Raw genomic sequence first — 54,993 nt, 5'->3', positions numbered from 1 at the left:
TCGGCGGGCAGGTAGACCCGGTCGCGGGCCAGGTCTTCATTGACGTCGCGGAGGAAGTTCGTCAGCTGGAAGGCCTTGCCGAGCGCGGCGGCGTAGGGGGCGGCCTCCGCCTCGTCGCCGACGGTGCCGAGCACCGGGAGCACCTGCAACCCGATGACCTCGGCCGAGCCGTAGACGTAGCGGTCGAGCGCGGCGCGGTCGCGGTAGTCGGTGATCTCCAGGTCCATCCGCATGGAGGTGAGGAAGTCGTCGAAGAGCGCGTCCGGGATACGGTAGCCGCGGGCGGTGTGCAGCACCGCGGCGAGCACCGGGTCGGCCTCGGCCGCGCCTGCCCGGAACTGCGCTGCCAGCGTCGCCAGCCCCTCGGCGCGCTCGGCGGTGGAGCGTTCGTCGAACTCGTCCAGGATGTCGTCGGCCCTGCGCGCGAAGCCGTAGAGCGCGTGCACGGCGGGGCGCTGGTCGGGGGCGAGCAGCCGGGTGGCGAGGAAGAAGGTCTTGCCGTGCCTGGCGTTGAGCACCCGGCAGGCCTGGTAGGACTCGCGCAGGGCGGTGTCGGTGATGCCTGCGGCGTCGAGCTCGGTGCGGGTCATGGGCGGTCCGATCGGGTGGGCTGCGTGGTTCCGGTGATCCGGTCGGCGGCCAGCCGCCCGGAGATGAGCACCGGCGGGATACCGACGCCGGGCACGGTCGAGCTGCCGGCGAGGACCACGTTGTCCAGGCCGCGGATCATATTGGCCGGCCGGAACGGGCCGGTCTGGGCGAAGGTGTGGCCGAGCGCGAACGGGCTGCCCGCCAGCATGCCCTGCCTGGCCCAGTCCGCCGGGGTGACCACGCGCAGCAGCTCCGGATTCGGCAGCGGTTCGGGCAGCCTGGCATTGGTGACGGCCAGCACCTCCTCGGCGTAGGCCGGGGCGAAGCGGTCCCAGTTGATCCGGCCGCGGTCCAGGTTCGGCGCCGGGGCCAGCAGGTAGAGCAGGTCGCGGCCGGGCGGGGCGAGCGCCGGATCGCCCGCACTGGGGCGGGTGAGCAGCAGCGACGGGTCGGTCATCACCCGGCCGTCGGTGATGATGTCGCGGAACGTCTCGTCCCACGCCTTGCCGAAGAGCAGCGAGTGGTGCGGCAGGTCCGGCACGGCGTCCACGCCGAGGTGCAGGATGACCGCCGACGGCGCCGGGTTCACCTCGACCGGGCGCCGGGAGCGGTGCCCGAGCAGGTCGTAGGTGGTGTGCAGCTCGGTGGTGAGGACGAGCGCGTCGGCGGGCACCCGCTCGCCGTCGGCGGTGCGCACCGCGCGCACCCGGTCGCCGTCGCGCTCGATCGCCGAGACGGTGGCGCCGTAGCGGATCTTCACCCCGGCGGCGGTGGCCGCGGCGGCCATCGCGTCCGGCATCGCGCGCATGCCGCCGCGCGGGAACCAGACCCCGGAGATGGTGTCCATGTAGGCGATCACCGCGTACGCGGCCAGCGCCTTGCTCGGCGCGACCCCGGCGTAGAGCGACTGGAAGGTGAAGATGCGGCGCAGGTCCGGGTCGGTGATGTGGTCGGCGACGGCCCGGTCCCAGCGCCGGAAGCCGCCGAGCGCCACCAGCTTCGCCAGCGCGGGGGAGACCAGGGAGAGCGGCGAGTCGAAGTTCGACGCGATGAATCCGTCGAACTCGGCCGCGTACAGCCGGCTCAGCCAGTCGCGCAGCCGCAGGTAGCCGCCCGCCTGCGCCGGGCCGGCGAACTCGGTGATGGCGGCGGCCATCAGCCCGGCGTCGTGGTGCACGTCGAGCGCCTTGCCGTCGGCGAAGCGGGCCCGGTAGGCCGGGTCAACCCGGTCCAGGGTGAGCCGGTCCGCGGTGCGCTCGCCGACCGCGGCGAAGGCGTCGTCGAGCAGCTCCGGCATGGTGAGCACGGTCGGGCCGGTGTCCAGGTGGTAGCCGGCGATATCGGCGCGGCCTGCCCGCCCGCCGGGGACATCGTCGCGCTCGAGCAGGGTGACCTCCCGGCCGCGGCCCGCGAGGTGCATGGCGGTGGTGAGCCCGGCCAGGCCGGCGCCGACCACAACGACACGGTCGGTACGACCGGGAACAGTGCGCATCGTGCTGCTTCTCCTCAGAGTTCGCGGGTGGTGCAGATCAGCGCCATGCCGTCGAGCAGGCGCAGTTCGGGCTCGTCGATCCGGGCGCCCCGGATCCGGTCGCGGGCCTCGGTGACCCGCTCGGTGATCATCGCCTCGATCCGCTCGGCGGCGCCGGTGGCGCTGATCAGCGCGCGCGCCGCGGTGACGGCGGCGGCGTCCAGCGCGGGCGCGGCCAGCAGCTCGGCGAGCGCGCGGGCGGTGGCCGGGTCGGCCATCTCCTGCGCGGCGACGACGACGGTGGTCGCCTTGCGCTGGCCGAGGTCGCTGTCGGCGGGTTTGCCCGTGGTCTCCGCGCTGCCGAAGACGCCGAGCACGTCGTCGCGGAGCTGGAACGCCTCGCCGACCAGCGTGCCGTACCTGGAGAGCGCCTCGACCGTCTGCTCCTGGCAGCCGGCCATGAGCGCGCCGAGCTCCAGCGGCCTGCGCACGGTGTAGTTGCCGGACTTGGCGCGCGCGATGGCGAGCACCGACTCCAGCGTCGGGGTGACGCGGGCGTCGTTCACCAGGTCGGCGAACTGCCCGAGCGCCAGCTCCACCCGCATCCGGTCGTACCGCGGCCACATGCGGATCAGCGCGCGCTCGTCGATCCCGCTCTCGCGCAGCATGCGCTCGGACCAGACCAGGCAGAGGTCGCCGAGCAGGGTGGCGGCCGACTCGCCGAACCGGGCGGCGTCGCCGGGCAGCCCGAGCTCGCGGTGGTGGTTCGCGAAGGCGCGATGCGCGGCCGGTTCGCCGCGGCGCAGCTCGGCCTCGTCCATGACGTCGTCCTGCAGCAGCGCGAAGGCCTGCAGCAGCTCCAGCGCGGCGGCGGCGCGCAGCGCGGCCGGGCTCGGGTCGGCGCCGCAGAGCCAGCCCAGGTACAGGAACATCGGCCGCAGGCATTTGCCGCCGAGCGCGTAATGCCGCAGGACACCGTCCAGGGGGATTCCGCTGATCGGCTCCGGCTGGTTCCGCTGCACGAACGATTCGAGTTCGCGGTTCACCTCGGTGCGTACCCCGGCCCGCCAGCGAGGCGGCGAGCACTCCTCGCCGTCCGGTGTGGTCAGGAGGTGGCACACCCGTTGTGGCTCGGAGAACACGGCACTCACTCGAACTCCTCGTCTGCGGTCGGGCTGGTCGTCATCGTATCGCAACGATGCACAAATGATGCATCGTGTGCGGGGCGTTCACCTACGTTTCGATACGTGCCCCGGGGTGGATGGGGCCGAGTTGGGTAATTTTCTTAATCATCGATTTGCCCGGATTTCGCCGGGTGAATCCGCGAATTTCAGGACGACGCGGGCAGCCAGGGCTCGCCGCGCAGCGGCCGTCCGTCGGCTGCCCTTCGCTCGTTGTCGCGCAGCCGCGGCTCGTAGTGCGCGAAGAAGACCTTGCCGACCAGATCGCGCCTGCTGCGGACGCCGGTCTTCTCGAAGATGCCCTTCAGGTGCTGCTGCACGGTGTGCGCCGACAGCACCAGCTCCGCGGCGATCCGCGAGGTGGAGGCGCCCTGCAGGACCAGCCGGGTGACGTCCTTCTCCCGCTCGGTCAGGCCGTAGGCCGACATGAGCAGCGGGTACAGCCTGCCGGGGCCCGCCGGCTCGATGATGACGGCGATGCGCCGGTCGCCGGTCGAGTTCAGGCAGGCGCCGTGCAGCACGACCCAGGCGCCGGTGCGCGACAGCACCCGGACCACGGTGACCAGGTCGCCGCCGTCCGGGTGCTCGGCCGCGCGCAGCGTCCGCCCGGCCAGCGCGAGCACCGAGGAGGGCAGGCGGCCCGCCGCCCAGTCGCCGTCCGGTAGCTCCTCGAGCCTGCGCGCCACGCCGGGCGTCGTCGATTCGACCGCGCAGTGCCGGTCGAGGACGAGCAGCCCCGGCGAGTCGGCGGAGTCGGGCTGCTGCGCCTGGCCGAGCAGCAGCGCCGCGCGGGCGGCCTCGGCGAGCAGCGGCGTCACCGAGCGCACGAAACTCTGCTCGTCCGCGCTGAACAGCGGTGTGCGCGGCTCGCGGTAGAGCCCGAGCGCACCCCAGACCTCACCGGAGCGGGTGCGCAGCCGCGCGACCAGCTCCTGGTCGCCGCCCATGGTCATATTGCGGTGCCAGCGGGGGCTGCGCCCGGGTTCGCCGCCGGTGGCCTCGTGCAGGGTGGCGATGCCCGATGCCGAGCGGGCCACCGTCGCGAGCTGGTTGACGTCGTCGGCGTAGTACTCGCTGACCAGCCAGTCGCCGGGGAACTCGGCGAGGCCGCGGTGGTAGTGGCTGGTCATCAGCAGGGAGGCGGGGTCGAGGGTGTAGAAGCACGGTGTCCAGTAGTGCGGGACGGCGCGCGCGAGGATCTCGGACGACTCCTGCCAGAGCGACACCAGGTCGCGCGGTTCGCCGCACAGCCGGGTGATCTGCTCCGTCGCCCGCCGGAACACCTCCGCGCTCATCACCCCACGGTACGACCAGGCACCGCCGCGCGACATGCCAGGTTTCTGGTATTCCCGGCCGCCGCCCGCGTCCCTAGCGTCGGTACCGAGCGAAGGAGTTCCCGATGACGGTCACCACCACCGGGGTCCGGCTGGCCCCGCCGCCCCCCGCGCTGATGCGCATGGTCAATCCGCTGGTCCGCCGCGTGCTCGCGAACGAGCGGCTCGGCCGCCGGATCGCGCTGCAGGCGCTGCTCGAGTTCACCGGCAGGCACAGCGGCAGGAGGCTCCTGGTACCGGTCTGCCTGCACGAGATCGACGGGGTGCCGACGGTCTTCACCGAACGGCCGTGGCGGCTGAACTTCACCGCGCGGGCTCCGGTCGTCGTCACCCAGCGGGGCCGGGTCCGGAACGGGCACGCGGTCCTGCTGCCCGTGACCCCCGGGGAGCGGGGAGCGGCGATGCGGCAGGCGCTGGACAACGGCGCGACCCCGTTCGAGCTCGGGCTGAAGGTCGCCCGTGGCCACACCCCCACCGCCGAGGAGCTCTCGGCCGTCCCGCGCTCCCTCATCCGCGTCGACTTCACCGAGGAGTGAGAAACCATGCAGGTCAACCGCATCGGACGCGATATCGGCGTGCTCGCCGACCATCAGGAGGTTCCCGGCATCGGGTTCGTCCCGGTCAACGCCTTCGTCCTGCACGCCGCCGAACCGGTGGTGATCGACACCGGGCTGCCCGGAGCCGGATTCCTGGACGCGCTCGGATCGGTGCTCGACCCGGAGGACGTCGAGTGGATCTGGATCACCCACCCGGACCGTGACCACACCGGGGCGCTGCGCGCACTGCTCGCCGCCGCTCCGCGTGCCCGCCTGGTCACGACGTTCCTCGGCATGGGGATCATGTCGATGGACGGCCCGCTCCCGATGGACCGGGTCTACGTCCTCAACCCGGGGCAGTCGCTCGACGTCGGCGACCGGCGGATCACCGCCTTCCGGCCGCCGCTGTTCGACAACCCGGCCACCACCGGCTGCTACGACGAGCGCACCGGCGCCTGCTTCAGCTCCGACTGCTTCGGCGCCCCGATGCCGACCGCGGAGTTCGCGACCTGCACCGACGCAGGCTGCCTCGACCCCGCCGAACTGCGCGAACGCCAGCTGCTGTGGGCGACCGCGGACAGCCCCTGGGTGCACACGGTGGATCGCGGCAGGTATCTCGGCACCCTGGCCGAGCTGCGCTCGCTCGACCCGGCGCTGATCCTCGGCACCCACCTGCCGCCCGCCGCGGGCCGCACGGCCGAGTTCCTGGCGACGATCGCCGCGGCGCCGGGCGCCGATCCCTTCGTCGGCCCCGATCAGGCCGCGCTCGAACAACTGCTCGCCGGTTTCGAACCGGTGCCATGAACCCCGCGGGCTCAGGGGAGCGGGGCCGACCAGCGGAGCACGGTACCCCCGCGCTCGCCCTTCTCCAGCCCGAAGGTGCCGCCCGCCTCCTCGGCCCTGGCGGCGAGGTTGGCCAGGCCGCTGTAGCGGCCGGTGCGGTCCGGAAGGCCGGTGCCGTCGTCGGTGATCAGGATGGTGGCGTCGTCGTCGACGGTGAGCACCACCGAGATCGCGGTGGCGCCCGCGTGCCGCACGGCATTGCTGACGCCCTCGCGCAGCACCGCCTCGACGTGGTCGGAGAGCGGCGGCCCGAGCACCGAGACCGGCCCCGCCAGCCGGACCGTGGTGCGCAGCCCGCTGTCCGCGGTGGTCTCGGAGACGATGCCGTGCAGCCGCTTGCGGAAGGTCGCGGAGTCGGCGGCGGTATTGCTCTGCAGGTCGAAGATGGAGTGCCGGATGTCCTGCACGATCGACTGCAGGTCGTTCACGGTGTCCGAGAGCCGGGTGCGGATCTCCGGGTTGTGCGAGCGCTGCACCGTCCCCTGCAGCGAGAGCCCGACGCTGAAGAGCCGCTGGATCACGTGGTCGTGCAGGTCGCGGGCGATCCGGTCGCGGTCGGAGAGCACGTCCAGCTCGCGCATCCGGCGCTGCTGCGCGGCCAGCCGCAGCGCCAGCGCCGCCTGCCCGGCGAAGGCCGTCATGATCGACTGCCCGGCGACGTCCAGCGGCGGCGCGCCGTGCGGGCGCAGCGTGGTGAGCACGCCGATCACGGTGGTGCCCGCGTGCAGCGGCAGGATCAGCGCGGGGCCGAACGAGGTGTCGCGCGGAAAGAGCGGTGCGGGTGCGTAGTCGGCGACCGAGACCGGCCGCCGGTCCCGGAAGGCGGCGCCGGAGCGGGACTCGTCGATCGGGATGATGCGCCCGGTGATCGGCGCGGACTCGGCGCCGGCGGCGGCGACCACCACCAGGTCGGTCACCTCCTCGTGCGGGATGTCCGGGTCCTCGGGCAGCGCGAGGAAGGCGCAGGCGGCGCCGGTCAGGGTGAGCGCGCGGCGCACGATCAGCTCCAGCACCTCGTCCGGCTCACCGCCCGCGAGCAGCTCGGTGGCGACCTCCTGGGTTGCCTCCAGCCACTGCTGCCGGATCCGGGACTCCTCGTAGAGCCTGGCGTTGGCGATGGCGATACCGGCCGCGGCGGCCAGCGCCCGCACCACCACCTCGTCGTCCTCGGTGAACTCCTGGCCGCCGCGCTTCTCGGTCAGGTAGAGGTTGCCGAACACCTCGTCGCGCACCTTCACCGGGACCCCGAGGAAGGTGCTCATCGGCGGGTGGTTGTGCGGGAACCCGACCGACCCGGCGTGCGCCGAGAGCTGCGCCAGCCGCAGTGGTTTCGGGTCCTCGATGAGCAGCCCGAGCACGCCGTGGCCGCGCGGGAGGTCGCCGATCAGCATCCGGCCGCGGTCGTCGATGCCCTCGTAGACGAACTCCGCGAGCTGCTTGCTGTCCTTGCCGGTCTCCCGCACGCCGAGCGCGCCGTAGCTCGCGTCCACCAGCTCGATGGCGGTGTGCACGATGGTGCGCAGCGTGTTGTCCAGGTCGAGGCCTGCGGTGACGACCAGCATGGCCTCCATGAGCCGGTCCATCTTGTCCCGGACGCCGACGATCTGGGTGATCCGCTCCTGCACCTCCAGCAGCAGCTCGTTCAGCCGCAGCTGGGAGAGGGCCTGGCCGACCGGGGTGTGGCCGTCCATCCGGTCGCCGCCCGCCCCGGCGCGGGGTTCAGCGTCCGTCACGGCCGAGTTTCGAGGCGAGGACCGCGGCCTGGGTGCGGCGCTCCACACCCAGCTTGGCGAGCAGCCGGGACACATAGTTCTTCACCGTCTTCTCGGCGAGGAACATCTCGGCCGCGATCTGCCGGTTGGTGAGCCCCCTGCCGAGCAGCGCGAGCAGCGTGCGCTCCTGCTCGGTGAGGGTGGCGAGCGGCCCGGCCTTCTGCTCGGCCTGCGCGCGCAACTTCGCCATCAGCGCGGCCGCGGCCCGGTTGTCCAGCAGCGACTTGCCCGCGCCGACCGCGCGAATGGCGTCGACCAGCTCCAGCGTGCCGATGTCCTTGACGACGTAGCCGCTGGCCCCGGCCAGGATGGCGTCGAGCATGGCCTGCTCGTCGGTGAACGAGGTGAGGATCAGGCAGCGCAGCCCGGGCAGCTGGGAGAGCAGCTCGCGGCACAACTCGATGCCGTTGCCGTCCGGCAGCCGCACGTCGAGCACCGCGACGTCCGGGCGCAGCGCCGGGATCCGGGCCAGCGCGTGCGCCACGCTCTCCGCGCCGCCGACCATCTCCAGGTCCGGTTCGGCGTCGATCAGGTCGGCCAGCCCGCGCCGCACGATCTCGTGATCGTCGACCAGGAACACCCGGATCATCGCCATCCCCTCTCTCGCACCGATTTCGGTACCAGCATGACAGGCATGGCCCGGCGCCGGAGTGGAAGGGCGGGACCTGCGGCGCGCAGCCGGTCGCGGTGCCCCGACGAACTCGATTCGGGGACCTTCGGCCCTGAACAGCGGCCGCTCGGGGGTGCACCCTGGACGGGTGATCGAAGGGGCAGTGAGCGATCGGAAAACACAGGCGGGCACGGCGGGGTGCCCGGAGTCGGTGGTCGACGAGACCGTCGAGCGGCTCCGCGCGGAGTTCGAGGACCGGCCGGCGGCCGGGGCGATCGACGAGATCGTCCGGTGCTGCCTGAGCGACCTCGCCGGAATACCGGCGGGCGCGCTGCCGGAGCTCGCCGAGCGCTCGGCGCGGCAGCGGCTGCTGGAGGCGAGCGCACCACCGGGCCGGTGACCGCTATCGTGCTTCCATGCCGCCGGAATTCACCTTCAGGGCCACCAATACCGCGCATCGGCTGCTCACCAGGCTGACCTTCGGCAGGCTCGGGCACCGCATCGTCGGCATGCCCTCGCTCGAGCTCACCACCGTCGGCAGACGGTCGGGCAAGGAGCACGCGGTGCTGCTCACCGCGCCGATCGCGGAGGACGGCGGCTACGTGGTGGTCGCCTCCAAGGCGGGCGAGGACAAGCACCCCGCGTGGTACCACAACCTGCTCGCGCGACCGGAGGTCACGGTCTCGGTGCAGGGCGGGCCGCGCACACCCATGCGCGCCAGGGTCGCCGCCCCCGCCGAGCGCGCCGAACTCTGGCCCCGGATCACCGCGGAGCACCCGGTCTACGCGAACTACCAGACCCGCACCGACCGCGAGATCCCGCTGGTGCTGCTGACCCCGCGCGACGGCGCGTGACCGCGGTGCGCACCGCCACCATCCGCGGCGCCCGCCGCACCGAGGTGGCCGCCGCCGCGGAGCTGCTCGCCGCGGCCATGGCCGACGACCCGCTCTCCCGCTGGCTGCACCCGGTCCCCGAGGGGCGCCCCGCCGAGCTGCGCGGGTCCTTCGAGCTGGAGATCGAGCGGGTGTGCAGGCCCGCGCTCGGCGCGCACGTGCTCGTCGACCCGGACGGCGCGCTGCTCGCCGCCGCGCTGTGGACCCCGCTGCCGTATCGGCTCTCCTGGCTCCAGCAGGTCCGGCTGCGCACCGCGCTGCGCGGGCTGCACGGCGAGCGCGATCCCTACCTGCAGCACGTCAGCGCCGCCACCTTCACCGCGGCCCCGCAGCGCCCGCACTGGCACCTGCTCGCCATCGGCACCGATCCCGCCGCCCGCGGGCAGGGCCACGGCCGCGCCCTGCTCGACTTCGGCATCGCCCGCGCCGACGCCGAGGGGCTCCCCACCCACCTGGAGACCACCGAACCGGCCCGGATCGGCTTCTACGCGCGGGCCGGGTACCGGATCGCCGCCGAGGTCGACCTGCCCTACGGCGGCCCGCGCTCGACCATCCTCTGCCGTGAGGCGAGCTGACTCAGCCGTACTGCGCGAGCAGCAGCCCGATCATGCCGATCTCCCTGGTCTGCTCGGTGACCATCTCCCGCGCCGCCTGCTTGACCGGCCCCGCGGTGAGCAGACCGTCCGCGCCGCGGGCCATGGCGACGCCACCGTAGTGGTGGCGCTGCATGAGCCGCAGGAAGACGACCTCGGCGTCGCGGCCGCGGGCGGCGGCGAGCGCGTCCAGCTCGGCGCGGGTCGCCATGCCCATCGAGGTGTCGACCGGCTGTACGTCGGCGACCGGGGCGCCGTGGTGCCCGGTGCCCGGCTCGTGCAGCCACGCCATCGGCCGCGGATTGCTCGGCAGCGTGTTCGCCAGCCGGAGCCAGCCGAGCATGGTGCCGAGCTCGACCCGCTGCACGTCGTCGATCTGCGCCGCGAGCCGGGCGATCACCGGCGTGACGCCGGGATCGAGGGACTGCACCATGAGCAGCGCCTGCTCGTGGTGCGCCGCCATGTCCTGCAGGAAGGCGATCTCGGTCGCGCTGAGGATCTCCCGCTCCGGCGCATCGTCCGGGACGAAGAGCGGCCGGACGGCGGCGCCGAGCGTCACCAGCAGGGCGGCCAGCGCGACGAGCGCGGCGCCTGCGACGACGGAGCGGCGGTGCACCCGCCGACGGTACCGCGCGCGGTGCATCGCGCACGGTGGAATCAGCCGCGCAGCGCCGAACCCAGCATGAGCGCCGTGGCCAGATCCATCACCAGGTGCGGCAGCGCCGCGAGCGCGAACCGGGTCACCCCGGCGACCACCACCGCGTCGAACACGAAGAGCAGCACCAGGATCCAGCCCGCCACCGGCAGGGGCGGAGTGCCGCCGTGCCCGCCGAGCAGCGCGTAGACCATGGCCAGCGCCGCCACGCCGTGGTAGCAGGCGGCGCCGATCTCGTCGGCCCGGTGCTCGGTGCGCGGTCCGGTGGCGGCGAGCAGCAGCCAGAGCGCCGCCGCGGCGGCCAGCGCGCCGGAGAGCCCGCGCCAGACCGGCGGCGAAACCTGCGGCAGCGTCCACATCCCGGCCATGGCCAGCAGCATGACGACGTGGAACAGCGCGCTCGCGGGGCCCGGGTAGACGGTCCGGCCGCGCACCCCGGTCGCCGCCGCGCCGAGCAGGCAGCCCAGCGCCGCCGCCCACGCGGGCAACAGCAGCGGATCGTGCACCTCAGCCGGGGACGACCGCGACGGCGCGGCGACCGTCCAGATCCACCTCGAACACCGCCCGCCCCTCGGCGTCCGCGGTGAGCGTCGCCTCGACCGCGCCGCTGAGCTGGTATTCGCGGCCCGGCGCGAGCCGGTGCACCGCCAGCCGGACCCGCTGCGCCCCCGCGCCGGGGCGCAGCACCAGCTCCAGTGCGCTGCCGTCGGTGACCGCCCTGGCCACCAGCACATCCGGGTAGGCGGCGTCGGCGAGCACCGGGCCGGTGCGCCACGCCTCCGGCACCACCCCGGTGATCAGGTCGCGGAGCGCGTCCGCGCGGGTGAAGCGGGCGAGCACGTGGTGCGCGTTGGTCACCGTCGACGGACCATGGAACCGGCGCGCGCCGTCGTTCTCCAGCGTGAGGTGGCGCTCGCCGAGCGAGCGGATCAGCGCGCCCGCCAGCTCCGGCTCGCCCATCTCGGCGGCCGCGGTGGCCAGGAAGGTCCTGGTCATGCCGTCGCCGCTGACCACGTTGTAATTGCCGAGATCGATGCGGGCGCGGGCGTTGCCGCGCAGCCGCAGGGTGTCGCCGTCGAAGTCGACGAAGCGGTCCCTGATCGTGGTCCAGGTGTCGCGCGCCAGATCCGGCATGGTGGCGTTGAGCCAGGCCACCATGCCCGCGTCGTAGCCGAGCACCGGGCGGCTGATGGTCAGCGAAGGTCCGAGCCTGCCCGGGATGAAGCGTCCGCCGCGGGTGCGCCAGCCATCGGTCAGGTAGCTGTCCCTGATCCGGTCCACCAGGTCGCCGGTGAGCGCGGTGCCGTGCAGCCGGTCGTGCAGCAGCAGGGTGGTGAAGGCGAAGACGTTGCAGATCGGGTAGATCAGGTGCGGTTCGCACGGGTACTGCGCGCACGCCGGGTCGGCGAGCATGTTCCGCCGGACGGCGCCCGCGAGCCGGGCGAAGTCGTAGTCGTGCGCGCGGGAATCGTTCCAGCGCAGCCGGAGCGAGCCGGGACGGTCGAAGACGCCGTCGTCGTTCATGGTTTCGTAGAGGCCGAGCATGACGCCGAAATAGCCGGAGTACATGACGTTCGCGTGCCGGATCGGGTCGGTCTCGTAGCGGCCGTAGCCGACCAGGCTCTCCAGCGCCCAGTAACCCCAGACCCGCTTGTCGCACATCTTGCGGATGGCATTGCGCTGCGCCTCGGCGAGGTAGCCGGTGAAGGCCGGGGTGCGGGTGTACTGGGCCATCGCCAGGCCGTAGCCGATGAAGTTGAGCTGGTAGCGCAGCGCGCTGGCCGCGATCTGCTCGATCCGGTCGAAGCCGTCGAAGCGGTCCAGCGGCTGCAGCGCGAGATCGAGCACGAAGCGCTGGAAGGCGAGATCCTCCGGGGTGGACTCGGTGACCGGGGGGACCGTCACGCCACCACCGCCCGCCGGGCCGCCACCGGCTCCGGGCCGGAACGTCGCGCGGTCGGCGCGAATGCGGAGGGCGCCGCGGTGTGGCCGCGCAACCGGCGGCTCACCCGGACGAATCCGGCGGAGAGGAACCCCGCCAGCAGGCAACACGGCATCGTGGCTCGCTTCCGTCGTGAGATGATTCGATAGAAACTCTATCACTGTGTCGCAGTCGACAGTGGCGCTATCGCCGCAGATCGTCGCGGATTTCCCGGCGCGGCAGCCGGTTCCGCCGCCCGGTCCGGTTGATTGAGGTCCGGGGCGCAGGGTACGGATGCTGAGAGACTGATTAGTAAACCGTCTCATATTGTCGGACGAGCGAGTGGAGCAGAGTGATGAGCAGAGCACAGCGACGGCGGATGGCGGCGGTGACCAGCGTGCTGGTCGGGGCGGCGCTGGCGGCGGGCCCGGCGGCGGCCGACCCGAACATCCAGGTTCCCGGCAGCGACGACGGGCTGCCGAACTGCCACGTGCTCAACGTGAACGCCTTCGCCGGGTACATCGGCACCGGCGAGCCCCGCCCGTCGGAGGTGATCGACGAGAACTTCGCCACCGCGCCGGTCGGTGACTGGTGCAACACCAATGTCGGCTACTCCGGCACCGGCTACGGCCCCGATGGCGTCACCTTCACCAACCCGCCGACCCGGGACGGGCTCTTCCCCTACAACAACTCCGAGATCCTGCCGCACCCGATCTTCGAGCCGGGCCAGACCCAGGTCTACGACGTCGCGGGCGCGCCGGATATGACCTCGCACAACGGCACCGCGGGGTGGGGCGTCTCGAACCGCTCCATCGACCCGCTGAACCTGGAGCTCGCCTGGTTCATGTACAACGGCTCGAACGGGCCGCTCGGCGACGCCAGCGAACTCACCCGCCCGATCTTCCACGTGCTCGGCCAGGACCTGCCGCGCGGCTTCTTCCTCATGGTCAAGCGCGGTGGCGAGCTGATCCCGCAGATCCGGCCGCTGGACCCGGCGCTGCTCGCCGACGACCACAAATACGCAGTCAAACTCACCGACCGCAATGTCGAGTTCTTCATCGACGGCACCCCGGTCGGCGACTTCGCGAGCCCGCCGCACGGCACCGGCCGCAATATCCTGAACCAGCCGGTGCCGCTGCTCGGCCAGGCCTGGCTGGACGGCAGCTACTGGTTCCCGCTGCCCATCCCGGAGTGGAACGAGCACGCGCAGCAGCTCACCATCAGCCGCTACCGGCAGGGGCCGAGCGAGAGCACGCCGCTCACCTGAGCGGGGGCGCGCGGGCTCAGGGCTCCCAGGTGATCCGGCCACCCTGGAAGTCCTGGGCCTTGCCGTCGCCGAAGTCGTACTCGTCGCTGGTCGGGTAGCCGTAGCGGCCGCCGTCGCCGCCCGCCGCCACCCACTTCTCGCGCAGCGCGCCCCACACCACGTGCGCGCCGGAGGCCGAGGCCCAGTAGATCGCGCCGCCGTTGAACAGGTTGTACTTGCCGCCGCGGGCGCCCGCCTGCTCGTCGGTGACCGGGAAGCCGAGCGCGCCGCCCTCCCAGCCGTAACTGCCCCACTTGTCCCGGATCGTGCCGCTCACCTGGTGCGCCGCGGTGCCGACCGACCAGTACACCGAGCCGCCCTGGAAGTGCGCGAACCGCCCGGTGGCGCCCGGGGTCGCGGCCTCGCGGGTGGCCGGGTAACCGAGGAAACCGCCCTCCGAGCCGAACTGGCCCCACTTCTCCCGGATCGGCCCGGTCACCGTCTGTGCGCCGGTGGCCTCGGACCAGTAGACCGCGGCATTGCGCGCGAACCCCTGCCACTTGCCGCCGCGCGCCGCGTCCTGCTCCGGCCCGGTCGGCTCACCCAGCGCGTCCACCCCGCCCGCCGCGTCGAACTCCACCTCGATCGCCCCGCCGACCTCGAACGGACCCACCGGCCGCGCCCCCGCCGCCTGCGTTCCCGCCGCCAGCAGCAGTGCCGCCAGCGCGGCCGTCGTCGTCACCCTGGTCGCTCGCATGGAGTTGCCCTTCGCTGGTCGAATGGGGAGATCGGGGTTCAGGGTACCGAGGGGCCGCGGCGGGCGGAGTCAGTGCAGCAGCTGACGCCAGTTCGCCGGGACCCGGTCGGCCGGGCCGGGCGCGGGCTGATCGGCCGGTTTGCTCTCCGGGGGTGCGAGCGAGGGGCCCTCGTACATCTGCTCGTCGCGGTAGTCGTAGTACCAGTCCTCGCCGGGCTCGAAGCTGGTGATCAGCGGGTGGCCGGTGGCGCCCGCGTGCGCGGTGGCGTGCTGGCTGGGCGAGGTGTCGCAGCAGCCGATGTGGCCGCAGGCGGCGCAGCGGCGCAGGTGGAACCACCAGCCGCCGTCGCGCTCGCACTCCAGGCAGCCGGTGCCGCTCGGCGGCGCGGCGGGGTCGATCGGGGAGGTTTCGCTCACCGGTTCATCAAACGCCGGTCGGAGGTTCCGGGCAACCGGTCGGCGAATCCTCAGACCAGGGCATCGGCCCAGCGGGCGTGGATGGCGGCGACGGTCTGCTCCGGGGTCTGCGCGGCGGTGTCGAGGCGGAGGCCGATGGGCGGGGTGCGGTCGCGGAACTCGCGGTCGAACTCGGCGGGGGACCAGCCGCGGTAGCCGGTCTTGTGGCGGGCGGCGTCGCGGGCGGCGAGGGTCTCCGCGTCGGGCAGCAGCACGACGACGCGCAGCGGGTGGCCGGTGAGCAGGGTGCGCATCCGCGCCAGCGCGGGGCCGGGGTAGAGGTCCTGGAGTACCGGGGTGATCCCGGCGTCCGCGTAGCCGCGCGCGACTCCGGCGGCGAGTTGCTGCCGCAGCGCCAGCTGGGCCGCGGCCTCCGCGCCGAGCGGTGGCTCGGCCTCGGCGCGGCCGCTCACGATCCAGCGGCGGAAGGTGTCGCCGCGCACGTGTGCGGCGCGCGGGAGCGAGCGGGCCAGCAACTCGGCCACGGTGGACTTCCCGGCCGCCATGGCGCCGGTGATCAGGACGATCTCCGTGGTCATGCGGGGGACGTTAGTGGTGTGTTCTTCCGTCTGAACAGTGAATTTCGGTGCGAGACTGCCCAGCATGAGCGATGGGGAGGTTCGCGAACACGCCTGGCGCATCGAGGAGCGGGAGTACCGCAGGCACGAGGAGCGGCGCGGGCGGCGGTTCGCCTACCCGGTGCTCGACCCGGCGCGGACCGCGCTGGTGGTGATCGACATGGTGCCCTTCCACGTCGCGGGCAACCCGTACTGCCGCGGCATCGTCGGCCGCGTCGCCGAGCTCGCCGCCCGGCTGCGTACCGCGGGCGGGACCGTGGCCTGGGTGGTCCCGGCCGCGCGACCCCCGCTCCCGCACGCCGTCGAATTCTTCGGCGCCGAGACGGCGGCGAGCTACGCCTGCTCCGCGGGCACCGGCCCCTCGGCGGAGCGGCTCTGGCCCGGGCTCGGCGCCGAGCCCGGCGACCTCTACGCGGAGAAATCCGCCTACAGCGCCTTCTTCCCCGGCCGCAGCGACCTGCCGGAGCGGCTGGCCGAGCGCGGCATCGACACCGTGCTCATCGCCGGCACCGTCACCAATGTCTGCTGCGAGTCGTCGGCGCGGGACGCGGGCACCCTCGGCTATCGGGTGATCCTGCTCGCCGACGGCACCGCCGCCCGCCGCGACGCCGACCACAACGCCACCCTGCACGTGGTCTACCGCTCGTTCGGCGACGTCAGGGCCTGCGCGGAGATCGCGGGGCTGCTCGATCAGGCGGTCAGCGCGGCGCGCAGCGAAACAACCTGGGCGGCAATGTAATCACGGGCCACCCCGGTGTCGGCGGCCACCTCGTCGAAGCCGTGGAAGGCACCGGGCACCTCCAGCACCCGCACCTCGACCCCGGCCGCGCGCAGCCGCTCGGCGTAGGCGAGATCCTCGGCGTGGAAGAGGTCGAGGGTGCCGACGCCGATCCAGGCCGGGGCGAGCCCGGCCAGGTCGGTGCGGCGCGCGGGCACGGCGGCGGCCGGGTCGGCGCCGCGCAGGTAGGCCCGCCAGCCGAAGCGGTTGGCGGCGGTGTTCCACAGCCGGAAGGTGCCGGTCTCCAGCTCGGCGCCGGTGGAGCGGTCGTCCAGCATGGGGTAGGAGAGCACCTGGAGCACCGGCCGCACCCCGCCGCGGTCACGCGCGGCGAAGGCGAGCGCGGCGGCGAGCCCGCCACCGGCGCTGGCGCCCGCGACGGCGATCCGCTCCGGGTCGATCTCCGGCTGCGCGCCGAGCCACTGCAGCGCGTCGTAGCAGTCGTCGAGCGCGGCGGGGTAGGGGTGCTCCGGGGCGAGCCGGTACTCCACCGCCGCGACCACCGCGTTCAGTGCGTTCGCGAAGGTGCGGCAGAGGCGGTCGTTCTGGCGCGCGGAGCCGAAGACGTAACCGCCGCCGTGGATCCAGAGCAGCGCGGGCCCCGGCGCCGCCGCGAGTGCGGGGCGGTGCACCCGCACCGAGACGTGCTCGCCGATCTCGAAGACCTCAGCCCGCCCCTCCGGGATGAGGTCGCCGAGCCTGCGCATCAGCGGCAGGGTCAGCGCGGTGACCGGCCTGCCCGGCAGCAGCCGGGCGTGCAACCGCAGCTCCGGGTGGAAGGCGGAGGGGTCGAGCCGGGCGCGCACCGCGCCGAGCAGGGCGGCCGGGCCGCCGAGCAACCGTCCGGTTAGCGCCGTCATCTCGGCCCCTTCCCCGCCCTGGATCGGACGGTGCGTCGTGGCCGGGTCACCGGCGAACTCTCCGGGAAGTATGCCCGCTCCGACCCGGAGCGGGGTGCGTTTCGCGGCGGTGATCTGGCAGGCTGCATCGTGAGCGCTCGCCCGCGTGGGCGGCCCCGACAGGAAGCCGGTCCGGCCATGCCGCACGTGGAGATCAGCCACTTCCCCGCCGACCTCGACGCCGCCGCCCGCGCGCGGCTGGACGCCGACATCACCGCCGCCATCACCCGCGCCTTCGGTGTCAGGGACGGCGCGGTCTCGATCGGGCTCGCCCCCGTGCCGAAGGAGGAGTGGACCGAGCGGATCTACCGCCCGCTCGTCACCGAGCGCGCCGATTCCGCCGGGCTGCTCCGCAGCCCCGACTACTGACGGCTCGCGCGGCCGACGGCACCGCCCGCGGGTTCGCGATCCGGGCGCCGCCGCGTGGTCCGCGTCGACGATCGCCGACCAGTACAAACACCCGACACGGAGGAGCGATGACCCCGACGACGACCGGCGCCGCCCTGCTGGCAGCCGTCCTGACCGGCGCCGGAATCGCGCTCACCGCCCCGGTGGCCGCGGCCGCGCCCGGCTGCGGCGACGCCGAGCTGGTCATGGCGCGCGGCACCGACTACTCGCAGCCGGTCGCCGCCACCTGGGCGTCGGTGGACGACCCGACGGTCGGGCGCCCGCTCGACGCCGCCCTCCGCGCCGCCCGCCCCGAGCTGCAGCTGACCCTCTACAACGTGTCCTACCCCGCCGACACCACCGGCCCGCGCTCGCGCGCGATCGGCGCCGTCGACCTGGTCGCGCACCTGGTCGTCCGCGCCGCCGAGTGCCCGGCGACGCGGTTCGTGCTGGCCGGGTACTCGCAGGGCGCCGAGGTGGTCTCCAACGCGCTCGGCATGGGCAGCGACGACTTCCCGGCCACCGCCGTCGTCCCGCCCCCGCTCGCCCCGCGGATCGCCGCCCTGCTCCTGTTCGCCAGCCCGATCCACGTCTACAACACCGCCATCCCGGAGCCCTACGCCGCCCGCACCGCGCAGTACTGCGTACCGCAGGACCCGGTCTGCAACCCGGCATCCGCGCTGCCCCCCGACGCCGGGTACGGGGCGCACACCCGCTACGGCGAAGCCGTCACCGCCGCAGCCGTTTTCGCGGCGGAGCGGCTCTAGGCGGCGGGGCTCGGGAGCCGTCGGACGGTCCGGATGCTGCGCCGCCACGAGTCCGCCGCCGCGCCGGTGCTCAGCCGGTCGTCACCGGGACCACGACTTCGGGCAACCCGAAGCGGGCGCGCACCGTCGACTCCGGATAACCGTCCGCGAGCGCACCCGCGTCGCGGAGCAGCGGGATCACGTCGCGCACGAAGACCTCGAGATCGTGGGGCAGCGTCGGCGGCTGGACGGTGTAACCGTCGACGACCCCTTCCCGCCACCAGTCCAGAATCTGCTCCGCCACCTCGGCGGGGGTGCCGAGGACGAGCCGGTGCCCGCCCTCGACCCGGCGGACGATATCGCGCAGCGTGATCCGCTCGCTCGCGACCAGATCGTGCAGCGACCGGGTGAACCCGACGGGGGACTGCTGGTCGTCGTCGGCGAGGAAGAGCTCGGGGATGAGGACGGCGTCCGGGTCGAAGGGGATTCCGTACCGGTCGGCGAAGGCGCGCAGGAAGGACTCCTCGGAGGGGTGCCCGTTGAGCTCCTCGTGCCTGCGCAGCGCCTCCGCGCGGGTCGGCGCGACGATGGGGACGAGCCCGGGGAGCAAGCGGATCGCCTCGGGATCGCGGCCGTGCGCGACGGCGCGGGCGCGCACCTGGTCGCGGTAGGCGCGTGCCGCGTCCTTGCCGAGCAGCGCGGCGTAGAGCAGGTCGGCGTGCTTCCCGGCCAGGTCGATCCCGGCGTCGGAGGCCCCGGCCTGGGCGATGAGCGGATACCCCTGCGGCCCGAGCGGCACGTTCAGCGGCCCGCGAACGTCGAAGAACTCGCCGTGGTGATCGATGGTGCGGGCGTTCTCCCCGGTCCACAGCTGGTCGCCGAGCGCGGCGGGGGCGGTGCCCGCGTCGTGGTCCCAGCTGCGCCACAGCTCCCGGACCACCTCGACGAATTCGTCGGCCCGCCGGTATCTTTCGGCGCGCCCGGGCAGGGGCTCGGCGCCGAAGTTGGCGGCGATGTCGGGGTTGAAGCTGGAGACCACGTTCCAGATCACCCGCCCGCCGGAGATGTGGTCCAGGCTGGCCAGCCGCCGCGCCAGGTTGTAGGGCGAGTTGTAGGAGCTGGAGGCGGTGATCACGAAGCCGATGTCGGGCACCCGCGCGGCCAGCGCGGTGAAGAGCACGATCGGGTCGAGGCTGTGCAGCGGCCGGTTGCCGGGGGCGCGCTGCAGCGCGGGGTGGTCGGAGAGGAAGACGGCGTCGAAGCCGGCGCCGCGCGCGAGCTCGGCCACCGCCACGTAGTGCTCGAACGAGACCCAGCGGTCCCAGGCGGCGTCCGGCGCGAGCCACGAGTTGCCGTGGTAGCCGGTGCTGTTCACGCCGACGTTGAGGTGCAGTCTGCGGGGCATGATGGTCTCCTTCTAGCCGGGAACCCGGCTGGTCACGGAATCGCGGGCCCAGACGGCGTGCAGCCCGGCGTAGCGGCCGCCGCTCGCGATCAGGTCGTCGTGCGGGCCGTCCTCGGCGATCCGGCCGTCGTGGAAGAGCAGCACCCGGTCCGCGGTCTCTGCGGTGTGCATGCGGTGCGCGATGGTGAGGGTGGTGCGGCCGCGGGTGAGCCGGGCCAGCGCGTGCTGCACCCGGACGTCGGTGCCCGCGTCGACGCCGCTGGTCGCCTCGTCCAGGACGAGCAGGTCCGGGTTCACCAGCGCGGTCCTGGCCAGCGCCACCAGCTGGCGCTCGCCCGCGGAGAGCGCCTCGCCGCGCTGGCCGACCGGGGTGTCGAGGCCGTCGGGCAGCCCGGCGACCCACTCGGCGAGGCCGAGCCGCTCCAGCACCTCGTGCACGGCGTCGGCGGAGGCGCCCGCGCGGCCGAGCGCGATGTTCTCGCCGACGGTGCGGTCGAAGAGGAAGGCGTCCTGCGGGACGATGGCGACCCGGCGGGTGAGCGCCTCGTCGGTGATCTCGGTGAGGTCGGCGCCCCAGAGCGTGAGCACGCCGCTGGTCGGCAGCAGCTGCCTGGTCACGAGTTTGGCGAAGGTGCTCTTGCCGGAGCCGGTCTCGCCGACGACGGCGACGTGCTCGCCCGGCTCCAGCCGCACGCTCACCTCGCGCAGCGCGGGCCTGCCCGGCACGTACTCGAAGCCGACGCCGGTGAGGTGCACCGCGGGCGGCCCGGCGGGCAGCGCGACCCCGGCGCGGGCCTCCTCGACCGGCAGGTCCAGGATCTCGACCACCCGGCGCAGCCCGGCCTCGGCATTGCGCGCGTCGGCCAGGCTGGCCACCGCGAACTGCATGGGCCGCACGAAGAAGGTCACCAGGAAGAGGAAGGCGACGATGTCGCCCGCGCTCAGCCCCAGCTCGGCGCCGAACACCCCGACCCCGGCGGCGGTGCCCGCCACCAGCACCGACGCGGTGATCAGCCCGCTCGCCACCTCGCCGACCGAGACGTTGAACCCCATCGGCCAGAGCGTCCGCCGCTGCGTCGCCCAGACCGCGTCGATCCCGGCGTCGGCGCGGGCCCGCATCCGCTCCTCGATGCCGTAGCCGCGGATCGTGTCGATCCCGACCAGCAGCTCCAGCAGCACCGCGTAGAGGTCGCCGACGGCGCTGCGCACGGCGTCGAAGCGGCGCGACACCCAGCGCTGCAGCAGGCGTCCGCCGACCGGAACCAGGGCGCCGATCACCAGGACCAGCAGCGCCAGCGGCCAGGAGTAGACCGCCATCACGACCAGCGCCAGCAGCATCTGGGAGATGTTCTGCACCAGCGTGATCCCGCCCGCCTGGGCGTAGAGCGTGACCACGTCGACGTCGTTGGTCACCCTGGCCACCAGCGAGCCCGCCGAGTCGGCGCGCGGGTCGGCGGGGGAGAGCCGCAGGATCCGGGCGAAGGCGGCCACCCGAAGGTCCCGCAGTGCCCGCTCCACGGTGCTGACCAGCTGGAAGTTCACGAAGGCCGAGCTCAGCATGGCGAGCAGCACCGCGATCACGCCGACGCCGACGGCCAGCGTGACCACCTCGTCGCGGGTGGCGGCGTCGACGTTCGCGAGCAGGGCGTGGTCCAGGGCGTACTGGATGGTGACCGGGATGACGATGCGTCCCGAGGCAGCGACGGCCGCGGCGGCGAGGATCGCGGTGAGCGTGCGGCGGGAGACGACGGTGTCGCGGCGCACCCGGCGCAGCAGGGCCGCGGTGCCGTAGCGCCGTGCTGTGGAATCGGCTCCCGCGGCGGGAGTCGATGACCCGGCGGCCGCGGCACCCGGCTCGGTGGCGGCACCCGGCTCGGTGGCGGTACCCGGTTCGGTGGCGGTACCCGGTTCGGTGGCGGCACCCGGTTCGGTGGCGGCACCCGGTTCGGTGGCGGTGCCCGCCCGCGCGCTGTCGGTCGCGCTCATCCCAGCACCTCCGCGGTGTCGTAGGCGCCCAGCAGGGCGCGGTAGGCGGGCTCTGCTTCGAGCAGCTCGGCGTGCGTGCCCTGCGCGACGATCCGCCCGCCTGCCAGGAACACGACGGTGTCGGCGAGCGCGATGGTGGCGGCCCGGTGCCCGACCAGCACCACCGTCGTCCGCCGCTCGTCGCCTGCGTACTCGGCGCGCAGCGCCTCGATCACGGCCCGCTCCACCAGCGGGTCCAGCGCGGAGGTGGCGTCGTCGAGCAGGAGCAGCCCCGGCCGCCGGAAGACGGCGCGGGCCAGCGCGATCCGCTGCCGCTGCCCGCCGGAGAGCTGCGCGGTGTCGGAGAGTTCGGTGTCGGCGCCGTCCGGCAGCGCCGCGACGAACCCGGCCGCGCCCGCCACCTCCAGCGCGTGCCGCACCGGGCCGTCCGCGCCGAGCGTGACGTTGGCGCGCACGGTGTCGGCGAAGAGGAAGGCGTTCTGGGTGACCAGCGCGGTCCGGCGGCGCACCGCCTCCGGCGCGAGCAGCCTGGTGTCGACGCCGCCGAGCGCGACGGCGCCGCGGTCGGTCTCCAGCAGGTGCGCGAGCAGGCCGAGCAGCGTGCTCTTGCCCGACCCGGTCGCCCCGACCACGGCGACGACCGCGCCGGGGCGCACCGCGAGGGTCAGGTCGCGGACCGCGTCCGCGCGCTCGCCGTAGCCGAACCAGGCACCCGCCACCTCCAGCCCGACGCCGCCGGCCTGCTCCGGCAGCCGCTGCTGCCCGGCCGCAGGCCGCTCGGTGGCGGTGAGCACCCGCCGCACCCTGGTGTGCCCGGCGACGCCGAGCGGGAGCACACCGAGGAACCGCGCGATCACGTTCAGCGGGATGGCGGTGGTGATGAGCAGGTAGACCACCTCGACCAGGGCGCCGACCCCGAGCAGCCCGTCCTGCACCCGCGCCACCCCGACCGCGAGGATGACCAGCGCGGCCAGCGGCGGCATGAGCTCGATGGCCGGGTCGAAGACCGCGCCCGCGTTGCCCATGCGCCGGTTGGCGGCGCGGGATTCGTCGGCGGTCGCGGCGAACCGCGCGATCTCCCGATCGGTGATGCCGAGCGTGCGCACCACCTGCCGCCCGGCCACCGCCTCGTGCGCCAGCCCGCTGAGCTCCGCGCGGTGCCGCTGCGCGTCGCGCGCCCGCGGTGCGAGCACCCGCTGGTAGAGCAGGTTGGCGCCGAACACCAGCGGGATCAGCACCGCGGCGACCAGCGCCAGCCAGCCGTCCACCAGCGCGATATCGGCGAGGACCAGCAGCAGCATCACCGCCATGCCGGTGGCGAAGGGGAAGTGCTGCATGGGATCCCACGCGGTCTCCACATCCGAGACCACGCCGGAGACCAACTGCCCCGACGGCCGCCGCCGGTGCCAGGAGACCCCGAGCCGCAGGTACTGCGCCACCACGGCCCTTCGGTCCGCGGCCTCACCGCCGAACTGCACGATCCCGGTGGCGACCCCACGCCCGATGATGGTGACGATTCGCAGCAGCGACACCCCGAGTACGAACCCAGCGGCCAGCAGCGCCGCGCCCACCGGGAAGTGGTCGTCGCGGAAGCTCGGCAGCACCACGTGGTCGGTGGCCCAGCCCACCGCCTTGGCCGCGAGCACCATGCACACCGCGTTGATCAGCGCGCAGCCGACGGCGATCGCCGCGGCGAGCGGCCGGTCGCGGCAGCCGCGCAGCATCATGGTCAGCCCGGTGCGCAGGGTCCGGGAATCCCGGCCCGCCGGTTCCTCGACGCCGGCGAGCAGCGCGCCCCTCCCGAATGTCATCGACGGCAACACTTCGCGTTCGACACCATTTCTCCTCCTCCGCACACCTCCCCGGAACAGTGCAATGAACTCATTGCCGAAAGCAACGAAATCGATCATGTCGATCGAAATCCGGCGTGAATGTCAAGCCGAACTTCACCGTCGGTGTAGGCAATCTTCCCGATTCGAACTCGCGGCTGCGGGCGGTGGGCGGAATAGCCTGACCTGCATATCCTTCTCCGACCGACCGAGGTGGTGGGCTCGATGACAATCGCTGCGTCCGAACCGATTTCCGTGCAATCGTCGATCACGGTTGCGCCCCAGTCCGGCTACACCGGCGCCGAGATCTCCGGCGTCGACCTTTCCCAGGAATTGTCCGACGAGGTGATCGCCGAGATCCGGCGGGCATTGCTGAAATGGAAGGTGGTGTTCTTCCGCGACCAGACCATCGGGCACGCGGAACAGATCGCCTTCGCGCGCCGATTCGGCCGGGTCACCCCGGCGCATCCGTACGAGGAGAATCCGCCGGAGGGTTTCCCGGAAATCCTGCCGATCGATTCCCGGCGCTACGACAAGCTGTACGGGCGCAAGCGCACCTCCTACGACAGCAGCTGGCACACCGACGTCACCGCGCTGATCAACCCGCCCGCCTTCTCCATCCTGCGCGCCGACATCCTTCCCCCCTACGGCGGCGACACCGCCTGGACGAACCTGGTCGCGGCCTACGAGAACCTGCCCCAGGAGCTGCGCGACTTCGTCGACACGCTGGACGCGGAGCACACCTTCGAGAACCGGGCCGCCGCGGGCAGCGACCGCAACCGGGTGATCGGGAACAAGCCGCTGCGCACCTTCCACCCGGTGGTCCGGGTGCACCCGGAGACCGGCGAGCGGGCGCTGTTCGTCAGCCCCGGCTTCACCCGCAAGGCCAAGAGCATCCGCGGCTTCTCGCCGCGGCTCGCCGGGCACCTGCTGGAGGCGCTCTGGGAGGAGGCCACCCGCACCGAGTACACCGTCCGCTTCCGCTGGCAGCCGGGCAGCGTCGCGTTCTGGGACAACCGCGCGACCTCGCACCTGGCCATCTCCGATGCCGGGCACCTCGACCACGACCGCGTGCTCTACCGCGTGACGCTCGAGGGCGATGTCCCGGTCGGCGTCGACGGCCGCAGCTCGGAATCACTGGAAGGCGAGCCGTTCTACGGCTCCTGATCGAACCCGAAGGAACTTGTCGATGAAGAGTGGATTCACCAGGCGCGGCTTCCTCGCGGTCGCCGCGGCCTCGGCGGGGGCCGCGGTGCTCGCGGCCTGCGGCGGCACCGGCCGGCGCACCCAGTCGGGCAGCGCCCCCACCGGTGACCCGGTGCGCGGCGGAACGTTGACGATCTCGGACACCCAGGCGGTGCCGTCCTGGCAGAACCAGCGGCTCTCCACCTACTCGTCCGGAAATCTCGTGTTCCCGGTCCTGGTGTATCTGCTCTACTTCGACCCGAAGGCCAAGAAGCTGGTCCCGTGGATCGCCTCCGAGTGGTCGCACAACCCGCAGAACACCGAATTCACCTTCAAGATCCGCCCCGGCGTCACGTTCAGCGACGGCACCCCGCTGGACGCCGAGATCGTGCGGCGCAACCTGGACCGCCTCGGCAAGGGCGACCCGGCCCGCAACATCCCGGCCAACGCCTACCTCAAGCCCGGCTACGACCGCGCCGAGGTGATCGGCGGCGACACCGTCAAGGTGGTGCTCACCAAGCCGAACCAGGACTTCCCGCTGCGCGTCTCGCAGCTGCAGAACGGCCTGGTCGCGGCGAAGACGCTGGAGCTCGACCTCACCGAGGCGGGCAAGCCGGAGAACGTGGTCTCGGCCGGGCCGTTCGTCTTCGAATCGCAGGTGCCGAACCAGGAGGTGGTGCTGCGCCGCCGCGAGGACTACGCCTGGGCCTGGCAGGGCTCGCGCAACCAGGGCGCCGCCTACCTGGAGAAGGTCGTCTGGCGGGTGCTGCCGGAGATCGGGCTGCGCACCGGCGCGCTGCAGTCCGGCCAGGTCGACATCGCGCGCGGCGTGCAGCCGATCGACGAGCCGCAGCTGACCTCGGGCGGGTTCCAGGTGCTCGCCACCAGGCCGACGCTCGGCACCTCGAACTGGGCGGCCTTCCGGCTGAACCACCCCATCGTCTCCGACGAGCGGGTGCGCAAGGCGCTGCAGATCACCATCGACCGCGACGAGATGTCGCGCACCGCGCTCTCCGCGAGCTTCCCGCCCGCGAAATCCATTCTGAACGTCGAGCACCCGGCCTTCGTCGACCACTCGAAGGAGTTCGCCTTCGACCCGGCCCGCGGCCGGAAGCTGCTGGACGAGGCGGGCTGGGTGCCCGGCACCGACGGCATCCGGGTCAAGGACAACCGGCGGCTCGAGCTCACCGTCCCGCAGGACGCGCAGCAGGCCGCGCTCAACGGGGCCTGGGAGTACATCGCGCAGCAGTGGCGCCAGGAACTCGGCGTCGTGCTGAACGTCCGCAACGACGCCACCTTCGCCACCGCCGCGCAGACCGACGCCGAGGTGCCGATCGTGGTCAGCCGGATCTCGGTGGTCTCGCTGGCGCAGCAGTTCGGCGGTGCGGGCAACACCTCGACGCTGGTCGAGGAGCCCGGCCTGGTCGCCTTCCGCGAGCGCGAGCTGAACGCCGCCGACGACGCCGCGCTGGCCCAGATCCAGCGCGAGGAGCAGCAGTACCTGCTGGACCGGGCATACGTCATCCCGGTCTTCGAGGAGGCGCAGGTGTACGGGGTCTCCTCGCAGGTCAACCTGGAGTTCAACGCCACCACCTACCCGCTGTTCCACACCGCGTGGAAGGCCGCCTGAGCGATGGCCCGCTACATCCGGCAGCGGGTGCTGCACGCGGTACTGGTGCTCTGGCTCACCTACACCGTCATCTTCGTCGCGGTCACCCTGCTGCCCGCCAATCCGGTGACGGCGCTGGTCAATTCGATGAGCGACGGCGCCGGGATCGATCCGGCCGTGGTCGAGGACATGAAGAGCTACTACGGCTACGACCACTCCGCGTTCCTGCGCTACTTCCACCAGCTGTTCGGGCTGCTGCAGGGCAACTTCGGCTACTCCATCTCGACCGGTCAGACGGTGGCGCAGCGGATCACCGAGGCGCTGCCCTCGACCCTGGTGCTGGCCGGGCTCGCCTTCGCGGTGGCCGCGCTGATCACCGCCGCCGTCGCCTGGTTCGCCTACCTGGGCAGCCCGCGGTTCCTGAGCCGGATCGCCAGGGTGGTGCCGCCGCTGTTCAGCGCGGTGCCGCCGTTCTGGATCGGGATCGTGGCGCTGCAGATCCTCTCCTTCCACTTCGGGCTCATGTCGGTCTTCCCGGACGGCTCGCTGCTCTCCGAGCTGGTGCCCGCCGTCGTGCTCGGCATCCCGCTCTCCGCGGCGTTCGCCCAGGTGCTGCTCAAGAGCATCGACGCCACCTACCGGCAGGAGTTCGTGGAGGTGGTGCGGGCCAAGGGCGCGAGCGAGAGGTGGCTGTTCTTCCGGCACGTGCTCAAGAACGCCGCCGCGCCGACGCTCACCGTCGCGGCGAACACGCTCGGGCTGCTGGTCGGCGGGGCCGTCGTCACCGAGACGGTGTTCTCCCGCAACGGCGTCGGCTCGGTGCTGGAGCAGGCGGTCTCCAGTCAGGATCTGGCGCTCATCCAGGGGTTCGTGCTCATGATCGCCGCCGTCTTCGTGGTGGTGAACCTGGCCGTCGACCTGATCTACCCGCTGCTCGACCCGCGCATCGTGCGCGAGACCGAACCCGCTGCCGCGGTGGCCTGAGGTGCCCGAGGTCCGCCCGGTTCCGGGCCGCGAAAGGAGTGCCGCATGACCGTCGTCCAGGTACCGGTCGAGCCACCCGCCCCGGTGCGGCGGCGATCCCGGCCCGACTTCTCGCTGATCGCGGCGCTGATCGTCTTCGCGATCATCGCGCTCTGGGCGCTGGTCCCCGGGCTCTTCACCGCCCACGACCCACTGGTCGGCGTGGCCCGCGACTCCTTCGCCGCCCCCGGCGCCGAGCACTGGTTCGGCGCCGACCGGGTCGGCCGCGACTCCTACTCCAGGGTCGTGCACGGCACCCGCACCACCCTGATCGGCGCGCTGGTCGCGGTCGCCATCGGGCTGATCGCCGGCTCGATCCTCGGCGTCGCCGCCGCTGTCTCCCGCGGCCGGGTGGAGGCGGTCATCATGCGCCTGGTCGACGTGCTGCTCGCGGTGCCCGGCTTCCTGCTCGCGCTGGTGCTGGTCACCGCGCTCGGCCCGGGCACGCTGCAGATCGCGCTCGGCGTCGGGATCGCGGCCATCGCGCCGTTCGCCCGGCTCATGCGCGCCGAGGCGCTGCGCGTCTCGAACCTCGAGTACGTGCAGGCGTCCCGGCTCGCGGGCACCCGCGCACCCGGCGTGCTGCTGCGGCACGTGCTGCCGAACTCCATCGGCCCGGTACTCGCGCTGGTGGCGGTGGAGGTCGGCAACACCATCCTCGCCATCGCCGCACTGGGCTTCCTCGGCTACGGCGCGCCACCGCCCGCGCCCGAGTGGGGAACGCTGATCGCCGAGGGCCGCAACTACCTCGGCAACGCCTGGTGGCTCACCACCTTCCCCGGGGTCGTCGTGCTGGCCGTCGTGCTGGCGTTCGCGCGGCTCAGCCACTGGATCCAGTCCGCAACCCGCCTGTAGAGGAAGCCGAGCATGGCCGAGAAATCCGAACCGCTGCTTCGCGTCCGCGACCTCTCGGTCGCCTTCGGGCGCGGGGCGAACCCGGTGCTGCACCACGTCGACCTGGACATCGCGAAGGGTGAGATCGTCGCGCTGGTCGGCGAATCCGGGTCGGGCAAGAGCACGCTGAGCCGCTCGGTGATCGGGCTGCTCGCCGCGGGCGGTGAGATCACCGGCGGCAGCATCCGATTCGACGGCCGCGAGCTCACCGAGCTCGGCACCCGGGCCTACACCCGGCTGCGCGGCACCGAGATCGCGCTGGTCCCGCAGGATCCGGCGACCTCGCTGAACCCGGTGCGCACCGTCGGCGCCCAGCTGGACGAGGTCTTCCGGCTGCACCGCAGGGACGAGCGGCTCGACGCGGCCGCGATCCGCGAGCGCTCGCTGGAGCTGCTCGAGCTGGTCGGGATCGACCGCCCCGAGGTGCGGCACGGCCAGTACCCGCACGAACTCTCCGGCGGCATGCGGCAGCGGGTGCTGCTCGCCATCGCCTTCGGGCTGCGGCCCCGGCTGCTCATCGCCGACGAGCCCACCTCCGCGCTCGACGTCACCGTGCAGCGCCAGGTGCTCGACGTGCTCGACGACCTCTCCACCCGCTTCGGCACCGCCGTACTGCTGGTGACGCACAACCTCGCCATCGCCACCGACCGCGCGCACCGGGTGGCGGTCATGCGCGGCGGCCGGGTGCTGGAGACCGCGCCCACCGCCGAGATCGTCGCCGCACCCCGGCACGCCTACAGCCGCGACCTGCTGCGCAATGCCGTCGCCGCGCACCACACCCGGCCGCCGCGGGAGATCGTCGACCGCGCGGAGGACGCCGTCGTCGTGGAAGGGCTCGGCAAGACCTTCGGCGAGCTGCACGCCGTGCGCGACGTCTCCTTCACCGTCGCCCGCGGTGAGACCTTCGCGCTGGTGGGGGAGTCCGGCTCGGGCAAATCCACCACCGCCAAACTCGTGCTCGGGCTGCACCGCCCGAGCGCGGGCAGCGTCACGGTGCTCGGCCGCGACGTCGCCGCCACCGGCGGGCGCGAGCGCAGGCAGCTGTGGCGCGACATCCAGCTCGTCTACCAGAATCCGCAGGTCTCGCTCGACCCGCGCTGGACCGTCGCGCAGATCGTCGGCGAGCCGCTGCGCTCCTTCGGCATCGCCGCCCGCGCCGAGCGCGGCGCCCGCATCGCCGAGGCACTCGAGCAGGTCGGGCTGCCCGCGGCGGTGCGCAAGCGCAGGCCGCGCGAGCTCTCCGGCGGCCAGCAGCAGCGGGTCGCCATCGCCCGCGCGCTCGTCGTCGGGGCCGGGGTGCTGGTGCTGGACGAGGCGCTCTCCGCACTCGACGTGGTGACCCAGGCCCAGGTCCTCGACCTGCTGCACCGGCTGCAGGCCGAACTCGGCCTCACCTACCTGTTCATCTCGCACGACCTCGCCGTCGTCCGCGCCATCGCCGATTCGGTGGCGGTCATGTCGCAGGGCCGGATCGTGGAGTGGGGCCCGGTCGGTGAGGTGCTCGACGATCCCGCCCAGGACTACACCCGCCGCCTGCTCGCCGCCATCCCGGGCCGCCGCTTCGCAGCGGCGTCGCTCACACCGGCCGCGGGGTAATCCGGCTCCGATCGGCCGATACAGTGAGGGACGTGACAACCACCGGCAGGCAGTACGGCGGTCGCGCGATCTCCGAGCGCAAGCAGGAGCGGCGCGCCCGCTTCATCGAGGCGGCGACCAGGTTGTTCGCCGAACGCGGGTACCCGCACTGCTCGCTCGCCGACGTCTGTACCGCCGCCGGGCTCTCCAAGCGGCAGTTCTACGAGGAGTTCGAGACCCGCGAGGACGTCCTGGTCGCCGCCTACGACCGGATCCAGGACGAGGCGGCCGCCGCCGTCGGCACCGCGCTCTCCCGCCTCGGCGCTGGCACCGAACCGCGGGCGGGCCTCACCGCCGCCTTCACCGCCTACCTCGGCTCCATCGACGCCGACCCCTACCGCGCCAAGGTCGCCTTCCTGGAGGTGGTCGGGGTCAGCGAGCGGATGGAGCAGCACCGCCGCCAGCGGCGGCACGGGTGGAGCCTGCTCATCGAGATGGCCGTCGGGCCGATCGCCGGCCCCGGCGCGCACGTCCGCGGCGAACCCATGCTCGCCGCCGGCGCCCTGATCGGCGCGGTCAACGGCGTCGCGCACGAGTGGCTGCTCATGGACCCGCGCCCGCCCGTCGCCGACCTGGTCGACCTGCTCGTCCCGGTGGCGCTGGCGATCACGGTCCCCGCCGACCAGGAGTAGTTTCACTCCCGCGGGTGCACCTCGTGCCCGCTCACGATGGAGATCCGGTTGAACGCGTTGATCGCGATGGCGATCCAGGCGACGGCGGCGAACTGGTCGTCGTCCAGGTGCTCGCGGGCCGCCGCGTAGGCGCGCTCCTGCTCGTCGTGCGGCGGCAGCGTCGTCACGGCCTCGGCCAGGGTGAGCGCCGCCCGCTCCAGCTCGGTGTAGATATCGGCCTCACGCCACGCCGCCAGCACACTCAGCCGCTGTTCGGTCTCACCCGCCTCGCGCGCGGCCCTGGTATGCACATCCAGACACCGCGCGCACCCGTTGATCTGGGAGATCCGCACATTCACCAGTTCCACCAGATGCCGGTCCAGCCCCGCCCGCTTCGCAGCCTGCTTGGCCGCGAACGCCACCCCCACCTGGCTCTTGTACACGGACGGGCTCTGCTCATCGATCTGAATACGGTCACTCATGCCGGGCGCCCGGCTGCTGGTCGGAAGTCACCTTGGCATGATCGCGCACGGCGCGGAAGGCGCGGGTGAGGGCGGGGATGTCGGCGGGGTCGATGCGGTCGAGCAGCGTTTCGCGGACGGCGGCGACGTGGCCGGGGCTCGCGGCGGCGAGTTCGGCGGCGCCGGTGTCGGTGAGCTCGGCCCAGGCGCCGCGGCGGTCGGATTCGCAGTCGACGCGGCGGACCCGGCCGGAGTGCTCGAGGCGGGTGACGGCGCGGGTGATGCCGCTGCGGCTGGTGCTGCTGGCGTCGGCGAGCGCGCTCATGCGCAGCCGCCGGTCGGGGGCCTCGGCGAGCAGGACCAGGATCTCGTAGTCGGCGAAGGCGATGCCCGCGTCGGTGGTCAGTTGTCTGTCGAGGTCGCGGAAGAGCAGGCGGGTCGCGTCGAGGTAGGCCCGCCAGAGTTCGTTCTCGTCGGTGTCGAGCCACCGTGTCGCGTTCACGTCCTCCAGCGTACGCGCAGTGGTTGACAAGGCAACGATAACGAGTAGTGTGCAAGTAGTTGACAAAGCAACGAACTCGGAATCGAGGCACCGTGTCCGCTCCCACCACCCCGCAGATCGACGTCCGCCGCGCAGCCGACCGGCTGAAGACCCGGATCGGCTGGCTCGACTCCAAGCACTCCTTCTCCTTCGGGCAGCACTACGACCCGGCGAACACCCACCACGGCCTGCTGATGGTGAACAACGACGACATCGTCACCCCTGGCATGGGCTTCGACACGCACCCGCACCGGGACATGGAGATCGTCACCTGGGTGCTCCGCGGTTCCCTGGTGCACCAGGACTCCACCGGTCACTCCGGGGTGATCTACCCGGGCCTGGCGCAGCGGATGAGCGCGGGCACCGGCATCCTGCACTCGGAGAAGAACGACTCCTGGCGGTTCTCCGGCGCGACCGGGTCGTTCGCCGAGCAGCACGACGAGCCGGTGCACTTCGTGCAGATGTGGGTGCTGCCGGACGAGTCCGGGATCACCCCCGGCTACGAGCAACTGGAGATCGACGACGCGCTGCTCTCCGGCGGGCTGGTGCCGGTGGCCTCCGGAATGCAGGAGTACGCCGACCACTCCGCCATCCGGATCGCGAACAGGTACGCGACCATGCACGTGGCGCGGCTCGGCGCGGGGGACGCGCCGATCACCCTGCCGGACGCGCCGTTCCTGCACCTGTTCGTCGCGCGCGGCGCGGTCGAGCTGGAGGGGACGGGGCCGCTGGCCGAGGGCGACTCGGTGCGGTTCACCGGCGCGGGCGGGCAGCGGTTGAGCGCCGCGGGCGAGGCCGAGGTGATCGTGTGGGAGATGCACGCGACCATCGGGTGAACCGGCTCAGCCGATCCGCAGCACCCCGGTGACCGTGCCCTGCAGCATGCGCCCGTCCGGCAGGATCAGCGGCGACATCTGCAGCGGGTCGTTCAGCACCGTCCCCGGCGCGGGGGAGTCCGCGAGCACCGCGCCGGTGGCCGGGTCCAGCACCGTGACCGAGAAGCCGTCGGCCGGGGTTGCGGCATCCAGCCCGTGCCGGGTGAGGGTGTAGAGCTGGCCGTCCGCGGTGGACAGGTGCGGCACCGCCGCGCTGCGGATCCCGCTGTCCCACACCGTGTGACACCCGGCTTCGTCGATATCGACCCGGGTCATCCCGCCGGTGAACGGCGCGGAAGGCGGGACCGCGGGCCCGGCATCACCGGGCACCGTGGGGTACGGATACCCGTAGGTCCCGGCGACGAAGACCGAGCGCCCGGCCCCGATCGGCGAGTTCTCGCTGCCCGGCCCGCCCGCGGTCAGCACCGGCTCCGCACAGACCGGTTCGCCGGTGCCGGAGCGGAAGACCAGCACCCGCACGCCGCCGTCGGCATTGTCGACGACCGTCAGGTACTCCGCACCGGTCCCTGGGCCGAAATAGGTCGGCGTGGAGCCGGTTCCGTGGCTGAGCTGCCCCGGCTTGCGGGCGGAGCCCCGATCGTACGGCGCGCGCCAGGCGACCCGGGGCACCCCGTCGTCGGCGGTCAGCTCGTAGAGCGCGTGCGTGGTCGCCACGGCGACGTGCCCGTCCGGCGCGGCCGAGATACTGTTCGCGACCTGCTCACCGAGCTCGACGGTGCCGGTCCGGCCGGCCGGGGTGCGCACCCCGACGACACCGTCGCCGGTGGCGAACCAGACATTCCCGGACCAGTCCGGCACCAGCCCGGTCACGCTGTCGCCCCGCGGAATCGCGCCGGAGAGGTCGGTGCGCTCGGCGACCGCCAGCCGCCACCGGCCGTCGGCGTCGCGGTGGTGCGCCACCCGGACCAGTGCGCGGTCGCCGTCCACCGCGACCAGCCGGTCGTCCTGGTCCAGATACGCGTACACCCCGCCGAGCAGGCTGCCCTTCACCAGCGGGAGCGCGGCCGTCGAGCCGTGCTCGGGGTCGAGCAGGTGCACGGTCGGCACCTGCCCGGCGATGGCGGTGCAGAGCGCGACCACCAGCCCGTCGCGGCCCTGCAGCAGGGTCGGGCAGGCGGCGGCCAGCGGGTCGGCGCGCACCGTCGGTGGCCGGGCGCCGGGGCCGGGATACGGTGTGGTGTCCGAGGATCCGGCGTCGCCGTGCATGGTCGCCGAGCCGACCGGGCCGAGGAACGGGTGCGGCGGCAGCGCCGGACCCCACGGCTCCGCGTGCGCCACCCCGGGCGCGGCCAGTAGGCAGACGGCGGCAGCGAGGACGAGCGAACGCATGCCACGCAGCCTAGGGTGCCCGCTGCTCACGCGTGGCGGCCGACCCGGTTCGGGCCGCCGCGCGAGCGCCGTTGCCGAGAGCTCCGGCTCGCAGTGACCCCGGCGGCAAACGACCCCGCCGCCCCCCGTCGGTGCGGCGGGATCGGGTCAGTACGCGCCCTCGCCCTCGGCGACCGCCCGCAGCGTGCGGGTGATGATCCAGAGATCGAGCACCATGGACCAGTTCTCCACGTAGGAGATGTCCAGCTCCACCGACTCCTCGGGGGAGAGATCCGAACGCCCGCTGACCTGCCACAGCCCGGTGACCCCCGGCCGCACCAGCAGCCTGCGCCGCATGACGCCGTCGTAGGAGTGCACCTCGCGGCGCACCTGCGGCCGCGGCCCGACCACGCTCATCTCGCGGCGCAGCACATTGAAGAACTGCGGCAGCTCGTCCAGGCTGTACTTGCGCAGGAACCGCCCGACCGGGGTGACCCGCGGATCGTTCTTTATCTTGAAGAAGAGCGGATTCCCGCCGTTCTCCGAGATCAGCGTGTGCACGTGCTTGTCCGCGTGCACGTACATGCTGCGGAACTTGATCATCCGGAACGGCCTGCCGTCCATGCCGATCCGCTCGGAGAGGTAGAAGATCGGGCCGTGGCTGGTGAACTTCACCGCGGCGGCGATCAGCAGCAGGATCGGCGAGATCGCGAGCAGCACCAGCGCCGAGAAGCAGAAGTCGAAGATCGCCTTGCGCAGCGAGAGCGCGCGGTCGTACTGCGGGCGCTCGATGTGCAGCACCGGCATGCCGGCCAGCACCTGGCTCGACATCCTGGTGCCGGAGACGTCCATGATCCCGGCCGCGACGATGAGCTCCGCACCGAAGGCGTCGAGATCCCAGGCCAGATGCCGGATGTCGCGCGGGCCGAGCCGGTCGGTCGCCATCACGACGACGGTGTCGGCGCCGGTGCGCCGTGCCGCCCTGATCACCGAGCGGTCGTCGCCGACGATCGGGATCTCCCGCCCGCCGACCGTGATCGAGCCGGGCTCGTCGGGGTTCGGCCCGGCCGCGGTGCAGACCCCGACGACGTGGTAGCCGTACATGTGGTTGCGGTCGAAGTTGTGCGCGATGGCGCGCGCCGACTCCGGCCCGCCGACCACGAGCACCGAGTGCCGGTACCGGCCGAGCGCGCGGTGCCTGGCGGCGCGCCTGCGCCAGGCGGCGCGGGTGCCGACCAGCCCGGCCAGCCCCACCGGCAGCGCTACAGCGAGGTAGTCGTGCGCGGCGTCGGCGCGCAGCACGAAGGCGCCGATCGCGAGCGCGCCGAACAGGTGCAGTGTCACCGACAGCAACCGCCGGTACTCCTCGTTCCCGCTGCCGACGGTGCGGTGGAAGCGAGTGTCCTTCCAGCCGAGCGCGATCGACCAGGCGACGAAGACGGCGGCCGAGAGCGCGATCGCGGCGGCGCCGAAGTCCGGCGCCCAGGCCAGCGGGCGCGCGGCCGTGAAGTCCACATCGACCAGCTGGGCCAGCAGCGTTCCCGCGGCGATGGCCAGCATGTCGGTGACGACGAGCCGTCGGACGTAGCCGAGGCGCCAGCGGTCTCGCTCGCCGGGGCGGGCGGAGAGGTGGCGCAGGTCGACGGCACCGCCGGTGCCGGTGAGCTCGAGAACCATGTGTGAAACAACCTGCTTGAAGCTTGAAGCGCTAATTCTTCGCAACCGTAGGAAAACGAAGAATTCAGAGGACCCAGCCCGTCCGGCGGCGTCGCGACGGTGCGAATCGAAACCGAGCCGATCTGTTGCGAAGATATTGCCCCCGATGATCGCCGGGCACAACCCGTAGGACCCAGGTCACAGCCGCATACTGATCGGTATGACGTGAGCCGGTACGCGCGTACGGAAATTCGCAGGCGGGCCGGGATGTGCTCTGCCCGCGGTGATCCCGGACACCGCTCGTCGGGGCCGGTAACTCGAAACAAGCTGTTCGGGGATTTCGGGGCGGAATCGGTCAGTCTTCGGGTCGCGCCGGGCGCACGGTGATGCTACTTTTTGTCCCGGTCGGTAGAGAAGTGACTTCTCGGGCTGCGGGGCGCCGCCGGCGGGATTGTTGTTTCGATGTGGAGCCCGTGTGCGTTGTCGTCTGTGTGATTCGCCCAGCTTGACCAGTGTGGTCGACCTGGGAGCCACACCACCCTGTGAGAAGTTCCTGTCCGCCGCCGAGCTCGATCTGCCCGAGCCCACGTACCCCCTGCACCTGCGGGTCTGCGAGGAATGCCTGCTGCTGCAGATTCCGGCGCTGATCACCCCGGAGGAGACCTTCACCGAGTACGCGTATTTCTCGTCGTATTCGGACAGCTGGGTGCGGCACGCGAAGACCTTCGTCGAGGACGCCGTGCTCCGGCTCGGCCTGACCGGCGATTCCTTCGTGGTCGAGGTGGCGAGCAACGACGGATATCTGCTGCGCAATGTGGTCGCCGCCGGTGTGCCCTGCCTGGGAATCGAGCCGTCGGTGAATGTCGGCGCGGCCGCCCGCGAGGCCGGTGTGCCGACGCTGACCGCATTCCTGGACGAAGAGCTGGCCGGAAAGGTCAGGGCCGAACACGGCCCGGCCGATCTGGTGGTGGCGAACAATGTCTACGCCCATATTCCGGACCTGCGCGGTTTCACCCACGCGCTCCGCGGGCTGGTCGCCGACGACGGCTGGATCTCGATCGAGGTGCACCACGCGCTGAATCTGGTCCGCTACGGCCAATTCGACACCATCTACCACGAGCATTTCCAGTACTACACGCTGCTCGCGGCGCAGCGGGCGCTCGCGGTGGCGGGGCTGGCGGTGGCCGACGTGGAGCTGCTGCCCACGCACGGCGGTTCGCTGCGGATCTGGGCCCGCCCCGAGGCGGTGGCCGAGCCGACCGAGCGGGTCGCCGAGCTGCTCGCGCTGGAGGCCGAGGCCGGGCTGCACACCGTCGCGGGCTACACCGTGCTGCGCACCAGGGCCGAGGAGGTCCGCCACGACCTGCTCCGCTTCCTGCTCGAGGAGCGGGCCGCGGGCCGGACGGTGGTCGGCTACGGCGCGCCGGGCAAGGGGAACACGCTGCTCAACTGGTGCGGCATCCGCCCCGACCTGCTGGCCTACACGGTCGATCGCAACCCCTACAAGCACGGGAAGTTCACCCCTGGCACCCGCATCCCGATCCACTCGCCGGAGCGGATCGACGCGGACCGGCCGGACGTCGTCGTCGTCCTGCCCTGGAATCTCGAGACGGAGCTGACCGCGCAGTTGCGGCACATCGGCGAGTGGGGCGGCCGGCTGGTCTTCCCGCTGCCGACCGTGCGCGTGGTCGATCCGGTTGACACGGAGGTCGGCACCCGATGAAGGTCGTTCTGTTCTGTGGCGGCTACGGCATGCGCATGCGCAACAGCGACAACGACGTGGTCCCCAAGCCCATGCAGATGGTCGGGCCGCGGCCGCTGATCTGGCACGTCATGCGGTACTACGCGCACTACGGCCACACCGAGTTCATCCTCTGCCTCGGCTACGGCGCGCACCACATCAAGAACTTCTTCCTGACCTACCAGGAGACGATGTCGAACGACTTCGTCATCCGCGGCGGCGAGGTCGAGCTGCTCGACTCCGACATCGCGGACTGGACCATCACCTTCGTCGACACCGGGCTGGAGTCGGCGATCGGGGAGCGGCTGCGCCGGGCGCGCCCGCACCTGGGCGGCGACGAGATGTTCCTGGCGAACTACTCCGACGTGCTCACCGACGCCCCGCTGGACGAGGTCGTCGGGCGCTTCGAGCAGTCGGGCGCCGCGGCATCGATGCTGATCGTGCCGCCGCAGTCGTCGTTCCACTGCGTGGACGTGCTGCCGAACGGCGAGGTCAAGCAGATCACCCCGGTCGCCAAGCTGCCGATCTGGGAGAACGGCGGCTACTTCGTGCTCACCCAGGAGATCTTCGACCACCTGCCCGCCGGCGGCGACCTGGTCGAGGACGCCTGCGGCGCGCTGGCCGCGCAGGGCAGGCTCTTCGGCTACCAGCACTTCGGCTTCTGGAAGCCCGCCGACACCTTCAAGGAGCGCGCCGAGCTGGACACCGGGTACCACCGCGGCGACCGGCCCTGGATGGTCTGGGAGCGTCCGGCGTCGTGATCCCGCTGGTACCCGCGCGGCTCACCGAGATCGCGCTGCTCGGCGCGCACTGCGACGACATCGCGATCGGCGCCGGTGCGACGCTGCTGACGCTGGCGCGCGCGCACGCCGGGCTCCGGGTGCGCGCGCTCGTCCTCTCCGGGGCGGGCACGCCGCGCGCAGCCGAGGAGCGGGCGGCGCTCGAATCGTTCTGCCCCGGCGCCGATCTGGCGCTCACCGTGCTCGACGTGCCGGACGGGCGGGTGCCCGCGCACTGGGATCGGGTGAAGGACGCGCTCGCCGCGTTCCGCCGGAGCACCGAACCGGAGCTGGTCTTCGCGCCGCACCGCGGCGACGCGCACCAGGATCACCGGACCCTGGCCGAGCTGGTGCCGACCGAGTTCCGTAACCATCTGGTGCTCGGTTACGAGATCCTCAAGTGGGAGACGGATACGCCGCGACCGACGGTGCTGCACCCGGTCACGCCGGAGGTGGCCGCCGAGAAGGCGGCGCTGCTGGCGAAGCACTACCCCTCGCAGGCACAGCGGGACTGGTTCGACGACGAATCGTTCCTCGGGCTGGCCCGGCTGCGCGGGGTGCAGTGCCACGCGCCGTACGCGGAGGGTTTCCTGATGGACAAGATCGTGCTCGATGTGGGAAGTGGGTAGGACGATGCGGGTTCTCGTCACCGGGCACCAGGGGTACCTCGGCACCGTGATGGTGCCGCTGCTGCAGGCGAGGGGGCACGAGGTCACCGGCCTCGACACCGGCTACTTCGCCGACTGCGTGCTCGGCGCGGCGCCGCAGGACCCGCCGGGCATCCCGGTCGACCTGCGCGACGTCACCGCCGCGCAGCTGGCCGGCTTCGACGCGGTGATCCACCTGGCCGCGCTCTCCAACGACCCGCTCGGCGCGCTGGTCCCGGAGATCACGCACGACATCAACCACCACGCCTCGGTCCGGCTGGCCCGGCTGGCCAAGGATGCGGGCGTGCGCCGCTTCCTCTACGCCTCCACCTGCTCGGTCTACGGCTCCGCCGGGGACGGCCTGGTCGACGAGTCGGCGCCGCTGCGCCCGCTCACCCCGTACGCGGAGAGCAAGGTGCGGGTCGAGGACGACGTAGCGGCCATCGCCGACGACGGCTTCGCGCCGGTCTTCCTGCGCAACGCCACCGCCTTCGGCTTCTCGCCCCGGCTGCGCGCCGACATCGTGCTGAACAACCTGGTCGGCCATGCGGTGCTGAGCGGCGTGGTGAAGGTGCTCTCGGACGGCACCCCGTGGCGGCCGCTGGTGCACGCCGAGGACATCGCGGAGGCCTTCGCGGTGTGCCTGGAGGCCCCGGTCGAGGCGATCCACTGCCGCGCCTACAACATCGGCACCGAGCGGAACAACCGCACGGTGGCGGAGATCGCGAACGCGGTGGCCGACGTCGTTCCCGGTGCCGAGGTGGTCATCACCGGCGAGTCCGGCGCCGACCCGCGCTCGTACCGGGTCGACTTCGAGGCGGCCCGGCGCGACCTCGGCTTCGAGGCGCGCTGGAGCATTCCGGACGGCGCCGCCCAGCTCTACCGCGAGTACCGCGACCGCGGGCTGACCGCCGACGCCTTCGGCTCCACCTTCGTCCGGCTGGCGACGCTGCGCGCGCTCGGCGAGCGCGGGCTGATCGACGCCGAGCTGCGCCGGGTCAGAACCGATGCGTGAGCCGCTCGGCGGCCAGCAGCTCGCGCCAGCTGCCCGCCGCCCGGTCCCGGGCGGAGACCACGGTGACCGGCTGCGGCCAGGTGAGCGCGAGGTCGGGGTCGTCGTGCGCCACCGCGAGGTCGTCGGCGGGGTCGTGCGGGCGGTCGATGCGGTAGCAGACGTCCGCGGTCTCGGTGAGCGCCTGGAAGCCGTGCAGGAAGCCGGGCGGCACGTAGAGGTGCCGGAAGTCGCTGTCGTCCAGCAGGAAGGCGCGGCTGCGGCCGAAGGTGGGGGAGTCCGGCCGGATGTCGACCAGGATGTCGTGCACCGCGCCGTGCGCGCAGCGCACCAGCTTGGCCTCGCCGCGGCCGCGGCGCCCGTGCAGCCCGCGGACGACGCCGCGCGCCGAGCGGGACTGCGAGTCCTGCGCGAACGTCGCGCTCACGCCCGCGCCCACCTCCGCGTCGAAGAGCTCGGCGTCGAAGGTGCGGGTGAAGAAGCCCCGGTCGTCGTGGAAGGGCTTCGGGGTCAGCAGGAGGACGCCGGAGAGCTCGGTCCGCTCGATACGCACCGGGTGATCGTGCCATGAGCGCCTGCCTGGCATGCGGGAGCGCCGTGCTGACCCGGGTGCTCGACCTGGGCCGGATGCCCGCCGCCGACCACTTCCCGCCCGCGAGCGAGCCGGTGCGCGCCGACGAGGCGGCGCACCCGCTGGCCATGGTGCTCTGCGCGGCCTGCGGGCTGGCCCAGCTCGCCGCGGACGACACCGAGACCGCCGAGCCGCGCGGCGTGGAGCCGCGGGCACTGCGCGAGCAGGCCGCCGATGCGGTCGCGCTGGCCGCCGCGGCCGGGTTGCTGCGCGGGCGCACCGTGCGCGAGTTCGGCAGCCCGCACGGCGGCAGCTGGCTGGAGTTGCTGGCCGCGCGCGGCTTCGCGCCCGCGACCGCCCCCGCCGACGTGGTGCTCGACTGCTTCGGCCTCATGCACGAGCGTGACCAGCGCGCCGCCGTCGCCGAGCGGGCGGCGGCCACCGCGCCCGGCGGCGTGTTGCTGGTGCAGTACCATCCCGTGCACACCATCGTCGCGGGAGAACAGTGGAATGCGTTGCGGCACGGTCATTTCGCCTACTACAGCCTGGCGGTGCTCCGTGCGATGCTCGGCGCGGCCGGGATGTCGGTCGTCACGGCCTGGGATTTCGGGCTGTACGGCGGCACGGTGCTGATCGCCGCGGTGCACGGCCCGGCCGAGCCGGACGCCGCGGTGCGCCGGGTGCTGGCCCGCGAGGCGGGCTCGGCGGATCCGGCGTTCGTCGGCGGGTTGCAGCGCGCGGCCGACCGGCAGAGCGAGACGCTGCGCGCCGCACTGGAACTGGAGGCGGCCCGCGGTTCGCGGGTGTACGCCTACGGCGCCGCGTCCCGCGCGGTGGCGCTGTTCTGCCGGGCGGGGGTCCGGCGGGAGCTGGTGGCCGGGGTGGCCGACGCCTCGCCCGCCAAGCAGGGCAGACGGATGCCGGGCACCGACGTGCCGATCATCGCGCCCGCCGACCTGGTCGCGGCCCGGCCGGACCGGGTGCTGCTCACCGTGCCCGACCTGCTGGCCGAGGTCTCCGAGCGGTACCCCGAGCTGACCGGGCGCTGGCTCGTCGGCGAGCCGGCCACGAGCAACGGGGAGCCGCCGATCCGCTGACGCGCACAGGGGGCGGTGCGGCGCTGTGAGGTCGCCCACTGGCGGCGATCCGGGGTTCCCCGGCCAGTCGAATCAGGATAGCTTGACCATTGCTCCGCCGAATTAAACATTCGAGAATTCCGGAGCTGCACGTAATGAGGGCGGTATGAAAGACCACGGGACCTGTCTTCGGTCCATCCGATTCGGGCCGGATCAGGCCGAACCGATGTTTCCCGCCATATTGCCGACACGTTGCTGAATTCATTTTTATCCCGTTTATAGGAGAGGACATGGTCAGCCTTTCGGTCTGTGTTCCCGCCTACCAGGCGGGACGGACCCTGGAACCGACGATGCGCTCGATTCTGAGCCAGGACGTCGAATTCGAACTCCTCGTTCTCGACAACGCGAGCACCGACGAGACCGGCGAGATCGCCGCGTCCTTCGGCGACCCGCGCGTGCGGATCGAGCGCAACGACTCCACGCTGCGCATCGGCGACAACTGGAACCGGGTCATCGAGCTCTCCACCGGCGAGCTGGTCAAGGTGGTCTGCGCCGACGACATCCTGCTGCCCGGCTCGCTGGCCGCCCAGCTCGAGATCATGCGGGACCGGGCGTTCGCGCTGAGCTCCTCGCGCTTCCAGGTGATCGACGAGGGCGGCGCGCTGGTGGAGACCGGGCTCGGGCTGCCCGGGCTGGACGGCGTGCACGGCCCGCGCGAGCTCGCCCGCACCATCGTCCGGCGCGGCCCCGCCGACTTCGGCCCGACCGCCGCCGCCATGTTCCGGCGCGAGCACTTCGACCGGGTCGGCGGGCTCCGCGGCGACCTGGTCTTCCCGATGGACGTCGACCTGTTCGCCCGGGTCGGGCAGTTCGGGCTCTTCTACGGCCTCACCGAGGTGGCGGCGGCGTGGCGGAACTCGACCTTCAACCTCTCCAGCCGCACCTCGTCGCTGAGCAAGCTCACCGAGATGCTGCGCTTCCACCATCGCATCGCGCGCGATTGCCCGCGGCTGCTCTCCCCGCTCGACGTCGCCGTCGGCGACCTGCGGCTGGCCAGGGCGGCGCTGCACCGGCTGCGGGTGCGCACCGGGCACCTGATCCGCACCCGTCGCGGGGGCCGGGCATGACCGGCGCCGCACCGCGGGTGCACATGACCGGGTCGGAGTGGTTCGGCTCCGCCCCCGGCGGGCTGAACCGCTACTTCACCGACCTGCACGCCGCGCTCGCCACCCGCACCGACATCACCGTCGACGCCGCTGCCTTCGGCGACGCGCCCGCAGGCGCCCGCTCCTGGGGGCCGACCGGCGGCTCCACGCTGCACCGCGCCCGCACCGCCTACGCCGACGCGCCGGCCGGAAAAGCCGTGCTCGACCGGCATTTCGCGCTCTACGGCCCGCCCGCGCGGCGCGGCGAGGCACTGGTCGTGCACTTCCACGGCCCGTGGGCGGCGGAGAGCAGGCTGGCGGGCGAGGGCGCCGCGGCCACCCGCGCCAAGTACCTGCTCGAGCGGGCGCGCGCGCTGCGCGCGGACCGGTTCGTCGTGCTCTCCGGGCACTTCCGCGACCTGCTCGTCATCGACTACCGGGTGCGCCAGGAGCAGATCTCGGTGATCCCGCCCGGCGTCGACCTGGCGCACTTCCGTCCGGCCCCGGCGAGCGACCGGCCGGTGGTGCTGTGCGTGCGCAGGCTGGAGCACCGGATGGGGATCGACGTGTTGCTGCGCGGCTGGCCCGCCGTGCTGGCCGCGCACCCCGACGCCGAGCTGGTGATCGTCGGCACCGGCACCGCCGAGCCCGCGCTGCGCGCGCAGGCCGAGCCGCTCGGCGCGAGCGTGCGGTTCGCCGGCCGGGTGAGCGACGCCGAGCTGACCGGGCTCTACGCGGAGGCGGCGCTCACCGTGGTGCCGTCGGTGGCGCTGGAGGGGTTCGGGCTGATCGCGCTGGAGTCGCTCGCCGCCGGGCGGGCGCCGGTGGTGACCGCCTGCGGCGGGCTGCCGGATTCCGTGCGCGAGCTCGACGATTCGCTGATCGTGGCCGCGGGCGACGCCGAGGCGCTCGCCGCCAGGCTGGTGGCGGCGCTGGACGGCAAGCTGCCCGACGCGCAGCGCTGCCGCGCGCACGCCGAGACCTTCTCCTGGACGGCCGCCGCCGACCGGCACGTCGCGCTCTACCGGGAGCTGGCCGGATGATCGACGCCGTCTTCCTGACCCACACCGCCGCGCCGTCGGGCGCCGAGCTGGCGACCCTGCGGCTGCTCACCGCGTTGCGCGCGGGCACCGCGGTGCGGCCGTCGGCGCTGCTCACCGCCGACGGCCGGTTGGTCGAGCTGCTGCGCGCCCGCGACATCCCGGTCACCGTGCAGCGCAACGACTTCGACAGCCGCTCGCTGACCATCGCCGGCTCCGGGCCGCTGCGGCTGGCCGGCGGGGCGCTGGAGCTGGTGCGGCTCGGCCTGGCACTGGGGGACACACTGCGCCGCGCGGACGCCGATGTGGTGGTCGCGCAGAGCACCAAGGCGCTGCTGATGGGGGCGGTAGCGGCGCGGCGGGCCGGAATCCCGCTGGTCTGGCAGGTGCACGACCGGATCTCCGCCGATTACTTCGGCCGGGTTCTCGCGGTCGCGCTGCGGGTGCTCGGCCGGTGGGCCGCGCGCGGGGTCGTGGCCAACAGCCGCGCCACCCTGAGCACCCTCGCCACCCGGCGCCGGCCCGCCGTCGTGGCCTACCCGGGCATCGAGGAGACCGCGCTGCCGCCGCGCGCGCCGCAGCGCCCCGCCGACGGCGTGCGCATCGTGATGGCGGGCAGGCTCACCGAGTGGAAGGGCCAGGACGTGCTGCTGCGCGCCCTCGCGCTGACCGCGCACCGCCCCGCCGCGGTGACCCTGGTCGGCGGCACCTTCTTCGACGAGCAGGAGTACCGGGCCCGGCTCGAGGAGCTGGCCGCCGCACTGCCGATCCCGGTCGAGTTCACCGGGCACGTCGCCGATCCGGGGCCGTACCTGGCCGATGCCGATATCGCCGTGCACTGCTCGGTGACCGCGGAGCCGTTCGGCCAGGTCGTGGTCGAGGCCATGCGCGCGGGGTGCGCGGTGCTCGCCGCCGACGCGGGCGGCCCCACCGAGATCGTCCGGCCGGAGGTGGACGGCATCCTGGTCCCGCCCGGCGACCCGGCCGCGCTCGCCGCCGCGCTGGACCGCCTCGCCGCCGACCCCGCGCTGCGCACCCGGCTCGCCGCCGCCGCGGTCGAGCGCTCCCGCGACTTCGGGATCGACGCCACCGCGGCCGCGGTCACCGGGCTGCTGGCGACGGTCACCGGCCGCAGGGCGGTGGCCGCGCCGTGAACCGCTACGCCGAGGACACCGTCCCGATCCGGATCGTGCACCGGCACTACCCGGTGTCGCTCGACGGCATGCGGATGCCGGAGTACGACCCGCCGACCGAGGTCATGCCGGCCTTCATGGACTGGCCGACGCAGAAGCTCCCGATCATCACCAAGCCGCCGCCCGCCGAGCCGGTGTCGCGGGTGCGCGAGCTGCTCGGGGTCGCGCGCGACATCGCCTACGTCAGCTTCGGCAAGTACGGCCAGTACCTGGTGACGGTGGCGACGCTGCCGCTCATGGCCAGGGTGCTCGGCACCGAGGGGCTCGGGCTGCTCGCCATCGGGATGTCCTCCTACTTCATCGGCTCGCTGCTGGTCGACCTCGGCATCACCTCGTACATGGCCGCCCGCGTCCAGGAGTCGAGCGAGACCAGGAGCCCGGCCGAGCAGACCGCGTCGATCAACCGCACCCGCGGCACCTACCTGGTCATCCGCGGCGGCATCCTCGGCGCGGTGACCCTCGCGCTCGCGGTCGTGCTCGCCGTCGGCGCGCCGGAGTACCTGCGGATGATCGCGCTCGGGCTCTTCATCGGCGGCGTCTGGTCCATGTCCGAGGACTGGCTGCTGATCGGGCAGGGCCGGTTCGGGGCCTCCACGCTCTACCAGGCGGTGGCGCGGATCGCGTACCTGCTGCTGCTCGTCCTGGTGCTGCCGCGCATCCCGACCGCCGAGGTCGCGCTGCTCTGCCTGCTCGGCAACTCGGTGCTCTGCGTGGCGCTGACCTGGTGGGACACCTGGCGCGGGTTCGGCCCGCCCGGCCGCCCGCGCGGGGTCGTCGCGCTGCTGCGCGCGTCGGCGCCGGTGGTCACCGGGCGGCTGCTGGTGACCAGCTACGGGCAGGGCTCGGCCACGGTGTTCGGCGCGGTGCTCAACGCGGCCTCGCTCGGGCTGTACTCCGCATCGGACCGGCTGGTCCGTGCGGTGCAGTCGCTGCTCGACGCGATCGGCTTCGCGCTGCTGCCCCGGATGGCCAAGCGCGGCGGCGACGAGCGCTTCTGGCCGGACGCGCTGCGCGCGCTCACCGTCTGCGTCGGGCTGGCCTGCGCGGCCAGCGCGCTGCTCTGGCTGCTCGCCCCGGTCGTGGTGCCGCTGATCTTCGGCGACCAGTTCGCCGAGGCGGTGGCGGTGCTGCGGCTCGAGGTGCTGATCCTCCCGGCCACCACCATCACCTCCTTCATCACCACCGCCATCCTGCCGGTGCGGCAGGACACCATCGGCGTGCTGATCGGCGCGCTGGTCGGCACCTGCATCGCGGGCGTCGCGCTGCTGATCGCGGCGCGCACCCACTCGGTCTGGACCCTGGTCGGCGGCATCGTGGCCGCCGAATTCGCCGTAGCACTCTGGTATCTCGCCCGCACGCGCGGGCTGATCGTGCGTGAACGCGCCGCGGGCGGGCCCCTGCCCGCCGGCGCGGAAAGAAGGACACGATGAAGATCCTCTTCGTCGGCGACGACTGGCTCGGCAGCAACGCCCGCTCGCTCGCCGAAGGTTTCCGGCACCTCGGGCACGAGGTGATGGTGATCGACTCGACGGCGGCCACGCTGCCGCCGCGGCTCTCGCCGTCCTGGCTCTACGCCAAGTCGCACGAGCAGCGCGCGCCGTGGACGATCGACCGCGTGCACCAGCGGCTGGAGCGGGCGGGCGCCGAGCTCCGCCCCGACCTGGTCATCGGCTTCAAGTCGGTGCACCTCGACCAGCGCAGGCTGCTCGACATCCCGGCCGCGCTGCACGTGCACTACAGCCCGGACGACGTCGCGAACCCGCAGAACACCACCCCGGACTACCTGGCGCACGAGTCCGAGTGGGACCTGGTGGTCACCACCAAGCGGCACAACCTGCGCGAACTCATGGCCCGCGGCGCCAAGGAGACGCTCTTCGTGCGCAGCGCCTACGACCCGGCCTGGCACCACCCGGCCGCCAAGCGCACCACCCGCCAGTACCTGGTCGGCTTCATCGGCGCCTGCCGCCCGGACCGGCGCGACGGCATGGTCTCGCTGGCCCGCACCTACGGCGCGCAGCTGCTGGTGGCCGGGCCGGGCTGGCGCCGGGTGCGGCGGCTGCGCACCACCCGCGCCGAGGTCAGACCCGGCGTGTTCGGCGAGGACTTCTCGATGACCGTCGCCTCGGTGACGGCCAACCTGGTGCTGCTCAACTCCGACAACCGGGACACCCACACCTGCCGCACCTTCGAGGTGCCCGCGGCGGGCGGGCTCTTCGTCGGCGAGCGCACCGACGAGCACGCCGAGCTGCTCGACGACGGCGCCGAGGCGTTCCTGTTCTCCAGCCGGGACGAACTGGACGAGATCCTGGAGCGCTGCGCGCTCTTCCCGGACCAGGCCGTCAAGATCGCCGAGGCGGGGTACCGGCGGATCGTCGAGGGCGGGCACAGCTATGCCGACCGCGCGCGGGAGATCCTGAATGCGCTCGACTAGGGTGCCGGAGTGCTGATCGGCAACACCCCGCTGACGATCATCGTGGCCGCGCTGGTCACGATGGTGATCGCCGCGCTGCTGCTCTCCGGCGTACTCCGGGTGCTGCTCATCGCGCAGGCGGTGTACTGGGCCATGTCCTACGTGGCGCGGCCGGTGGTGCTGCTCGTCGTGCAGCCGGCGGCGAGCTTCGGCGACAACGTGGCCGACCCGCGGCTGGTCGCGCTCGGCTACGACCGCGGCATCGAGAAGGCGCTCACCCCGGTCGCCTTCGGCCTCGTCGTCTACGCGCTGCTGCTGCTCGGGTACGCGCTGTGGTCGCGGCGGCGCGGCCCCCAGCCGCGGCGGCCGGTTCCGCTGGCCGGTGATCCGAACATGATGGGCACGCTCCTCGTGCTCTACGCGCTCGGCACGCTGGCCCGGCTGGCCAGCGTCGCGAGCGGGTCGGCGGGGGCGGCGGGCGAGGTCGCCAGCGCCTCGCCGGTGCTCAGCCTGCTCGCCATGCCCGCCACGCTCGGCGCGGTCGGGTTGATCGTGCTGGCCAGGCCCGAGCGCAACCGGGACACCATGCTGCTGCTCGGCTTCCTCGTCCTCGGCGAGCTGTGGTGGACGACGGCCATCCAGTCCAAGACGCCGGTGCTCGGCGCGGCGCTCGCCGTCGCGGTCCGCTTCGCGCTGACCGGCTGGACCAGGGAGAAGGTGCTCGGCATCGGCGCGGTCTCGGTGGCGGGCATCGCCGGCTTCGACTGGCTGCAGTCGCTGAAGTCGACGCCGTACCTGCGCGCCCAGGCGGCCTCGGTGGACGCCGCCTACCCGGAGCCGGTGCGGCCGTTCCTCTCCCTGCTGCGCCGCTTCGACCTGCTGGAGGCGGCGACCGACGCCTACTTCATCAAGCCGGGCAGCTGGCTGACCCCCGACCAGGTGGTCACCGCGCTGGCCCGCAGCCTGGTGCCCGGGCAGCTGCTGCCCGGCGAGAAGCTGCAGGCCGGAACGGCGTGGGCGACCGATGTGCGCGGCGCGTCGGTGGACATGAGCCAGGTCTCGGTCTCGCTGGCGGAGGGCAGCATCCCGGAGGGGTACGTGCTCGGCGGCTACGCCGGGGTGGTGATCGGGGTGGTGTTCACCGCGATCGTGCTGATCGCGTGGTCGCGTGCGCTGTACGCGCGGCATATGGTTCCGGTGCTGTTCGGGATCGGGCTGATCGAGGTGCCGGTGGTCTTCGAGCGCGGCATGCTCGGCACCGCCGAGACGCTCGGCAAATATCTGCAAGTAGTGGTACTGGCCTGGATGGTCCGCCTCGCGGTGGGCGAATGGCGGCGGCACCGGGAACGAACGACGGCACCGGTCGCGGCAGGAGTCCCCGTGCCGGTGGGAAGCGAAGGAAAACAATGAGGGAACTCTCCGACTACCTGGCGATCGCGCGCCGCCGCTGGCCCGTCCTGCTGGCCGGGCTCGTGCTCGGTATCGCGCTGGCGGCCTTCTCGGCGCAGTCGGCGCCGAAGTCCTACAGCGCCACCAGCACGGTCTACGTGTCGATGGCGACCGGCACCTCGGTGGCCGACTCCTACCAGGGCGGGCTGGCCGCGCAGCAGCGGGTGCGCTCGTACCTGGAGCTGGTCGGCAGCGACTTCGTGCTGGACCGGGTGATCGGCCAGCTCGGGCTCGGGCTCACCCGCGAGGAGCTGCGCGGCATGGTCTCGGTGGACTCGCCGCCCGCCACCGCGCTGCTGCGGATCACGGTGACCGACACCGAGGCCGAGCGCTCCCGGCTGCTCACCGACGAGACCGTCTCGCAGTTCCGCGCGCTCGTCGCCGAGCTGGAGACGATCGAGGACACCGCAGCCCCGCAGGCGAGGGTCGCCGTCGTCGACCGCGCCGAGCGCCCGGCCGCGTCCGGCGGCGGCAGTACCAAGCTGCTCGTGCTCGGCGCGGTCGGCGGGCTCGTACTCGGCGGCGGGGTCGCGCTGCTGCTCGAGCTCTTCGACCGCAGGGTGCGCACCGGCGCCGACCTGGCCCGGTTCGGCAGGCCGCTGCTCGGCTCGGTCGCGCTCGGCACCGGCTCCGAGCGCGACGACCTGCGCGCGCTGCGCTCCCGGCTGCCCGAGGCGACGAAGACGGTGCTGCTCACCGGCATCGGCGCGCGCTCCGAGCCCGCGCTCGCCATCGGGCTGGCCGGCGCGCTGGCCGCGACCGGGAGCCGGGTGCTGCTGATCGACGCCGACACCACCCGCACCGGGTCGTCGGCGCTGCTGCCCGCCCCGGAGATCGACTGGCCGGTGCGCAACGGCGCCCCGCAGCCGCAGCCCGACCTGGCACTGGTCGGCGCGGGCGAGGCGACGGAGAACGCCGCGCAGCAGACCACCAAGCTCGACCTGCGCAACATCCCGGAGGCCCCGCCCGCGGACAAGCCGCAGCCGGAGAAGCTCCCCGCCTCGGTCGCGGCCGCCTGGCACACCGGCGGGCTGGCCGCGCTGCTGCGCGGCGACGGCTCGGTGGAGGAGGCCGTCACCCCGTGGCCCGGCGGCAACTTCGCGGTGCTCCCGCTCGGCGCCGCCGACGGCCAGACCGCCGACCTGCTCGCCTCCGGCCGGTTCGTCGCGGTGCTGCGGGCGGCCAGGGAGAAGTACGACCACGTGCTGATCGACGCAGCAGCGCCCGGCGACTCCGCGGACGCGGTCGCACTGGCCAGCCGGGCCGCGAGCACCGTCGGCGTCGTCGTGCTCGGCGACGCCCGCACCGACCGGGCCGAGGCCGCGCTGGCCACGCTGGCCGCCGCAGGCGCCACCATCACCGGGCTGGTCACCGTGAACACCGGCCGGAACTGGTGGCAGCGGCTCACCAGGCGCAGCCCGAAGCGCACCGTGCCCGCGGTGGAACCCGGGCAGGAGAAGTGAGTGGTCTACGGCGGCGGCACCTGCTCGCCGCCGGGCTCGGCGCGGCGGCGGTGCCGCTGGTCGCCTGCGAGGCGCCGGAGGCGCCTGCCCGGACCGGGCCGGTGAGCCCGACCGTGCGCAACGTCCGCGAGTTCGGCGCGCTCGGCGACGGCAAGGCCGACGACACCGCCGCGATCGCGGCCGCGGCGAAGACCGACGGCGCGCCGCCGGTGCTCTACCTGCCCGCGGGCGACTACACCGTCACCGCGTGGCCGGACCTGCCGGACGGCGCCGTCGTCTACGGCGACGGCGCCGACCTCACCACCGTCTTCTGCGACCGCGACACCACGCTGGTCTCGCTGAAGGACAAGCAGCGGATCCGCTTCTCCCGCATGGGGTTCTACCTCACCGGCGCGAACTCGACCGCGATCAAGCTGAGCAACTGCTTCCGCTGCGGCTTCGAGCAGGTCCTGATCCGCGGCAACCACATCAGCGAGAACCACCCGCGCTACAACCAGCAGCGCGGCGTCGTGCTGGACAGCAATACCGGCGGCACCTCGTTCATCGACTGCGATATCAACAACTTCGGGGTCGGGCTGGTGACCTCGTGCATCCAGAACTACGTGACCTCCTCGAAGTTCACCAGCAACTGGATCGGCGTGCTCGGCACCGGCAACGACCACAATGCCGGGCTCTCCATCAGCAACAGCGAATTCGTCTCCGACAACGACCTGACCACCACCGACCGGCACATCCTGATCGACGGCGCGGCCAACAACTGGTGGCTCACCAACGTCTGGTTCGAGGGCGCCGAGGTGGCGGTGCAGGTCGGCGTGGCCGGGCAGGGCGGGCCGTCGCAGTTCGGCATGGTGAACTGCAAGGCCTCCGCGCGCGCGGTCGTGCTCGACCTGGTGCACTGCCGCCAGCCCTACCTGGCCAACATCGCCTTCGACCCGGACCCGGGGCGGCGGCCGGTCGAGCTGCGGATCGACCCCGAGCGCTGCCCGGAGGGCACCGCCATCAACCTCGTCTCCAGCGCGGGCGAGGACATCGACGCGGGTGCGTTCCCCGAGCACTGGCAGGTGATCGGCCGCGGCCGCACGCACCGCCCCAGCTTCAGCGGGACGGTGACCGCCCAGGCCGCGGGCGACAGCGAGATCCTGCGGGCGCGGGCCGCCGACGGCGCCGCGGTCTCCTCGATCCTGCCGAGCGGCGCCTACGTCTCCGACCGCGCCGACGCCGGCGTGGTGCTGCGCGACCCGGAGGGCGGCTACTGGCGGCTGGTCGTCGCGCCCGGCGGCGCGCTGACCACCGCCCCGCTCGGCAGGGATCGGCCGGCCCGCTGAGATGACCGCGCCGCCACCGGAACCCGCCGACCCCGCGCCCGCCCCCGGGCCGCGGTGGCCGGTGCTGCGCCGGGTTGCGGTCGGGCTGGCCGGATTGCTGCTGGTCATCGCCGCGCTGACGGCAGCAGGGCTGCCGGTCTTCGTGCACCCCCAGGTGGATCCGCTGCGCCCGGCCGATGCCATCGTCGTGCTCGGCGGCACGCCCTACGAGCGCTTCGACGTCGGGCTGGAGCTGGCCGAGCGCGGCCTCGCGCCGGAGCTGGTCATCTCGGCATCGACCGGGCTGAAAGACCCGGCCATGGCGCGCTACTGCACGGGCGAGCACACCTTCCGGGTCTCCTGCTTCGAGCCGGACCCGTGGACGACGCAGGGCGAGGCGCAGGAGATCGGGCGGCGTGCGGCGGCCGAGCACTGGCAGCACATCATCGTCGTCACCTTCACCCCGCACGTGTCGCGGGCCAGGTACATCGTCGGCAAGTGCTTCGGCGGCGAACTGACCATGGTGGCCAGCCCGAGCCGCACCGACCTCGCCTTCACCGCCTGGATGTACCTGCGCCAGAGCGCGGGCTACCTCAGGGCTTTCACCGAGATCGGCTGCTGAGCCGGGAAGGAGCGACCGTGACGGATTTCTCGCGGAGCAATGCCGCCCAGGCGCGGCTGCACGAACTGGTGCCCGGCGGCGCGCACACCTACGCCAGGGGCGACGACCAATACCCGGAGGGGATGGCGCCGGTGCTGGTGCGCGGCAGCGGCTGCCGGGTGACCGACGCCGACGGCAACGAATTCGTCGAGTACGGGATGGGGCTGCGCGCCGTCACGCTCGGCCACGGCTACCGGCCGGTGGTCGACGCGGTGACCGCCGCCATCGCCGACGGCAGCAACTTCTCCCGCCCCACCACGCTCGAGCTCGCCGCCGCCGAGGACTTCCTGGAGCTGGTGCCCGCCGCCGACATGGTGAAGTTCGGCAAGAACGGCTCGGACGCCACCACCGCCGCGGTCCGGCTGGCGCGCGCCGTCACCGGCCGGGTGACCGTCGCGGCCTGCGCGCAGCCCTTCTTCTCGGTCGACGACTGGTTCATCGGCACCACCGCCATGTCGGCGGGCATCCCGGAACCCGGCACCGTCTCCTTCCCGTACGGCGACGCCGCCGCGCTGGAGGCGGTGCTGGCCGGGAACGAGGTCGCCTGCGTGATCATGGAGGCCGCGACCGCGCTGCACGAGCCGCCGCCCGGCTACCTGGCCGCGGTGCGCGCGCTCTGCGACCGGTACGGCGCGCTGCTGATCTTCGACGAGATGATCACCGGCTTCCGCTGGTCGGCGGGCGGCGCGCAGGCGGTGTACGGGGTCGCGCCGGACCTGTCCTGCTGGGGCAAGGCGATGGGGAACGGCTTCCCGCTCGCGGCGCTCGCGGGCAAGCGCGAGTACATGGAGCGCGGCGGGCTGCGCACCGACGAGCGGCGGGTCTTCCTGCTCTCCACCACGCACGGCCCGGAGACCGGTGCGCTCGCCGCGTTCCGCGCCGTCGTGCACGCCTACGCCACCACCGACCCGGTCGGCCGGATGGAGCGCGCCGGGCTGCGGTTGCGCGCCGGGTTCGAGGCGGTGGTCGCGGAGCTCGGGATCGGGGAGTACCTGCGGGTCGCCGGGCGCCCCTCCTGCTTGGTCTTCCAGACCCTCGACCCGGCCGGGCAGCCCTCGCAGGAGTTCCGCACGCTGTTCCTCGGCGAGTTGCTCCGCCGCGGCGTGCTCGGCCAGTCCTTCGTGACCTCGGCCGCGCACACCGACGCCGACATCGACCACACCGTCGAGGCCGTGCGCGGCGCCGCCGCGGTCTACGCGGATGCCGTGCAGCGCGGCTCGGTCGACGGCCTCCTCGACGGCCGCCCGGTCGCCCCCGCGCTGCGCGCCACCGCCGCGCCGCGCCGGCTCGCGGAGGTGCTGCGATGACCAGGATCGCGATCGTGCACGAACGCTTCACCGAGTACGGCGGCTCCGAGGCCGTGGTCGGCGAGTTCGCCCGCGCCTGGCCGCAGGCCCGGGTCTTCGCCCCCCTCGTCGACCCCGCCGCGGCCCCCGACATCGCCCACCCGCCCTGGGACACCATCGAGACCACCTGGCTGAACCGGCTGCACGCCGCCACCGGCCGCCGCTCGCACGCCCCGCTGCTCCCGCTGGTGCCGCGCGCCCTGCGCGGCCTTCCGCTGCGCGATTTCGACGCCGTCGTGATCAGCCACCACGCCTTCGCCGTGCAGGCCGCGCTCGCCACCGACGCCCCCGCGATCGCCTACGTGCACAGCCCCGCCCGCTGGGCCTGGGACCCCGCCTTCCGCGCCCGCGAGGCCGGTGGCCCGCTCGGCCGCGCCGCGCTCGCCACCCTCGGCGTGCTCGCCAGGCGCGCCGAACTCGCCGCCGCCCCCCGGCTCACCGGCGTGGTCGCCAACTCCCGCGCCGTCGCCGACCGTGTCCGCGACTGGTGGGGGCTGCCCGCCTCGGTCGTGCATCCCCCGGTCCGCCTCGACCGCTTCGCCCCCGACGCCGCGATCCCGCGCGAGGACTTCCTGCTCTTCGCCGGCCGCCTGGTGCCCTACAAGCGCCCCGACCTCGCCATCCGTATCGCCCAGCGCACCGGCCGCCGCCTCGTCGTCGTCGGCGACGGCCGCTACCGCCGCCAGCTGGAGGCGCTCGCCGGCCCCGAGACCACCTTCCTCGGCGCCGCCCCCGACGACGTCCTCGTCGACATGTACCGCCGCTGCGGCGCCCTGCTCATGCCCGGCGTCGAGGACTTCGGCATCGTCCCGGTCGAGGCCATGGCCTGCGGCGCCCCCGTCCTCGCCGTCGGCTCCGGCGGTGCGCTCGACACCGTGCTGCCCGGCCTCAGCGGCGCCCACGTCCCCCCCGGTGACGACGACGCCGTGGTCGACGGCTTCGCCGAGGTCATCGGCGCCCATGACGTCACCACCTACGCCCCCGCCGCCGTTCGCGCGCACGCGGAATCGTTCGGCCCGGAAGCGTTCCGCGCCAAGATGGTCGCGGTGGTGGACGACGCACTGGCGGCCGCCACAGTCTGAGCCGGCGAGGGCGGGTGTGCGGTCGACATCCCTCGGCGTGCTGACGAGCGCTGTCTCTCGCCCGGCCGCGCTCGGTGGGCAGCGGCACGATGCCCACCCGGCTCAGGTCTGCCGCTGCGGCTCGTACTCGTCGGACTCCAGCCCGAAGGTCCACGCCACCCCGGCCTTGGCGGTGGCCGTACCCGGCGGGACCCGCAGCCAGTAGGTGCGGAAACTGCCGTCCGGCTCGGCGGTGGAGTTGACCACCTCGACCATGACGACGTCCTCGTCACCGGGGAGCGGGATGCGCCACAGGATGCCGGTCTCGTCGCGGTGCACCGGCTCGGCGTGCGATTCGGCGAGGTAGCGGTCGTAGCCGAAGTGCTCGAGCATGACGCGGCGCAGCTCGGCGTTCTCCTCGACCCGGATGCGCTCGGGGGTGAGGGTGCGCAGGTCGGCGACCAGTTCGGCGGGGACCGGCATGCCGCTCCAGGCGTGCAGCGCGAACCCGTCGGGGTAGGCGAGCGCGGCGCCGTCGCCGCAGTGCAGCCTGCCCGCCTCGTCGCGCAGCAGCCGGGTGGGGCGCTCGCTGAGCACGACGGCGTGCTCGTACGGCCACCACCAGCCCGCGGTGCGGGCGACCCCTGCCACCCCGGCCAGCGCGGGAGCGCCGTCGAAGGCCGCGAGCCAGGGGGCGTCGTGCTGGCCGAGCACGGCGTCGAGCAGGATCGCGCGGATCTCGCTCTCGCTGCGGGCGCGGGACTCGGCATCGGGGGCGGCGCCGGTGTGCACGGCGACCACCTGCTCGC

General features: G+C 73.0%; 55 protein-coding genes (2 of these 55 running past the window's edge). 32 read left to right on the top strand and 23 right to left on the bottom strand.

Annotation, left to right across the window (positions count from 1 at the left end; all coding sequences use genetic code 11):
- From ACFUJ1_RS09210 to ACFUJ1_RS09195, 4 genes are all read right to left on the bottom strand, one after another.
- Nucleotides 1-590: the 5' portion of a phytoene/squalene synthase family protein gene (locus ACFUJ1_RS09210; RefSeq protein WP_378644199.1), read on the bottom strand. 355 nt of this gene lie to the left of the window's left edge; 590 of the gene's 945 nt are visible here — the first part of the coding sequence; it begins with the start codon at nt 588-590; the stop codon falls past the left edge of the window.
- Nucleotides 587-2,083 carry a phytoene desaturase family protein gene (gene crtI, locus ACFUJ1_RS09205; RefSeq protein WP_378644198.1) on the bottom strand — a complete coding sequence of 499 codons (1,497 nt, stop codon included), beginning with the start codon at nt 2,081-2,083 and terminating at the stop codon, nt 587-589. The genes ACFUJ1_RS09210 and crtI overlap by 4 nt, the downstream gene beginning before the upstream one ends.
- A 14-nt stretch (nt 2,084-2,097) precedes the next feature.
- Nucleotides 2,098-3,213 (bottom strand): polyprenyl synthetase family protein, encoded by a 1,116-nt coding sequence (locus ACFUJ1_RS09200; protein WP_378644196.1) that lies wholly within the window; start codon nt 3,211-3,213, stop codon nt 2,098-2,100.
- Between the two features lie 179 nt (nt 3,214-3,392).
- Entirely contained in the window at nt 3,393-4,538 is a 1,146-nt protein-coding gene (locus tag ACFUJ1_RS09195; RefSeq protein ID WP_378644195.1) for a LuxR C-terminal-related transcriptional regulator, read from the bottom strand.
- Nucleotides 4,539-4,642: 104 nt separating this feature from the next.
- On the opposite strand from ACFUJ1_RS09195, the gene ACFUJ1_RS09190 reads away from it, so the two are divergent.
- Together ACFUJ1_RS09190 and ACFUJ1_RS09185 are read left to right on the top strand one after the other, a co-directional pair.
- Nucleotides 4,643-5,113 (top strand): grhN, encoded by a 471-nt coding sequence (locus ACFUJ1_RS09190; RefSeq protein WP_378644193.1) that lies wholly within the window; start codon nt 4,643-4,645, stop codon nt 5,111-5,113.
- 6 nt (nt 5,114-5,119) lie between these two features.
- Nucleotides 5,120-5,917 (top strand): MBL fold metallo-hydrolase, encoded by a 798-nt coding sequence (locus tag ACFUJ1_RS09185; protein ID WP_378644192.1) that lies wholly within the window; start codon nt 5,120-5,122, stop codon nt 5,915-5,917.
- Between the two features lie 11 nt (nt 5,918-5,928).
- On the opposite strand, the gene ACFUJ1_RS09180 is transcribed toward ACFUJ1_RS09185, so the two are convergent.
- Together ACFUJ1_RS09180 and ACFUJ1_RS09175 are read right to left on the bottom strand one after the other, a co-directional pair.
- On the bottom strand, nt 5,929-7,647 hold the full coding sequence (locus tag ACFUJ1_RS09180; protein ID WP_378644324.1) for a GAF domain-containing protein: 1,719 nt from the start codon (nt 7,645-7,647) through the stop codon (nt 5,929-5,931).
- Nucleotides 7,648-7,675: 28 nt separating this feature from the next.
- Nucleotides 7,676-8,317, bottom strand: a complete 642-nt coding sequence (locus ACFUJ1_RS09175; protein ID WP_378615461.1) for a response regulator — start codon at nt 8,315-8,317, stop codon at nt 7,676-7,678.
- Nucleotides 8,318-8,486: 169 nt separating this feature from the next.
- On the opposite strand from ACFUJ1_RS09175, the gene ACFUJ1_RS09170 reads away from it, so the two are divergent.
- The 3 genes from ACFUJ1_RS09170 to ACFUJ1_RS09160 are packed head-to-tail and all read left to right on the top strand — an operon-like array spanning nt 8,487 to nt 9,806.
- Nucleotides 8,487-8,738 (top strand): hypothetical protein, encoded by a 252-nt coding sequence (locus ACFUJ1_RS09170; protein WP_378644190.1) that lies wholly within the window; start codon nt 8,487-8,489, stop codon nt 8,736-8,738.
- A 16-nt stretch (nt 8,739-8,754) separates the two neighbouring features.
- Nucleotides 8,755-9,192 (top strand): nitroreductase/quinone reductase family protein, encoded by a 438-nt coding sequence (locus ACFUJ1_RS09165; protein ID WP_378644188.1) that lies wholly within the window; start codon nt 8,755-8,757, stop codon nt 9,190-9,192.
- The gene (locus tag ACFUJ1_RS09160) at nt 9,189-9,806 is read left to right on the top strand and encodes a GNAT family N-acetyltransferase (RefSeq protein ID WP_378644187.1); all 618 of its coding nucleotides are present in this window, start codon (nt 9,189-9,191) and stop codon (nt 9,804-9,806) included. Before ACFUJ1_RS09165 ends, ACFUJ1_RS09160 begins: the two co-directional genes overlap by 4 nt.
- A gap of 1 nt (nt 9,807) precedes the next feature.
- Here ACFUJ1_RS09160 and ACFUJ1_RS09155 read toward each other — a convergent pair whose 3' ends face one another.
- From ACFUJ1_RS09155 to ACFUJ1_RS09140, 4 genes are read right to left on the bottom strand one after another with little or no spacing between them, the layout of a single operon-like run.
- A complete protein-coding gene (locus ACFUJ1_RS09155; protein WP_378644185.1) occupies nt 9,808-10,440 on the bottom strand; it encodes a DUF305 domain-containing protein in 633 nt (210 codons plus the stop codon).
- Between the two features lie 41 nt (nt 10,441-10,481).
- Nucleotides 10,482-10,985, bottom strand: a complete 504-nt coding sequence (locus ACFUJ1_RS09150) for a DUF5134 domain-containing protein (RefSeq protein ID WP_378644184.1) — start codon at nt 10,983-10,985, stop codon at nt 10,482-10,484.
- 1 nt (nt 10,986) lies between these two features.
- Nucleotides 10,987-12,384, bottom strand: a complete 1,398-nt coding sequence (locus ACFUJ1_RS09145; RefSeq protein ID WP_378644182.1) for a hypothetical protein — start codon at nt 12,382-12,384, stop codon at nt 10,987-10,989.
- Nucleotides 12,381-12,536 carry a hypothetical protein gene (locus ACFUJ1_RS09140; RefSeq protein ID WP_378644181.1) on the bottom strand — a complete coding sequence of 52 codons (156 nt, stop codon included), beginning with the start codon at nt 12,534-12,536 and terminating at the stop codon, nt 12,381-12,383. The genes ACFUJ1_RS09145 and ACFUJ1_RS09140 overlap by 4 nt, the downstream gene beginning before the upstream one ends.
- Nucleotides 12,537-12,755: 219 nt before the next feature.
- On the opposite strand from ACFUJ1_RS09140, the gene ACFUJ1_RS09135 reads away from it, so the two are divergent.
- Nucleotides 12,756-13,667 carry a hypothetical protein gene (locus ACFUJ1_RS09135; RefSeq protein ID WP_378644179.1) on the top strand — a complete coding sequence of 304 codons (912 nt, stop codon included), beginning with the start codon at nt 12,756-12,758 and terminating at the stop codon, nt 13,665-13,667.
- Between the two features lie 16 nt (nt 13,668-13,683).
- Here the strand turns inward: ACFUJ1_RS09135 and ACFUJ1_RS09130 are convergent, their stop codons facing one another.
- The 3 genes from ACFUJ1_RS09130 to ACFUJ1_RS09120 form a co-directional block, all read right to left on the bottom strand.
- Complete coding sequence (locus ACFUJ1_RS09130) at nt 13,684-14,403, bottom strand: LGFP repeat-containing protein (protein ID WP_378644178.1); 720 nt, start codon at nt 14,401-14,403, stop codon at nt 13,684-13,686.
- Nucleotides 14,404-14,472: 69 nt separating this feature from the next.
- Entirely contained in the window at nt 14,473-14,820 is a 348-nt protein-coding gene (locus ACFUJ1_RS09125; RefSeq protein ID WP_233018848.1) for a UBP-type zinc finger domain-containing protein, read from the bottom strand.
- Nucleotides 14,821-14,870: 50 nt separating this feature from the next.
- Nucleotides 14,871-15,398: an AAA family ATPase gene (locus tag ACFUJ1_RS09120; RefSeq protein WP_378644176.1), complete on the bottom strand. Its 528-nt coding sequence runs from the start codon at nt 15,396-15,398 to the stop codon at nt 14,871-14,873.
- A gap of 64 nt (nt 15,399-15,462) precedes the next feature.
- Between ACFUJ1_RS09120 and ACFUJ1_RS09115 the strand changes: the two genes are divergently transcribed.
- Entirely contained in the window at nt 15,463-16,176 is a 714-nt protein-coding gene (locus ACFUJ1_RS09115) for an isochorismatase family protein (protein ID WP_378644174.1), read from the top strand.
- Here the strand turns inward: ACFUJ1_RS09115 and ACFUJ1_RS09110 are convergent.
- The gene (locus ACFUJ1_RS09110) at nt 16,128-17,075 is read right to left on the bottom strand and encodes an alpha/beta hydrolase (RefSeq protein WP_378644173.1); all 948 of its coding nucleotides are present in this window, start codon (nt 17,073-17,075) and stop codon (nt 16,128-16,130) included. The two genes, ACFUJ1_RS09115 and ACFUJ1_RS09110, sit on opposite strands and share 49 nt — an antisense overlap.
- A 177-nt stretch (nt 17,076-17,252) precedes the next feature.
- On the opposite strand from ACFUJ1_RS09110, the gene ACFUJ1_RS09105 reads away from it, so the two are divergent.
- Together ACFUJ1_RS09105 and ACFUJ1_RS09100 are read left to right on the top strand one after the other, a co-directional pair.
- The gene (locus ACFUJ1_RS09105; protein ID WP_378644171.1) at nt 17,253-17,483 is read left to right on the top strand and encodes a hypothetical protein; all 231 of its coding nucleotides are present in this window, start codon (nt 17,253-17,255) and stop codon (nt 17,481-17,483) included.
- A gap of 107 nt (nt 17,484-17,590) precedes the next feature.
- Nucleotides 17,591-18,268 (top strand): cutinase family protein, encoded by a 678-nt coding sequence (locus tag ACFUJ1_RS09100; RefSeq protein ID WP_378644169.1) that lies wholly within the window; start codon nt 17,591-17,593, stop codon nt 18,266-18,268.
- A 70-nt stretch (nt 18,269-18,338) separates the two neighbouring features.
- Here the strand turns inward: ACFUJ1_RS09100 and ACFUJ1_RS09095 are convergent, their stop codons facing one another.
- Genes ACFUJ1_RS09095 through ACFUJ1_RS09085 form a run of 3 tightly spaced genes read right to left on the bottom strand, consistent with a single transcriptional unit; the run spans nt 18,339 to nt 23,449 of the window.
- Nucleotides 18,339-19,652 carry an NtaA/DmoA family FMN-dependent monooxygenase gene (locus ACFUJ1_RS09095; RefSeq protein WP_378644167.1) on the bottom strand — a complete coding sequence of 438 codons (1,314 nt, stop codon included), beginning with the start codon at nt 19,650-19,652 and terminating at the stop codon, nt 18,339-18,341.
- Nucleotides 19,653-19,664: 12 nt separating this feature from the next.
- Nucleotides 19,665-21,638 (bottom strand): ABC transporter ATP-binding protein, encoded by a 1,974-nt coding sequence (locus tag ACFUJ1_RS09090; protein ID WP_378644166.1) that lies wholly within the window; start codon nt 21,636-21,638, stop codon nt 19,665-19,667.
- The gene (locus ACFUJ1_RS09085; protein ID WP_378644164.1) at nt 21,635-23,449 is read right to left on the bottom strand and encodes an ABC transporter ATP-binding protein; all 1,815 of its coding nucleotides are present in this window, start codon (nt 23,447-23,449) and stop codon (nt 21,635-21,637) included. The genes ACFUJ1_RS09090 and ACFUJ1_RS09085 overlap by 4 nt, the downstream gene beginning before the upstream one ends.
- 243 nt (nt 23,450-23,692) lie before the next feature.
- Between ACFUJ1_RS09085 and ACFUJ1_RS09080 the strand changes: the two genes are divergently transcribed.
- Genes ACFUJ1_RS09080 through ACFUJ1_RS09055 form a run of 6 tightly spaced genes read left to right on the top strand, consistent with a single transcriptional unit; the run spans nt 23,693 to nt 30,445 of the window.
- On the top strand, nt 23,693-24,634 hold the full coding sequence (locus ACFUJ1_RS09080) for a TauD/TfdA dioxygenase family protein (RefSeq protein ID WP_378644163.1): 942 nt from the start codon (nt 23,693-23,695) through the stop codon (nt 24,632-24,634).
- 22 nt (nt 24,635-24,656) lie between these two features.
- Entirely contained in the window at nt 24,657-26,282 is a 1,626-nt protein-coding gene (locus tag ACFUJ1_RS09075) for an ABC transporter substrate-binding protein (RefSeq protein WP_378644161.1), read from the top strand.
- A gap of 3 nt (nt 26,283-26,285) precedes the next feature.
- Complete coding sequence (locus ACFUJ1_RS09070) at nt 26,286-27,245, top strand: ABC transporter permease (protein WP_378644159.1); 960 nt, start codon at nt 26,286-26,288, stop codon at nt 27,243-27,245.
- Nucleotides 27,246-27,290: 45 nt separating this feature from the next.
- Nucleotides 27,291-28,139, top strand: a complete 849-nt coding sequence (locus ACFUJ1_RS09065; RefSeq protein WP_378644158.1) for an ABC transporter permease — start codon at nt 27,291-27,293, stop codon at nt 28,137-28,139.
- Nucleotides 28,140-28,151: 12 nt separating this feature from the next.
- On the top strand, nt 28,152-29,774 hold the full coding sequence (locus ACFUJ1_RS09060) for a dipeptide ABC transporter ATP-binding protein (RefSeq protein ID WP_378644156.1): 1,623 nt from the start codon (nt 28,152-28,154) through the stop codon (nt 29,772-29,774).
- 32 nt (nt 29,775-29,806) lie between these two features.
- Complete coding sequence (locus ACFUJ1_RS09055; RefSeq protein WP_378644154.1) at nt 29,807-30,445, top strand: TetR/AcrR family transcriptional regulator; 639 nt, start codon at nt 29,807-29,809, stop codon at nt 30,443-30,445.
- 2 nt (nt 30,446-30,447) lie between these two features.
- Here ACFUJ1_RS09055 and ACFUJ1_RS09050 read toward each other — a convergent pair whose 3' ends face one another.
- Both ACFUJ1_RS09050 and ACFUJ1_RS09045 read right to left on the bottom strand, forming a co-directional pair.
- On the bottom strand, nt 30,448-30,906 hold the full coding sequence (locus ACFUJ1_RS09050; RefSeq protein ID WP_378644152.1) for a carboxymuconolactone decarboxylase family protein: 459 nt from the start codon (nt 30,904-30,906) through the stop codon (nt 30,448-30,450).
- Nucleotides 30,899-31,387, bottom strand: coding sequence for a MarR family winged helix-turn-helix transcriptional regulator (locus ACFUJ1_RS09045; RefSeq protein ID WP_378644151.1), 489 nt, complete (start codon nt 31,385-31,387; stop codon nt 30,899-30,901). The genes ACFUJ1_RS09050 and ACFUJ1_RS09045 overlap by 8 nt, the downstream gene beginning before the upstream one ends.
- A gap of 92 nt (nt 31,388-31,479) precedes the next feature.
- Here ACFUJ1_RS09045 and ACFUJ1_RS09040 point away from each other — a divergent pair, with 92 nt between their 5' ends.
- Complete coding sequence (locus ACFUJ1_RS09040) at nt 31,480-32,262, top strand: pirin family protein (protein ID WP_378644150.1); 783 nt, start codon at nt 31,480-31,482, stop codon at nt 32,260-32,262.
- Nucleotides 32,263-32,268: 6 nt separating this feature from the next.
- On the opposite strand, the gene ACFUJ1_RS09035 is transcribed toward ACFUJ1_RS09040, so the two are convergent.
- A complete protein-coding gene (locus ACFUJ1_RS09035) occupies nt 32,269-33,651 on the bottom strand; it encodes a hypothetical protein (protein WP_378644149.1) in 1,383 nt (460 codons plus the stop codon).
- A 147-nt stretch (nt 33,652-33,798) separates the two neighbouring features.
- Nucleotides 33,799-35,307, bottom strand: coding sequence for a sugar transferase (locus ACFUJ1_RS09030; protein WP_378644148.1), 1,509 nt, complete (start codon nt 35,305-35,307; stop codon nt 33,799-33,801).
- A gap of 454 nt (nt 35,308-35,761) precedes the next feature.
- Between ACFUJ1_RS09030 and ACFUJ1_RS09025 the strand changes: the two genes are divergently transcribed.
- The 4 genes from ACFUJ1_RS09025 to ACFUJ1_RS09010 are packed head-to-tail and all read left to right on the top strand — an operon-like array spanning nt 35,762 to nt 39,468.
- Nucleotides 35,762-37,009 (top strand): methyltransferase domain-containing protein, encoded by a 1,248-nt coding sequence (locus ACFUJ1_RS09025; RefSeq protein ID WP_378644147.1) that lies wholly within the window; start codon nt 35,762-35,764, stop codon nt 37,007-37,009.
- Entirely contained in the window at nt 37,006-37,788 is a 783-nt protein-coding gene (locus ACFUJ1_RS09020; protein WP_378644145.1) for a glucose-1-phosphate cytidylyltransferase, read from the top strand. Before ACFUJ1_RS09025 ends, ACFUJ1_RS09020 begins: the two co-directional genes overlap by 4 nt.
- Nucleotides 37,785-38,435: a PIG-L deacetylase family protein gene (locus ACFUJ1_RS09015; RefSeq protein WP_378644143.1), complete on the top strand. Its 651-nt coding sequence runs from the start codon at nt 37,785-37,787 to the stop codon at nt 38,433-38,435. The genes ACFUJ1_RS09020 and ACFUJ1_RS09015 overlap by 4 nt, the downstream gene beginning before the upstream one ends.
- A 4-nt stretch (nt 38,436-38,439) precedes the next feature.
- Nucleotides 38,440-39,468 carry an NAD-dependent epimerase/dehydratase family protein gene (locus tag ACFUJ1_RS09010; protein WP_378644141.1) on the top strand — a complete coding sequence of 343 codons (1,029 nt, stop codon included), beginning with the start codon at nt 38,440-38,442 and terminating at the stop codon, nt 39,466-39,468.
- Here ACFUJ1_RS09010 and rfbC read toward each other — a convergent pair.
- A complete protein-coding gene (rfbC, locus tag ACFUJ1_RS09005) occupies nt 39,452-40,018 on the bottom strand; it encodes a dTDP-4-dehydrorhamnose 3,5-epimerase (RefSeq protein ID WP_378644140.1) in 567 nt (188 codons plus the stop codon). The genes ACFUJ1_RS09010 and rfbC overlap by 17 nt on opposite strands.
- A gap of 14 nt (nt 40,019-40,032) precedes the next feature.
- Here rfbC and ACFUJ1_RS09000 point away from each other — a divergent pair, with 14 nt between their 5' ends.
- The 12 genes from ACFUJ1_RS09000 to ACFUJ1_RS08945 all read left to right on the top strand — a co-directional run bounded on the left by ACFUJ1_RS09000 (nt 40,033) and on the right by ACFUJ1_RS08945 (nt 54,205).
- Entirely contained in the window at nt 40,033-41,133 is a 1,101-nt protein-coding gene (locus ACFUJ1_RS09000) for a class I SAM-dependent methyltransferase (protein ID WP_378644138.1), read from the top strand.
- A gap of 269 nt (nt 41,134-41,402) precedes the next feature.
- Nucleotides 41,403-42,239, top strand: a complete 837-nt coding sequence (locus ACFUJ1_RS08995; protein ID WP_378644137.1) for a glycosyltransferase family 2 protein — start codon at nt 41,403-41,405, stop codon at nt 42,237-42,239.
- 23 nt (nt 42,240-42,262) lie between these two features.
- Nucleotides 42,263-43,300 (top strand): glycosyltransferase family 4 protein, encoded by a 1,038-nt coding sequence (locus ACFUJ1_RS08990; RefSeq protein ID WP_378644322.1) that lies wholly within the window; start codon nt 42,263-42,265, stop codon nt 43,298-43,300.
- Nucleotides 43,297-44,451 (top strand): glycosyltransferase family 4 protein, encoded by a 1,155-nt coding sequence (locus ACFUJ1_RS08985; protein WP_378644135.1) that lies wholly within the window; start codon nt 43,297-43,299, stop codon nt 44,449-44,451. Before ACFUJ1_RS08990 ends, ACFUJ1_RS08985 begins: the two co-directional genes overlap by 4 nt.
- A complete protein-coding gene (locus ACFUJ1_RS08980; RefSeq protein ID WP_378644134.1) occupies nt 44,448-45,920 on the top strand; it encodes a lipopolysaccharide biosynthesis protein in 1,473 nt (490 codons plus the stop codon). The genes ACFUJ1_RS08985 and ACFUJ1_RS08980 overlap by 4 nt, the downstream gene beginning before the upstream one ends.
- Nucleotides 45,917-46,921: a glycosyltransferase gene (locus ACFUJ1_RS08975; RefSeq protein ID WP_233018820.1), complete on the top strand. Its 1,005-nt coding sequence runs from the start codon at nt 45,917-45,919 to the stop codon at nt 46,919-46,921. Before ACFUJ1_RS08980 ends, ACFUJ1_RS08975 begins: the two co-directional genes overlap by 4 nt.
- A gap of 9 nt (nt 46,922-46,930) precedes the next feature.
- A complete protein-coding gene (locus ACFUJ1_RS08970; RefSeq protein ID WP_378644132.1) occupies nt 46,931-48,310 on the top strand; it encodes a hypothetical protein in 1,380 nt (459 codons plus the stop codon).
- Nucleotides 48,307-49,812 (top strand): protein tyrosine kinase, encoded by a 1,506-nt coding sequence (locus tag ACFUJ1_RS08965; RefSeq protein WP_378644131.1) that lies wholly within the window; start codon nt 48,307-48,309, stop codon nt 49,810-49,812. The genes ACFUJ1_RS08970 and ACFUJ1_RS08965 overlap by 4 nt, the downstream gene beginning before the upstream one ends.
- Complete coding sequence (locus tag ACFUJ1_RS08960; protein WP_378644129.1) at nt 49,809-51,137, top strand: right-handed parallel beta-helix repeat-containing protein; 1,329 nt, start codon at nt 49,809-49,811, stop codon at nt 51,135-51,137. Before ACFUJ1_RS08965 ends, ACFUJ1_RS08960 begins: the two co-directional genes overlap by 4 nt.
- A gap of 1 nt (nt 51,138) precedes the next feature.
- Entirely contained in the window at nt 51,139-51,738 is a 600-nt protein-coding gene (locus ACFUJ1_RS08955; protein WP_378644127.1) for a YdcF family protein, read from the top strand.
- Between the two features lie 17 nt (nt 51,739-51,755).
- A complete protein-coding gene (locus tag ACFUJ1_RS08950) occupies nt 51,756-53,084 on the top strand; it encodes a glutamate-1-semialdehyde 2,1-aminomutase (RefSeq protein ID WP_378644125.1) in 1,329 nt (442 codons plus the stop codon).
- Nucleotides 53,081-54,205, top strand: coding sequence for a glycosyltransferase (locus ACFUJ1_RS08945; protein ID WP_378644124.1), 1,125 nt, complete (start codon nt 53,081-53,083; stop codon nt 54,203-54,205). The genes ACFUJ1_RS08950 and ACFUJ1_RS08945 overlap by 4 nt, the downstream gene beginning before the upstream one ends.
- 102 nt (nt 54,206-54,307) lie before the next feature.
- Here ACFUJ1_RS08945 and ACFUJ1_RS08940 read toward each other — a convergent pair whose 3' ends face one another.
- Nucleotides 54,308-54,993: the 3' portion of a DUF6745 domain-containing protein gene (locus ACFUJ1_RS08940; protein ID WP_378644122.1), read on the bottom strand. The gene runs 331 nt beyond the window's last position; the window shows 686 of its 1,017 coding nt (coding positions 332-1,017); its start codon lies beyond the right edge, outside the window; its stop codon occupies nt 54,308-54,310.

The organism is Nocardia sp. NPDC057227 (assembly GCF_042669725.1).
GTDB lineage: Bacteria > Actinomycetota > Actinomycetes > Mycobacteriales > Mycobacteriaceae > Nocardia > Nocardia asteroides_A.
This window is presented reverse-complemented; position numbering and strand designations above follow the sequence as displayed.

Coding starts and splice junctions, on each gene's coding strand:
- crtI (WP_378644198.1), bottom strand. CDS start 2,083: ATGCGCACTGTTCCCGGTCGTACCGACCGTGTCGTTGTGGTCGGCGCC.
- ACFUJ1_RS09195 (WP_378644195.1), bottom strand. CDS start 4,538: ATGAGCGCGGAGGTGTTCCGGCGGGCGACGGAGCAGATCACCCGGCTG.
- ACFUJ1_RS09190 (WP_378644193.1), top strand. CDS start 4,643: ATGACGGTCACCACCACCGGGGTCCGGCTGGCCCCGCCGCCCCCCGCG.
- ACFUJ1_RS09185 (WP_378644192.1), top strand. CDS start 5,120: ATGCAGGTCAACCGCATCGGACGCGATATCGGCGTGCTCGCCGACCAT.
- ACFUJ1_RS09180 (WP_378644324.1), bottom strand. CDS start 7,647: ATGGACGGCCACACCCCGGTCGGCCAGGCCCTCTCCCAGCTGCGGCTG.
- ACFUJ1_RS09175 (WP_378615461.1), bottom strand. CDS start 8,317: ATGATCCGGGTGTTCCTGGTCGACGATCACGAGATCGTGCGGCGCGGG.
- ACFUJ1_RS09165 (WP_378644188.1), top strand. CDS start 8,755: ATGCCGCCGGAATTCACCTTCAGGGCCACCAATACCGCGCATCGGCTG.
- ACFUJ1_RS09140 (WP_378644181.1), bottom strand. CDS start 12,536: ATGCCGTGTTGCCTGCTGGCGGGGTTCCTCTCCGCCGGATTCGTCCGG.
- ACFUJ1_RS09135 (WP_378644179.1), top strand. CDS start 12,756: ATGAGCAGAGCACAGCGACGGCGGATGGCGGCGGTGACCAGCGTGCTG.
- ACFUJ1_RS09130 (WP_378644178.1), bottom strand. CDS start 14,403: ATGCGAGCGACCAGGGTGACGACGACGGCCGCGCTGGCGGCACTGCTG.
- ACFUJ1_RS09120 (WP_378644176.1), bottom strand. CDS start 15,398: ATGACCACGGAGATCGTCCTGATCACCGGCGCCATGGCGGCCGGGAAG.
- ACFUJ1_RS09115 (WP_378644174.1), top strand. CDS start 15,463: ATGAGCGATGGGGAGGTTCGCGAACACGCCTGGCGCATCGAGGAGCGG.
- ACFUJ1_RS09110 (WP_378644173.1), bottom strand. CDS start 17,075: ATGACGGCGCTAACCGGACGGTTGCTCGGCGGCCCGGCCGCCCTGCTC.
- ACFUJ1_RS09105 (WP_378644171.1), top strand. CDS start 17,253: ATGCCGCACGTGGAGATCAGCCACTTCCCCGCCGACCTCGACGCCGCC.
- ACFUJ1_RS09100 (WP_378644169.1), top strand. CDS start 17,591: ATGACCCCGACGACGACCGGCGCCGCCCTGCTGGCAGCCGTCCTGACC.
- ACFUJ1_RS09095 (WP_378644167.1), bottom strand. CDS start 19,652: ATGCCCCGCAGACTGCACCTCAACGTCGGCGTGAACAGCACCGGCTAC.
- ACFUJ1_RS09090 (WP_378644166.1), bottom strand. CDS start 21,638: ATGAGCGCGACCGACAGCGCGCGGGCGGGCACCGCCACCGAACCGGGT.
- ACFUJ1_RS09085 (WP_378644164.1), bottom strand. CDS start 23,449: ATGACATTCGGGAGGGGCGCGCTGCTCGCCGGCGTCGAGGAACCGGCG.
- ACFUJ1_RS09080 (WP_378644163.1), top strand. CDS start 23,693: ATGACAATCGCTGCGTCCGAACCGATTTCCGTGCAATCGTCGATCACG.
- ACFUJ1_RS09075 (WP_378644161.1), top strand. CDS start 24,657: ATGAAGAGTGGATTCACCAGGCGCGGCTTCCTCGCGGTCGCCGCGGCC.
- ACFUJ1_RS09070 (WP_378644159.1), top strand. CDS start 26,286: ATGGCCCGCTACATCCGGCAGCGGGTGCTGCACGCGGTACTGGTGCTC.
- ACFUJ1_RS09065 (WP_378644158.1), top strand. CDS start 27,291: ATGACCGTCGTCCAGGTACCGGTCGAGCCACCCGCCCCGGTGCGGCGG.
- ACFUJ1_RS09060 (WP_378644156.1), top strand. CDS start 28,152: ATGGCCGAGAAATCCGAACCGCTGCTTCGCGTCCGCGACCTCTCGGTC.
- ACFUJ1_RS09050 (WP_378644152.1), bottom strand. CDS start 30,906: ATGAGTGACCGTATTCAGATCGATGAGCAGAGCCCGTCCGTGTACAAG.
- ACFUJ1_RS09035 (WP_378644149.1), bottom strand. CDS start 33,651: ATGCGTTCGCTCGTCCTCGCTGCCGCCGTCTGCCTACTGGCCGCGCCC.
- ACFUJ1_RS09030 (WP_378644148.1), bottom strand. CDS start 35,307: ATGGTTCTCGAGCTCACCGGCACCGGCGGTGCCGTCGACCTGCGCCAC.
- ACFUJ1_RS09020 (WP_378644145.1), top strand. CDS start 37,006: ATGAAGGTCGTTCTGTTCTGTGGCGGCTACGGCATGCGCATGCGCAAC.
- ACFUJ1_RS09010 (WP_378644141.1), top strand. CDS start 38,440: ATGCGGGTTCTCGTCACCGGGCACCAGGGGTACCTCGGCACCGTGATG.
- ACFUJ1_RS09000 (WP_378644138.1), top strand. CDS start 40,033: ATGAGCGCCTGCCTGGCATGCGGGAGCGCCGTGCTGACCCGGGTGCTC.
- ACFUJ1_RS08995 (WP_378644137.1), top strand. CDS start 41,403: ATGGTCAGCCTTTCGGTCTGTGTTCCCGCCTACCAGGCGGGACGGACC.
- ACFUJ1_RS08990 (WP_378644322.1), top strand. CDS start 42,263: ATGACCGGGTCGGAGTGGTTCGGCTCCGCCCCCGGCGGGCTGAACCGC.
- ACFUJ1_RS08985 (WP_378644135.1), top strand. CDS start 43,297: ATGATCGACGCCGTCTTCCTGACCCACACCGCCGCGCCGTCGGGCGCC.
- ACFUJ1_RS08975 (WP_233018820.1), top strand. CDS start 45,917: ATGAAGATCCTCTTCGTCGGCGACGACTGGCTCGGCAGCAACGCCCGC.
- ACFUJ1_RS08965 (WP_378644131.1), top strand. CDS start 48,307: ATGAGGGAACTCTCCGACTACCTGGCGATCGCGCGCCGCCGCTGGCCC.
- ACFUJ1_RS08955 (WP_378644127.1), top strand. CDS start 51,139: ATGACCGCGCCGCCACCGGAACCCGCCGACCCCGCGCCCGCCCCCGGG.
- ACFUJ1_RS08945 (WP_378644124.1), top strand. CDS start 53,081: ATGACCAGGATCGCGATCGTGCACGAACGCTTCACCGAGTACGGCGGC.